The following is a 57,671-nucleotide window of genomic DNA, read 5'->3' as shown; positions in this document are numbered from 1 at the left end:
AAAACATCGATGTCCCCCTGCGCCATCGAAGTATAGGTGACCGGAACGCTCAGCACCTTGGTGTCGGTGTCGTATCCCAGCGCCTCAAGAACCACGGTCGTCGCGGCAGTGGTCGCGGTGATGTCGGTCCAGCCCACATCGGCAAATCTGACAGTGTCGCAGTCGGCCAGCGCCGTACCGGCGGTGGCGGCCAATGCAAGGGCGGAAATGGCGGATCTGAGAAGCATGAGGATCTCCCGTTTATAATTGATTGACGCGTCAGTCAAAAACCAACTAGCCTTTGTAGCATTCGAATGGAGCCCCGATGCCGAAGCTTGGAATGGAGCCTATCAGGCGCGACGCGCTGGTTAAAGCGACGATCTCAGAGATCGGGCGCACCGGTTCGCTGGGCGTGACGGTGGCGCAGATCGCACGCCGCGCGGGCATGTCCACGGCATTGGCGCATCACTATTTCGGCGGTAAGGACAGGATATTTCTGGCGGCGATGCGCCATATCCTGACGCTATACAGTGCCTCGGTGCGTGGTGCGCTTGTCGGATCTGTCGACCCGCGCGAACGGTTGGAACGGATTGTGCGCGCCAGTTTCGAGCCCGGTAATTTCCGGGCCGAGGTGATCGGCGCATGGCTGACTTTCTATGTCCAGGCTCAGACGGTGCCCGATGCCGAACGCCTGTTGCATGTGTATCAGCGGCGGTTGCGCTCGAACCTGATGCACGAGTTGCGCGCGCTGACCGATGATCCGGCTCCGCTGGCCGATCTGATCGGCGCGTTGATCGACGGGCTGTATATCCGCGCGGCACTGGGGCAGGGGGCCACGGGAAAAGACGCCGCGGATACCGTTCTGGATGTTCTAGATCGTATGTTGGGTCCGAAATGACCCCGGGTGCAGATGTCCTTGCCAAAGAAACGCCGCCCAACATCCTGATCTTCATGGTCGATCAGCTGACCGGCACATTGTTCGAGGATGGCCCGGCAGACTGGTTGCATGCGCCGAACCTGAAACGGCTGGCGGCGCGATCAGTTCGATTCTCCAACGCCTATTGCGCCTCACCCCTGTGCGGGCCGTCACGTGCATCCTTCATGACGGGGCTGCTGCCTTCGGCCACGGGGGGTTATGACAACGCGGCGGCCTTTCCCAGCGACATGCCGACTTTCGCCCATCATCTGCGAGGTGCAGGGTATCAGACCTGTCTGGCGGGCAAGATGCACTTTGTTGGTCCCGATCAGTTGCACGGTTACGAAGAGCGTCTAACGACCGACATCTATCCCGCCGATTTCGGATGGACGCCCGATTATTGCAAACCCGGTGAACGGATCGACTGGTGGTATCACAACATGGCCTCGGTCACCGGCGCGGGGGTGGCCGAAATCACCAACCAGTTGGAATACGACGACGAGGTGGCCCATCACGCCACGCAAAAGATCCACGACCTCGGTCGCGCCAAAGACCCGCGCCCATGGAGCCTGACGGTCAGTTTCACCCATCCGCACGATCCCTATGTGGCGCGGCAGAAATACTGGGACCTGTACGAGGATTGCGAACACCTTCTGCCCCGGGTGCCTGCGTTGGACTATTCTGACCATGACCCCCATTCAAAGCGGATCCTCGACGCCAACGACTGGCATAAATACGACATTTCAGAGGATGACATCAGACGGTCACGCCGCGCCTATTTCGCGAATCTCTCCTATCTCGACGACAAGGTCGGGCAGGTGCTGGCGGCGCTTGAAGGCACCGGGCAAGACGCCGCGATCCTGTTCGTGGCGGATCACGGCGATATGCTGGGCGAGCGCGGTTTGTGGTTCAAGATGACGTTTCGCGAAGGATCGGCCCGGGTGCCGCTGATGATCGCCGCACCGGGATTGGCCCCCGCGCGGATCGACACGCCAGTCTCACTGCTCGATATCTGTCCGACGCTCTGCGACCTCGCGCAAATCGATCTGGCGGGGGTGACCCCATGGACTGAAGGTCAGTCGTTGCTGCCGCTGGCCCGGGGTGTGGCGCGCACCGAACCCGTCGCGATGGAATATGCCGCTGAAGGTTCACATTCGCCGCTGGTTGCCCTGCGCGACGGGCGATGGAAATACATCAAATGCACCATCGATCCGGAACAACTGTTCGATCTCGAAACCGACCCGGACGAATTGACCAACCTGGCGGACAACCCGACCCATGCTGCAACGCTTGAGCGATTTCGCCGCATGGCCGCCACCCGCTGGGATCTTGAGCGTTTCGACGCCGCGGTCCGTGCCAGCCAGACCCGCCGCCGGTTGGTTTACGAGGCGCTGCGCCAAGGCACCTATACCGCCTGGGACCATCAGCCTGTTCAGACCGCCGCGAACCGATACATGCGCAACCACATGGACCTGAATACGGTTGAGAGCACCGCAAGGGTGCCGAAAATCGACCGACCCCCGGTTTCTCCTTGAAGAAAATACTCAAAAAATGACACCATCAGCCCAGCCCGCCGCAAGCCATTTTATCGATGGCGCCCCCGCCGAAGATACCTGTGGCGCTCAGATCGATTGCATTTATCCGGCAACTGGCGAAAAAATTGCCAGTGTTCATGCTGCAACACCTGCCATTATCGAACAAGCGCTGGCTGCTGCCGTCCGGGCCGGGGCTGATTGGGCGGCAATGACCGGCACCGAACGTGGCCGCATCCTGCGCCGGGCTGCTGATCTGATGCGTGCGCGAAATCACGATCTTTCGGTTCTGGAAACGCTGGATACGGGCAAGCCCTATTCCGAAACTTCGGTCGCTGATGCCACTTCGGCGGCGGATGCTCTGGAATATTTTGGCGGGCTGGCCGGTTCACTGACTGGCGAACATATCCAGCTGGGTCAGGATTGGGTCTATACAAGGCGCGAACCGCTGGGGGTCTGCGTTGGGATCGGGGCGTGGAACTATCCGACCCAGATCGCCTGCTGGAAGGCGGCACCGGCGCTGGCCTGCGGCAATACGATGGTGTTCAAACCCTCCGAGACGACACCGCTTGGCGCGCTGAAGGTGGCCGAAATCCTGACCGAGGCGGGTGCGCCCCCCGGGGTGTTCAACGTGGTGCAGGGGCGCGGCGATGTCGGGGCCGCGCTGGTTGGTGATCCGCGGGTCGCCAAAGTGTCGCTGACCGGATCGGTGGCAACCGGGCGGCGGGTGGCATCATTGGCCGCCGAAGGGATGAAGCACGTCACGCTGGAGCTTGGCGGCAAGTCGCCGTTGCTGGTCTTTGACGATGCCGATCTTGAAGACGCGGTGTCGGGCGCGATCCTTGGGAACTTCTATTCCTCAGGGCAGGTCTGTTCCAACGGCGCGCGGGTGTTTGTGCAATCGGGAATCCGCGCGGCGTTTCTTGACCGGCTGGCCGAGCGGTTGAAAGGCGTGGTCATGGGGGATCCGCTGGACCCTTCTGTGAACTTTGGTCCGATGGTCAGCGAACGGCAGATGGAGATCGTTCTGGGCTTTATCGCTCAGGGCAAGACCGAGGGCGCGCGGCTGATCGCCGGTGGTGGGCGCGCGGATCGGCCGGGGTATTTCGTGCAACCCACGGTGTTTGCTGGCGTGACCGACGAGATGACCATCGCACGCGAAGAGATTTTTGGGCCGGTCCTGTCGGTGCTGGAATTCGCCACCGAAGCCGAGGCGGTGCGCCGCGCCAATGCCACGCCCTATGGGTTGGCCGCCGGAGTATTCACCCGCGATCTGACCCGGGCGCACCGGGTGGCGGCAGCGTTTCAGGCGGGGACGTGCTATATCAATACCTATAACCTGGCCCCGGTCGAGGCGCCGTTCGGAGGAACGAAACTGTCGGGGGTGGGGCGCGAGAATTCAAAAGCGGCGATCGACCACTATTCACAACTGAAATCCGTCTATGTCGCCATGGGCCGGGTCGAGGCACCGTTTTGACTGAGCGTCCGGCCGACGCTCCTTGGTCCCTTGCGGGCCCGCTTCGCGAAGAGGGACGTCAGGACCGATGAGCGTTCCGATGGGCACCCTGCGCTCAGACACGATGCGGGCCGATTATGTCATTATAGGTGCCGGCAGCGCCGGATGTGCCATCGCATACCGGTTGGCCGAGGCTGGCAAATCCGTCATAGTTATCGAACATGGCGGCAGCGATGCGGGGCCGTTCATCCAGATGCCCGGTGCTCTGTCCTTTCCCATGAACATGCCGCGTTATGACTGGGGCTTTCGCTCTGAACCAGAACTACATTTGAACAATCGTCGCATCGCGACCCCGCGTGGCAAGGTGATCGGCGGTTCCAGCAGTATCAACGGCATGGTTTACGTGCGCGGCCATGCCCGTGATTTCGACACCTGGGCCGATATGGGCGCGACGGGCTGGAGCTTTGCCGATGTCCTGCCCTATTTCAAACGGATGGAGACGTGGCACGATGGTGGCCATGGCGGCGATCCGGCATGGCGCGGCTCGGACGGTCCGCTGCATGTGTCGCGGGGCGCGCGCGACAATCTTCTGACCCGGGCCTTTGTCGAGGCCGGACATCAGGCCGGTTACCCGGTGACCGGTGATTATAATGGTCCGCAACAAGAGGGCTTTGGCCCGATGGAAGCGACGATCTGGCGTGGGCGGCGCTGGTCGGCGGCCAATGCCTATCTGAGACCCGCCCTGAAACGCCGCAACTGCACCATGATCCATGGTTTCGCCCGCCGCATCGTGATCGAGAACAACCGCGCCACGGGGGTCGAAATTGCCCGGCGCGGGCGGCTAAAGACCATCTCTGCAACGGCCGAGGTGATCGTCGCGGCATCATCCATCAATTCGCCAAAGCTCTTGATGCTGTCGGGCATCGGCCCGGCCACCCATCTGGAGAACCACGGAATCGATGTGATTGCGGACCGTTCGGGCGTTGGTCAGAACCTTCAGGATCATCTGGAGATCTATGTTCAGATGTCCGCGATCCAGCCGGTTTCGCTGTTTCGCTATTGGAACCTGCCGGGAAAAGCCTATGTCGGCGCGCGCTGGTTGTTCAACGGCACCGGACCGGGGGCCAGCAATCAGTTTGAAAGCGCAGGGTTCATCCGCTCGGCTGCGGGTATCGAGTATCCGGACATACAGTATCATTTCCTGCCGCTCGCCGTCCGGTATGACGGTCAGGTGGCGGCGGGGGGGCACGGATTTCAGGCGCATGTTGGGCCGATGCGGTCACGCGCCCGCGGGGCGGTGACCCTGAACAGTGCCGATCCGATGGTGCCCCCCGCGATCCGCTTCAACTATATGTCGCATCCCGAAGATTGGGCCGAGTTCCGAACCTGCATTCGGCTGACCCGTGAGATCTTTGCCCAGCCGGCCTTTGCCCCCTTTGCGGGTCACGAAATCCAACCGGGCGCGCAGGTCGAAACCGACGAGGAACTGAACGCTGCGATCCGCGATCATGTGGAAAGCGCCTTTCACCCCTGCGGCACCTGCCGGATGGGAAGAGCGGACGATCCGGGCGCGGTGGTCGATCCGCAGTGCCGGGTGATCGGCGTTGACAACCTGCGTCTTGCCGACAGTTCGGTGTTCCCCCAGATAACCAACGGGAACCTGAATGCGCCGTCGATCATGGTGGGCGAAAAGGCGGCGGATCACATTCTTGGCCGCACGCCACTGTCGCCTGAAATCACCGAACCCTGGATCAACCCCGCTTGGCGCACTGCGCAGCGATAAGGATGGCGCGCTCTCAAACGCATGCAGTCCTGTCTGATCTCGATCATCCTGACATCGGTTAATCGGTTGATAACGGTGGCCTCGCGTCCCTTGTGGGGCGGGGTCAACCCGTTGTTCACGGCTCACGTCAAGAGATCACCAGATTGCGACCACACGATTCTGTGAACAAAACAAAAAGGAACGAAGCGACCGGCAGCGCATTGTTAATCCAACGGCGCAATGACGCGCCACCTGAACGATCGAGGAGTTTATTTATGAAACGCATCGCAATCACCGCCGCCGCCACCGCGCTTTCCGCCACTGCTCTTTTCGCCGCAACCGACATTGGGATGCTTGACACGGACGGAGACAATTTTGTTTCCAAGACCGAATTGATGACAGCATTCCCCGAGTTCGACGCGTCGTTCTTCGACGAGATTGACGCAAACCGCGACAACCGTCTCAGTGCCGCCGAGCTGGAAACCGCCGGAGCCCAGACAATTCTGTCGCGTTATGGCGCAGAGGCTCAGTCGAACATGCCCGCCGAGGCAGGTGCAAGCGGCTTTGAAAGCTATGCCGAAATGGCCGCAATGTATCCGGCCATGACGCAGATCGATTTTGATGAGATCGACGAGAACAACGATGGCCGGCTCAGCGCCGCCGAGTTGCAGACGCCCATGGGCAACGAGATTATCGCGCGGATCGATGTGACAACCACGGTTCCGGGTGTCGGGTCCATGGACACAGATGGGGACAACTTCGTGAGCTTCGAAGAGCTGCAAGTTGTCTATCCAAAGGTGCCGCAGCTTGAGTTCGACAGTGTCGATGCCAACACTGACGGTCGTCTCGACTCCGAAGAGCTTTCCGGTGCCGATGCACAGGCAATGCTGAACAGATACTGATCCTACGGGACTGGTTCAAAGGCCGTCGGCATTTTGCCGGCGGCCTTTCTTGTTTCAGCGGTCCGGTCAGACCACGCCGCCGCGCCCCAATGCCGCTACGCCGGTCCGCGCCACTTCGAGAAGCCCGAGGGGGCGCATCAGTTCGGCGAAAGCATCGACTTTTTCGGGCGTGCCAGTGACCTCGAACACAAAACTTTCCAGCGTCGAGTCGACGACATTGGCGCGAAAAATGTCGGCCAGCCGCAGCGCCTCGACCCGCTGATCGCCTTTACCGCCGACCTTGAACAGCGCCAGCTCCCGCTCGACGGTGGGGCCTTCCACCGTCAGGTCGTGAACCTCGTGAACCGGGATGATACGACCCAGCTGCGCCTTGATTTGCTCGATCACCGACGGAGTGCCCGAGGTAACGATGGTGATCCGCGAGCGATGACCGAGATGATCGAATTCGGCCACTGTCAGGCTATCGATATTGTATCCGCGCCCGGAAAACAGCCCGATCACCCGCGCCAGAACACCGGCTTCGTTGTCGACGACCACGGCCAGAGTGTGGCTTTCGATGACGGTCGAATTCGGATCGCGCAGGTCATAGGCAGAATGGCGCGACGTGCCTTTTTTGATTTTTAGGGCCGACATGAGTTGTCCGTTTCTTGATCAGAAGAGGTGGGCAGCGATTATCCAGATTTCCGGTCGAAGGTATTGCAGCCGAAAACGAGGGACCAGCAAGCCGCCCAGTTCAGGAATGTCAGAGCGAAAGCCGGTTCGATAGAGAGTCTCTTCTGTCCCATATGAACGCTATGAATGGGGAAAGAAGATAGCTCGTGATGCGGGTCCAGCCTTTGTTTATATTCCACAACAGAACGAATTTTCCATCCTTCACACCATCACGGCACCCTTGGTCCCGATTGCGTCCTTGGTCGAAGCCGCGCCCAGCAGCATCTTGTTGTGCGCCTCGCCCGATGGGATCATCGGAAAGCAGTTTTCGTGCTTTTCCACCAGACAGTCGAAAATCACCGGTCCGGGATATTCGAGCATCTCGATGATCGCATCATCCAGCGATGCCGGATCCGAGCATCGAATACCCTTGGCGCCAAACGCTTCCGCCAGCTTGACGAAATCGGGCAGGGATTCGGACCAGGAGTGTGAATACCGCTCGCCATGGAGCAATTCCTGCCACTGGCGCACCATGCCCAGACGTTCGTTGTTCATGATGAACTGTTTCACAGGCAGCCGAAATTGCATCGCGGTGCCCATTTCCTGCATGTTCATCAGCCACGACGCCTCGCCCGCGACATTGATGACCAGAGCGTCGGGGTGGGCCATCTGCACACCAATCGACGCCGGAAAACCGTATCCCATGGTGCCAAGCCCGCCGGATGTCATCCAGCGGTTCGGGTCATTGAAGTTCAGGTATTGCGCCGCCCACATCTGATGCTGGCCGACCTCGGTGGTGATATAGCGGTCGTGATCCTTGGTCAGTTCCTCAAGCCTGCTCAGCGCATATTGCGGTTTGATCACCGCGCCCTTTTGGGTGAACTTCAGGCAATCAATCGCCCGCCAGTCGTCAATCTTTTTCCACCACTTCGCCAGACCTTCGTGCTGCAGCTTCGCACCCTTGGCTTTCCACGCGGCAATCAGCGCTTCAAGTACATGGGCGACATCCCCGATGATCGGCATGTCGACGCGGATCACCTTGTTGATCGAACTTGGGTCGATATCGATATGTGCTTTTTTCGAGCCCGGGCTGAAATCTTGCACACGCCCGGTGATCCGGTCATCGAACCGCGCACCGATGTTGATCATCAGGTCGCAGCCGTGCATCGCCAGATTCGCCTCATACCGCCCGTGCATCCCCAACATGCCCAGCCACTGTTTGCCCGAGGCGGGATAGGCGCCCAGACCCATCAGGGTGCTGGTCACCGGAAAGCCGGTCAGTTCGGCAAGTTCGCGCAGCAGTTCAGTGGCCCGGTCGCCCGAGTTGATGACGCCGCCGCCGGTGTACAGGATCGGGCGCTCGGCCCGCCCGATCGCATCGGCCAGTTCAGCAATGATCTCGGCGTCGCCGTGCATGCGCGGCTGATAGTGGCGCATATTCACCTTGTCCTTGGTGGTATAAGTGCCGTTGGCGAACTGCACGTCCTTGGGAATATCGACCAGAACGGGGCCGGGGCGGCCGGATTTGGCGACATGGAACGCCTCGTGAATCACGCCCGACAGCAGATCGGTTTCCTTGACCAGCCAGTTGTGTTTCGTGCAGGGGCGGGTGATGCCGACGGTATCGGCCTCTTGAAAGGCGTCGTTGCCGATCATGAAGGTCGGCACCTGACCGGTCAGCACGACAATCGGAATTGAATCCATCAACGCGTCGGTCAGGCCGGTCACCGCATTTGTCGCTCCGGGGCCGGATGTGACAAGGCAAACGCCGGGTTTACCCGTCGACCGTGCATAGCCCTCGGCGGCATGGACGGCGGCCTGCTCATGGCGCACCAGAACATGGCGGATCTGATTCTGCTGGAAAATTTCATCATAAATCGGCAGAACCGCGCCGCCCGGATATCCGAACACGACATCGACACCCTGATCGATCAGCGCCTGAACCACCATCCGCGCACCGGTCATCGACTTCTTCATCGTCTTTCTCCGTCTGTTGCGCCGGGGCGAAGCCATTGGCGCATAAAAAAACCCCCGAGAGTGCTCTGGGGGCGCGTGGGTTACCCCGAGGGTGTCCGTTACCGGCCCATGCACCAATTTTTCGCGTATACAAGATAGTCGCGCATGCAACCGGCCCCTGTCCAAGTGGAGCGACACTACGGCTGGTATTTAGGGGCGTCAACCGCGAATGGCATGAAAATATGTCGCAGGACTGCTGAATCTTGTATTTTTATTGCTGAGTTTCGGGATTGGTGGCAACTTTAGAGACGTTCTGCATCGGTTTAAGGCCATTGGCCGTCTGGGCAGGACATTGCCGCGATTTTGATCGAAGCGGGGCGTCGAAATCGAACGCCAAATCCCGGCCACCGGGCGATTTTGGGCCCATATCAAGCCTGATGTCGGCAATGTCTGGTCAAGACACCGGATCAACCGGTCGGACAACTGTCGGGCAAGTGGATTTGCGCCACCTGTTCGGCGATTGGATCCGTAGAAAGCGGGTGTAGTTCGCTTGAGTATCCATCGGGATCGCCAATCGGCTGCCACGCCCCGCCGACATAAACCTCGACCCCGGTAAACTTGGCCTTGTACCCCATCTTGGGGCTGCCGGGCACCCAATACCCAAGATAGACATAGGGCAGACCGGCGTCTTGCGCGATCTTGATATGGTCGAGGATGACATGGGTTCCCAGACTTTCGGACGGCATGTCCGGGTCGTAAAACGAATAAACCATCGACAGCCCGTCGGCCAGAACATCGGTCAGGCAGACCGCCGCAAGCTCGGTTGGTCGCCCGTCGGCTCTGGTGCGGGAATATTCGACCACGCGGCTGCGAATCGGAGTTTCCTCGATCATCGCGGCAAACTCAAAGATATCCATGTCGGCCATACCGCCGGTCGCATGACGGCTGTCAAGATAACGGCGGAACAGTTCGAATTGATCTTCGGTGGCCCAGGCCGAATTGGCCGAGCGTTTCAGATTCGCATTGCGTTTGAGAAGCCTTTTTTGCGTCCGCCCGGGCCGGAATGCGGCAACGTTCACCCGGGCCGACATACAGGCCGAACACTCGGCGCAGGAGGGGCGGTACAGCACGTTCTGCGACCGGCGGAATCCCTGTTGCGACAGGGAGTCGTTGAGCTTTTCCGCATGTTCGCCCTGAAGGGCAGTGAACAGCTTACGTTCCATCCTCCCGTCCAGATATGGGCAGGGTTGTGGTGCCGTCACATAGAATTGCGGCGCGATGGGCAGTGTGTGGCGCATGATATCTGGCAGAATGATCGAATGCTTCGGTTGGATACAGCCTAGCAACCCATCACTGCGTCGCCAAGCCCTTTGGTGAAAACCCGTTAGCTGGCGCGGTTGATCGCCGCGCTGCCCATCACATGGTCGCTCAGACCCTGTTTGCGACCCGTGGTCAGCATCAGCACGATCGAAATGATCTGCAACGGAAACATCGCCATCGACACGGCAAATCCCAAGGTGTGCAAGAACGCGGCGGGCAGATCGAACAGAGTGCCGCGCGCCGTGCGGAATTCGATGTTCATCAGGCGCATTCCGGGCGTTGCCGACCAGTTGGCGATCGTCACCACGCGGTAACAAAAGCTGATCACCATGAACAGCGGCGGCAGGAAAAACAAACCGACGAACAGCGTGAATGGCAAGGTCAGCAGCGTCAGCAGGCCAACCAGCAGGATATCGACAAGCCATGCCAGAAACCGCTTGGTCGGCACATCGTCAAAGAATGCGGCGTCGGTGTCCGGATCGGGCAGGCCCCAGTCTCCGGTGCGGGCGGGATCGGTAAAGCTCATCTTGATATCCTCTCGCGAATGGAAAGCCGCCCCCAGGGTGCGGGGGCGGGCAGATCGTGCCGGCGATCAGGTTTCGATCGGCGCGGTGTCATGGGGCTCGGTCCGCTTGGCGCGGTCGTCCATGAACTGGTCGAATTCGGACTTGTCCTTGGATTCACGCAGACGCTGAAGAAAGTCCTGAAACGCCTGTTGTTCGTCTTCGAGCCGGCGCAGGGTCTCGGCCTTATAGGCGTCGAATGCAGTGTTGCCGGACGTGTTGAAGTTCATGCCACGCGCGCGGTTGCGCACTTTGGAACAGGATTTGTTGAACATGCGCTTACTCCAGATCATATAGGCCAGAAGGGCAAGGCCGACAGGCCAGAAAAAGATGAACCCGATAACCATCACGGCGATCCAGGCACCCTTGCCGCGGTCATCCAACCAGGCTTCGGTGCGCGCCAGCCATGACGGGCGGGTGACGGTGTTATAGGCAAAAGTGCTCATTGGGTCTCCGTCCTCTTGTTGGTTCAATGTGAATGTCGTTCACATTACCAAAATTGGCGTTGCCGGCCCGACTTTCAAGGGCCTATGTGAAGTCGATTTACATTATTTGCTTCAGGCCGTGAAATCAGCCACTTGCGCGCCTGTAATCCGCAAAAGATCGGCGGGGGCGATGGGAAATATGTGTCGTGGAGTGCCGGCAGCGGCCCAGATTTCCGGAAAATCCGTCAGGCGCGGATCGAAAAAAGCCCGGATTGGCGACAGATGGCCCAGAGGTGAAACGCCACCGATGGCAAAACCGGTTTGCGTGCGGATCAGACCTGCATCCGCCTTGCCAAGCGGCGCGTCCGCCAGGTTGGCCGCCTTGTCCGGAGCCACCTGATTGCCGCCAGCGGTTACAAACAACACAGCCCGGTCGCAGGATTCATCGCGGAAAATGATCGATTTGGCGATCTGGTCGATGTCGCAACCCGCCGCAGCCGCCGCTTGCGCCGCAGTGCGGGTGTCGGCGGCCATCTCCTGTATCCGGATATCAAGCCCGGCGGCCTGCAGTGCAGCCTTGACCCGATTGACGCTTTTGCTCATCTCGCCCCCTCCTGTTCGCGGGCAGGGTGATCCAGCCTTGTGATGTTCGCAAGCCCGCCCTTGGCCTTCGCGCACTCTTGACCTTGACCCGCCCATGGCAGACCGTTGGGCAATGACATTCGCCGCACGCCTGACCCGCAGTCCCCGCCCATTCGAGCCCGAGCGTGCGGCTGAAGGTGTCGCGCCCTTCGCCGACCTTGCGCCCGAGCTTCGCACATTGCTGACCGGCGCGGCCGGATGCAGCCCGTTCCTGAAATCGCTGATGGAGCGTGAGGCCGATTGGCTGCACGACGTCCTGACCGGTGATCCAGAGGCGAGTTTCGACGGCGTGATGGCCGACGTTGTCGCGCTGGAGGATACGGCGCTCGCGCCCGGTCTGCGCCTTGCCAAGGGGCGGGTGGCCTTGCTCAGCGGGTTGGCCGATCTTGGCGGGGTCTGGACGTTGGAACAGGTCACCGGCGCGCTGACCCGGTTTGCCGATCTGGCGGTCGATCGCGCGATGAAGGCCAGCGTTAGGGCGCAGTGGGCACGGGGCAGGCTGCCCGGTGTGGACGAGGCCGATCTGGCCGATGCGGGCGGGTTGTTTGCGCTGGCCATGGGCAAGATGGGCGCGTTCGAGCTGAATTATTCGTCCGACATTGATCTGATCTGCCTGATCGACGAATCGCGATTTGATCCCGAAGATTTTCCCATGGTGCGCCCGGGTTTCGTGCGCGCGACCAAGGCGATGGCGGGACTGCTGTCGAACAACACCGCCGATGGTTATGTCTTTCGCACCGATCTGCGCCTGCGCCCCGATCCCGCGGTGACGCCTGTCGCGCTGAGCATGGAGGCGGCAGAACGTTATTATGAAAGTCTGGGCCGCACATGGGAACGGGCGGCCCATGTCAAGGCGCGCCCCTGTGCCGGAGATATCGCGGCGGGCGACAAGTATCTGGGCCACCTGCGCCCCTTTGTCTGGCGTCGCCATCTGGATTTCGCGGCGATTCAGGATGCCCACGACATGCGCCTGCGAATCCGCGAACATCGGGGCCTGCATGGGCCTGTGGTGCTGGAGGGGCATGACCTGAAACTGGGGCGCGGCGGCATCCGCGAGATCGAATTCTTCACCCAGACCCGGCAGATCATTGCCGGTGGCCGTGATCCTTCCCTCAGGGTGCGCGGTACGGTCGAAGGTCTTGAGAAACTTGTGGCGGCGGGCTGGGTCGAATCCGATGTCGCGGGTCAGTTGACGGTGGATTACCGCGCCCACCGCGAGGTCGAGCACCGGATACAGATGGTCGCCGATGCGCAGACCCACGATCTACCGCAGACCGATCGGGGCTTTGCGCGACTGGCCGCGATGATGGACCGCGACGTCGCTGATCTGCGGGCCGGGTTGTCGGGGCGGCTGATCCGGGTGGCGCGCCTGACCGAGGATTTCTTCGCCCCCGCGAACCCGGCAATTCCGGCACCCGATCTGACCCCGGAACAGGAAGACGTGGTGCGCGGCTGGCGGGGGTATCCGGCGCTTCGCTCGGCCCGGGCGCAGGAAATTTTCAGCCGCATCTGCCCGGCCCTTTTATCACGTCTTGCCGAAAGCCGCGCCCCCGACCGCGCGCTGACCCATCTTGACGGATTCCTGCGGGGTCTGCCCGCCGGAGTACAGGTGTTTTCGCTGTTCGAGGCGAATCCGCAACTGATCGATCTCGTGATCGATATTGTCGATACGGCGCCGGAACTGGCCGCCTATCTGGCGCGCAATGCAGGGGTGTTCGACGCGGTCATTGCCGGCAGCTTTTTCTCCGATTGGCCCGGACCAGAGTGGCTTGAGACTGATCTGACCCAACGACTGGAAGACGGCGATGATTACGAGGCGCGACTGGACCTTTTGCGCGCATGGGCGAAGGAATGGAAATTCCGGATCGGCGTGCATCATCTGCGCGGATTGATCGACGGGGCGGAGTCCGGTGCGCAATACGCCGATGTGGCCGAGGCGGTTCTGACCGCGGTCTGGCCCTTGGTTGTTGACGAATTCGCGCGCAAGCACGGCCCGCCACCGGGGCGCGGGGCAATGGTGATGGGCATGGGGTCGCTCGGTGCGCGGCGGCTGAATGCGGCGTCCGATCTGGACCTGATCGTGATTTATGATCCGGGCGAAGACGAAACCTCGAACGGGCCGCGCCCCTTGGCGGCGCGGCCTTATTTCGCGCGGCTGACGCAGGCGCTGGTCACCGCCCTTTCGGTGCCCATGGCGGAAGGTCAGCTTTATGAGGTCGACATGCGGTTGCGGCCATCCGGGCGGCAGGGTCCGGTGGCGACGTCGCTGGCCTCGTATCGCAACTATCAGCAGACCGAGGCGTGGACCTGGGAACATCTGGCGCTGACCCGCTCGCGTCCGATGGTCGGTGCGCCCGACCTGTGTGCCGAGGTTGAAGCTTTCCGCCGTTCGGTTTTGGCCGGGCCGCGCGATGCTGCGGCGGTTCGCAAAGACACCGCCACAATGCGCGCGCGACTGGCGGCGGCGAAATCATCGGGCGGGCCGCTGGATCTGCGGCGTGGCGCGGGATATTTGCAGGATATCGAACTGGCGGTGTCGGCGCTGGCGCTGTTGTCAGGCACCGATGTGCAGGCGATCGGCGCGCAACTGGACGCGGCGGTAAAGGCGGGGAAGATCGAGGCGGCGGCGGCGGATGTCCTGCGCGGTGCCGATACTCTGATGTGGTCGTTGCATTCCGCCTGTCGCCTGCTCAGTCCCGGACCGCTGGACCCGAATGATCTGGGCGCGGGCGGGGTTCAGTTGCTGTTGCGGGTCTCGGGGGCGGGCGATCTGGAAGAAATGCAGCGGATACTGGCGAAAAACGCCGAACATGCGGCCCAATGTGTCGCAGACGTGCTTGGCAAGGGTGAGCCGGAGGATTAACCCGGACCAAACAGTCGGAGCACGCCATGGACAATGCCACGACCGACCCAAAAGGTCTGATCCGCGAAAGTTACCGGATCGAAGGGATAACCCCCGAGGAATGCCGTTCGGTGTTTCTTGACTGGGCCTTGTCGCTCCCCGAAGACTGGACAGCGGCGCGGGCGATACCTGCATTGCTCGCGCTCTATGAACAGACAAACCCCGGGCATCCGATGAATACGGTTCTGCGCGCGGGTCTGGCCGATCTGCCGGTGCCGAAACGGCGCGGCGGCCGGGCCGGAAAGTTCGGCGACGCCTGAGACTGTGCGCCAGCCAAACCGCGCCTTCAGGGTTGCGACGTCCTGAGTCCGGACGTCGCAATCAGGGCTGATTAGTTCAGCCGGTCAGGCCAGCAGCTTCGCGGGCCAGAGTTTCGATCCCCTGCCAATCGCCAGCGGCGACCATGTTTGCAGGGGCGACCCAGCTGCCGCCGACGCACAGCGTGTTGGACAGGGCAAGATAGTCGCGCGCGTTCTTCAGGCTGACACCGCCTGTGGGGCAGAACTTCACCTGCGGAATCGGTGCTCCGATGGCCTTGAGAGCGGGGACGCCGCCATTCGCTTCGGCCGGAAAGAACTTTTGTGTGGTATAGCCGCGCTCCAGCAGCGCCATCGCCTCGGACGCTGTGGCGGCCCCGGGCAGCAGCGGCAGGCCCGCCTCTTCGCAGGCATCCATCAGCCGGGCCGTTGCGCCGGGCGAAACTCCGAACTTGGCGCCGGCATCGACGGCGGCCTGAACATCGGCGGGGGTGAGCAGGGTGCCTGCGCCGACAATGCCGCCCTGTACCTTCGCCATCTCACGGATCGCGTCCAGCGCGGCCGGGGTGCGCAATGTCACTTCAAGCGCGGGCAAACCGCCACGTACCAGTGCGGCTGCAAGTTCTTGCGCCGTTGCAGCATCGTCGATCACCAGCACCGGAATAACGGGGGCCAGACGGCAGATTTCGGCAGCTTTGGCCGAGGCGGCTTCGGGGGTCATGGGCATGGTCCTGTTTGTTCGACACCGGGATACCCCAAGTGGCCGCGCCCTGTCCACAACGGCAAGGGCAGAGATGGGAGTGTGATTGTCATATGGGGCTTTGAATCGTCATTCGATTGATGTAAGTCGTCGGGCAGGGTCGATCTGCCAAGGCGGTGCAGGGGGCGTTTCCGGTGCCTTGGCAGACGACAGGCGCGGTCAGACGACCACGCCGGCCCCGTCGCTGGCCAGACCGACGTTCTGGCGGAACACCTCGAACAGCTCGCGTCCGATGCCGTGGCTGTTGCCACTCAGATCCACCATAATCGCTTCGCGGCTGTCCAGATCGACATTCAGCACATCCAGCGTGCCGCTGGTGGCATCGACCCGCACCACATCGCCTTCGCGCAACCGTGCCAGCGGGCCGCCCATCGCCGCCTCGGGCGAAACATGGATCGCCGATGGCACCTTGCCTGATGCGCCGGACATGCGCCCGTCAGTGACAAGCGCAACCTTCAGCCCCCGGTCTTGCAACACCGCCAGCGTGGGCGTCAGGGAATGGAGTTCCGGCATTCCATTGGCACGTGGCCCCTGAAACCGCACGACGATCACGGTGTCAGTGGTAAATTCGCCGTTTTTGAAAGCCGTCTTGACGTCGTTCTGGTCGTGGAAGATCCGGCAGGGCGCCTCGATCACATGGCGTTCGGCGGCGACAGCCGACACTTTCATCACGCCACGCCCCAGATTGCCCTGAAGATCCTGCAAACCGCCATGTTTCTGGAACGGGTCGGACACCGGGCGCAGAATCCTGTCGTTCAGGCTGTCCTTCGGGCCGTCGCGATACTGGAACGCGCCGTCACTCAGCGATGGTTCGCGCGCGTAATGGTCCAGACCCTCACCCGCCACTGTTTTGACATCCGGATGCAACAGTCCCGCGTCAATCAGTTGCCCGATCATATAGCCAAGCCCCCCCGCCGCATGGAAATGGTTCACATCGGCCAACCCATTGGGATAGACCTTGGCCAGCAGCGGCACCGCCTGAGACAGTTCGGCAAAATCCGACAGGTCAAGCAGGATACCGGCAGCACGCGCCATGGCGGGCAGGTGGATGATCAGGTTGGTCGATCCGCCCGTCGCCATCAGCCCGACCATGCCGTTGACGAAAGCCTTTTCGTCCAGAATGTCACAGACCGGGGTGTAATTGTTGCCCAGTGCGGTGATCGCGGCGGCGCGGCGCACCGCCTCGTCGGTCAGGGCATCGCGCAGGGGCGTGCCGGGGTTGACGAAAGACGCGCCGGGCAGGTGCAGGCCCATGAACTCCATCAGCATCTGGTTGCTGTTCGCGGTGCCGTAAAAGGTGCAGGTGCCCGGCCCGTGATAGCTGGCCATTTCGGCCGCCATCAGCGCGTCGCGCCCGACTTCGCCGGTGGCAAACTGCTGCCGCACCTTGGCCTTTTCATCATTCGGCAGTCCGCTGGTCATCGGTCCGGCGGGCACGAATATGCCGGGGATAAACCCGAAGGTTGCGGCACCGATCACCAGTCCCGGCACGATCTTGTCACAGACGCCCAGATACAGGGCCGCGTCAAACGTGTTGTGCGACAGGGACACACCAGCGGCCAGCGCGATCACGTCGCGGCTGAACAGCGACAACTCCATGCCGGGCTGGCCTTGGGTGACGCCGTCGCACATGGCTGGCACACCGCCGGCCACCTGTGCCGTGGCGCCAACGGTGCGCGCGGCGGCGCGAATCCGGTCGGGGAAAGTCTCATAGGGCTGATGCGCCGAAAGCATGTCGTTATAGGCCGTGACGATTCCGATGTTGGGTGCCCGTGCTGCTGCCAGCGCGTCCTTGTCATTTTCCATCGCGGCATAGGCATGGGCCTGATTGCCACAGGTCAGATGGGCGCGGCGGGGCCCGTCTTCGGCAGCGCGACACATCCGGTCGAGATAGATTTCGCGGCTGGCGCTGCTGCGTTCCACGATCCGGTCGGTCACGCGGGTGATGGTGGGATCAATCGTCATGGCGCTGCTGCTCCTTTCGGGGGTTCTGTCCGGGGTCTGGCAGTGCGCACCCGGTTGAATCGACCCCTGTGTAGCATTTCAGTTTAGCGCTAACAACAGCGGTGATGCGGGGCGGACAGGCGGGGAGGCGCCGATCAGCATGCGTCGGCTGCATGGCGGAGTTGCAGCACTGTCGGTGGTGGCCGCCCGGTCCGAGGCATAGGTACCCCTCGCAGAACAAAATCACCCTTGAGGACTGAGTAAATGACCGCCTATAAAATCACCCCGTACGACGCCATTGACGTGCAGGACATCGAACGCCGCGCCCGCCTGATGCGCGCCGAGGCCACCCGCGACGGCGTCCGTGCGCTGCGCGTCTGGATCGCCGCCCGGTTTGCCGCGCTTACGCCACGTCGCACCGTCCACGGCGCCTGAGCGACGCCTCTTCCGGCGGACCGGCAAAGCAGTTAGAGGGGGGGGATGGATCAGACACCCCCCCCCCACGACTCCGCCCCGGTTCGTCCGGTTGTTCGCCTGCGTCCGAAATCCGATGCCCGCGCCATACGTCGCGGCGCGCCATGGGTTTTCGACAACGAGCTGGTCATTGACCGGCGCACAGGCAATCTGCCGCCCGGCACCATCGCGACCCTTGAGGATGCAGAGCGCACCCCCCTTGGCACTGTCGCGGTAAACCCCCTGTCAAAGATCGTTTGCCGCATGCTGGACCGTGATCCGGATGCCGTGATCGATTCCGCGTGGCTGACTGCCCGTCTGGAACAGGCGCTGAGCCACCGCGCCCGACTGTATCCCGAACCCTTCTATCGCCTGATTCACGCCGAGGCCGACGGCCTGCCTGGCGTGGTGATCGACCGTTTCGGCGATGTGGCCGTAATTCAACCAAATGCCGCCTGGGCGGATGTGATGCTTGAACCGCTGGTCGACGCCCTGATTCGGGTGACGGGTGTGACCACTGTGGTCAAGAACGCCACCGGACGCGCGCGCACGCTTGAAGGACTGGACGAAGAAACCTGCCTGCTGCGCGGCACTGTCGACGGTCCGGTTCCGGTGGTGATGAACGGCGCGACCTATATGGCCGATGTGCTGGGCGGACAGAAAACCGGGTTGTTCCTCGATCAGCGTCCGAATCACACTTTCGTCGCTGCGCTGTCGAAAGACGCGCGGATGCTGGACATGTTCAGTCACGTTGGCGGCTTTGCCCTTGCGGCGCTGGCCGGGGGGGGCGCGGCGCATGTGCTGGCCGTCGACGGTTCGGCCCCGGCTCTGGAGCTGGCAACGGCTGGCGCCGTAGCCAGCGGAGTTGCCGACCGGTTTGAAACCCGGCGCGGCGATGCCTTTGACGTTCTGGCCGCACTGGCCGAAGAGGGTGCGCGTTTCGACGTGGTCGTCTGTGACCCGCCTGCCTTTGCACCAAACAAACCGGCACTTGAGGCCGGTTTGCGCGCCTATGAACGGATCGCGCGGCTGGGTGCGGTTCTGGTCGAGCCGGGCGGATATCTGGTGCTCTGTTCCTGTTCACACGCCGTCGATCTGTCGCGGTTTCGCGGTTCCTGTCTTTCGGGCATCGGACGGGCAGGGCGCCGGGCGCAGTTGATCCACACCGGATTTGCCGGGGCCGATCACCCGCAACTGCCGCAACTGGCCGAAAGCGGCTACCTCAAGGTGTTGGTGTTCCGGCTGGTGGCGTGAAGGTCACACTGGACGCCTGCGTCCTGTATCCCACGGTCCTGCGCGAGGTTCTTTTGGGCTGTGCACAACAGGGGCTGTTCAGGCCCCTGTGGTCGCCCCGGATCCTCGAAGAATGGGCCCGGGCGACGATCAAGCTGGGCCCGGGGGCGGAAACTGTGGCGCGGGGCGAAATCGCCGTGCTGACCGCCCGCTGGCCCGAGGCATCGGTATTGCCCCGCGACGGCGATCTGCGGCGATTGCACCTGCCCGACAAGGACGATGTGCATGTTCTGGCCAGCGCGATTGCCGGGTCGGCAGATGCCATCGTGACCTTCAACGCCCGAGATTTTCCGCGCCACCTGCTGGCCGACGAAGGTCTGTTGCGGATTGATCCTGACCGGTTCTTGCTGGATCTGTTCACGGCTGCCCCCGATCTGGTGCGCAGCGCCACCGGCGCAGTGCACGAAAAGGCAGAGCGTCTGGCGGGCGAAACGTTTGATCTGCGCGCCCTGTTGAAACGCGCAACACTGCCGCGTCTGGGAAAGGCATTGACCGCCTGATTGCGGCACGACCGGTTATCTGAGATTTTTACGGCGGTGAAAGCCATCCGTCGGCAATGTCCGGGCAGGTGCAAGAAACGCCTGCCCAGAACCGCACCCAGCCGCGTGATCCGTTCCGGTCCGATCGGCCTATTGCGGCATCCATTGGCCAAAAGCGGTGACGCCCTCATTCACCTTGTTGAAATCCACCGGACGCCCGCCGCAGGTGCCGTGCAGGAACTGTTCGATGTCGAAGGCACCGGCCGACAATGCCTCGGGCGTGCCGGTAAAGCCGTGGCTGTGCGACAGCCAGCAGAACCCCGCCAACCCTTCGCCGATCAGCGTGAAACAGGTTTCGCCCGAGCCATAGACCCCCACGGGATAGGAAACACCGGCGGCGTCGAACGTGCGGTTCACCTCTTCGAAATAGCCAAGGACGTCATCGGTGTGGAAAATCGCGCCATTGCCGACGAAATCGCCATCGACGCCGAAATAGATCGCGCCATTGTCCGGCTGGCCGAATTGCGCGGCCAGCTTCAATGCCTCGCGCGCATCGGCCGGGCCGCGGTTTTTCCAGTCGACGAATGTTTCGGCCAGGTTGTTGTTGTGCTGGAACACCACCACCAGTGACATGCCATAGGATGCGATCAGCGGCAGTTCTTCGGCCCGCAAACGCTTGCCGGTGATCGTCTCATCCTCATAGTCAAAGTAGCGCCCGATGGTGGTCACCCCGATTTCGCGCATCTTGTCGAGAAATTCCGGCGTCACGATCTGCGATGTATCGACCATGTCGACCCCACTGGCCGCGCGGCAGAAATCATCGGATTTCTGCGCCGCCGAATGGGCAGGCATCGCGGCGGAGATCACACACAAGGCAAGGAGTGGCGCGCGCATCGGAACCTCGATTGGTGGATTTCGGGCGGATTGCGGATCGTTCAGACCCATGATGCAACGTCGCGTGTCAACGGCCAACCCCCCGATTGTATCGCAGCGGGGTTGACCGGACGGTGTGTTCTCCGTGTTATGGGGCAACGGATCACGCGGGAGGGCGGGTTTCATGGGACGGATGGCTTTGATGACGGTGGCGGCGGCTCTGGCGCTGGGCGCCGGGCCCGGATGGGCGCAGGACGGGCGACTGACGGTTGAGTTGAACAAGGTCGAACCGGGCGACACCGGCGGGTGCCGGGCGTTCTTTTTGTTCCGCAACCGCACGGCGCAAACTCTGGACGGGTTCGAGATGAGCCTGGCAATCCTGAATGCATCGGGGGTGATCGATCAGTTGCTGACCATCGACGCGGCGCCATTGCCCGCCGGGCGCACGACGCTGAAACTGTTCGAGATTCCGGGCGCGAGCTGCGATGGTATTTCCGAGATCCTGCTGCACGACATTGCCACCTGTCAGGCGGGCGGGGAGGACGCGGATTGCTTTGCCATGGTCGATCTGGTCAGCCGCGCCGATATCGGTCTGACGAAGTGACCCGATGAGCGGCGCGGGCGACATTCTGTCTGACGGCGGGCCGATCATCTGGATCCTGATTGTGCTGTCGCTTCTGTCACTTGCGCTGATCGCTGTGCGGATCATGGCCCTGGCGCGGGTTCTGTCGGGCCGGGCGCGGCGCGATGCGGCGCTGGACAAATGGGCCGGACGTGACCGGAAAGCGGCGCGCGCGGCATTGTCGGCTCCGGTGACGCCCGCCGACCGGTTGCTGGCGCAGGCGATGGCGGGGCTGGACAGCGGCCGCCCGCGCCGGTTGCTGGACGAGGATCTGGAGTGGCGCGGCAATGCCGAACTTGCCGAGATGTCGACCGGGCTGCGCCTGCTTGAACTGATCGCCATGGTCAGCCCGCTTTTGGGACTTCTCGGCACCGTTCTGGGGATGATCGAGGCGTTCCGCGAGTTGTCGATGGCCGAGGGTTCGGCCAATGCGGCTTTGTTGGCGGCAGGCATCTGGCAGGCGCTTCTGACCACGGCGGCAGGGCTGATCGTCGCAATTCCCGCAGCGCTGGCCGCCGGTCTGTTGGGCGCGCGGGTGGAACGTGCCGCACAGATGGCCGAGGCGGCGGTGGGCCGGCTCTATGCCATCGAAGACGGGCTGGAGTGACGCGGAGGGCGCGATGCAGCTGAACCGCAGACAGGGGCAGGGGGCGCGGATATCGCTGGTGGCGATGATCGATGTGCTGATGATCTTGCTGGTGTTCTTCATGGTCACTTCGACCTATCTCGATCTCGATATGGTGCCACTGGCCGGACAGGATGATGTCACCGGTGCCGCACCGCCCGGCGACACCACACGGCTCTTGGTGCTTTTAGACAGCAGCGGCACGATCAAGGTGCAGGGCGCAGCGCTGAGCCCTGCAGATCTGTCGGCGCTGGTGGCCGCGCGGCTTGGCGAACGCCCCGGGCTCGAGGTCGTGGTGTTGCCATCGGGGCAGGCGGATGTGCAGGCGCTGGCGCGGCTGATGGATGCTGCCGTTCAGGGCGGCGCGGGGCGGTTGCGGATCGTGCGGCTGGAGGGTGCGCCATGAGCCGGTCGCACCCTTGGCTGCGCCATGCTGCTGTCGCATCCGGGAGGTGCGTTATGAACTTGTCGCATCCCGGAGGTGCGTCATGAGCCTTCGATTTCCACAATGCACGATGAGCAAGTTGCATGCCGCAGGTGACCCATGAAGCTGTCGCGTCCGATCCGCCGCACGCCGCCCGAAACCATCGTCGCGCTGATCGACGTGGTATTCTTTTTGCTGGTGTTTTTCATGCTGGTTGGTCGGATGGATGCCACCGCACCCTTTGATGTATTGCCGCCGATCGCGGTCAGCGGCGCCGACATGCCCGGTGGCGGGATCACTCTGTCGGTGTCGGCCACGGGTGATCTGGCGCTGGACGGGGTTGTTCTGCCGCTGGATCGCGCGTTCGAGGAACTGGCGGCACGGCTGGACGGGGCGCCGGAAACGCTGGTGCGGATCAATGCTGACCGGGCTGCGCGGCTGCGCGATGTGTTGCCTTTGTCGGCCCGGGCCGAGTCGCTGGGCGCGCGCCGGGTCGTGTTGGTGCTGACCCCGGGGGATGGGTGATGCGTGGCGCTCTTTGGGTTGCGGGCGGTGTCGTGTCGCTGCTCGCGCACACCGGGCTGGCTGTGCTGGTGATGGCAGCGGTGCGCCCCGGCCCGCCACCTGCTCCGACGCTGTCCGAGCCGGAGTTTGATATTGCCGCCTATCCCGTGCCCCAGAACCGTGCCGACGAACAGACGGCTGATGCCGATGCCGCGTCCGAGTCGCAACCCGTGGGCGCAAGGGCAGGGGGTGCGGCAATTCCGGTGCGCCGTGCTGCGCCGGCAGAGGCGGGGGGGCGGGCGGTGGCCGCACTTGCGGCTGAGGGAACGCGCGCCGCGCCGGTGGATAATCCGGCTGTGCCGCTCGTTGCCACGCAAGAGGCGGATCGGCTGCCGACGGAACCTCCCGACGCGATGGTGATGGCACCGATCGAACCCGTTGCGCGCGCCGGTGTGGCTGCGCCGTTGGAGGGCGCGCGGGTGAATACAGCCGCCGGGGCAGGTGCGCCGCTGTCCCCGCTTGCACCCGAAGCGGGGATTGCCACCGCCGAAATCTCACCCCCTGCGATGGCGATGGCACCGGTCGATCCCGGGACACAGCCGATGCCGACAGCCCCCTTGGCGGCGGCGCGGTTGGACGAAACCGTCCGCACCGACGTTGCTGTGGTTTCGAATCTGCCCGATGCCGGGGTTGCCACGGCTGAATCTGCGCCTGCTACCGTCGCGGTGACCATGCCACCCGATTCCAACGCCGTGACTGCGCGCGAATCTGCGCCGGATCTTGTGGCGGCGGTTGCGCTGTCTGCTTCGCCCGAAGCCGTTTCTGTCGTGACCCCGATGGCGACACCGGCCCGTATTGCCACCGTCGCTTTGCCCTCTGTGGCTTCTGTCACGCCTGAGGCAGAGCCAGCCCGCGTTGCGGCTCCGGTGCAGGTCGGAGTTGCCGTATCGTCCGCCGATGCGGTGACCTCTGCGTTGGCCGGGACTGCCCTGTCGGCCCGGCAGACTGCACGCATCGTCCCGGCGGCTGTCCGGGCCGATGGGATTGCCCCCGCGTCCGCTCCTTCGCCGGTTTTGCCGCCGCAAGGCGTGCCTGTATTGCCGGGGTCCGCGCCCGCCGCCCCGCTGGATGCTGTGGCCGGGACAGCGGCAGCCGTCGCCCCGACACCAGCCGGAGGGGGCGAACCGCTGCCGATCCCGCTGGATGCGGCATCCGTGGCCAGCGTTGCCCCCAGCGCCGCCGCCGCACCTCCCTTGACCCCCGACAGCAGCAGGCAGACCGCCGCATTGGCCTGGAGCGGTGATGCGCCGGTGCTTGACCCCGTGTCGCTGGCCGCGATTCAGGCGTTCAGCCGGGCGGGCGATCCTGTCGCCGATGGTCCGCAGGTCCGCGACCGGATCGGCGCGCTGCTGGCGGAGGTGCCCTGTGCGCGGCTGCAAACCGTGTTCGATCCCGAAACCGGGCACCTGCGAGTGCGGGGTCATCTGCCCGAGGACGGGCTGCGCGGGCCGGTGATGCAGGCGCTGAGGGTCGAAGTCGGGCAGGCGATTCCGGTGCTGGACGAGGTGATGATCCTGCCGCGGCCACAATGCGGGATTCTTTCGGCGATTGATGCGGTCGGGCTCCCGCAGTCTGACGATCAGGAGGGCGATCCGCGGGTGGTGGGCGATGTGCCCTTTGCCGCCGTCAGTGAGTTCAGCGAAGGTGAACTGCTGGAGTTCGAGGTGCGCGGCCCGGATTACCCGGCCTATTTCTATGTGGATTTCTTCGATGCCGAGGGTCAGGTGCTGCACCTGCAACCCAACGAACTTGTGCCCCTGCGCGCCATAGACACGCGCGAATTGCAGCGCGTGGGCTTTGGTCCGGATGGCAAGCGGGCAATCACGATCACCGTTTCACCCCCTTTCGGGCAAGAGATCATGGTGGCCTTCGCCAGTTCGGTGCCGCTGTACGACGGCATCCGCCCGCTGGTAGAACCTGCCGGACCCTATCTTGAATTTCTGCGCGACCGCATAGCGGTGGCAAAGGCGGGCGATCAGCCGGATTTTCGCGGCGAATGGTTCTATTTCTTCGTCACCACCCGGGCTGCACCCTGATCACCTATTTGCAATCGTTCTCTGCCCAGCGTCTGAGGTTTGCCTTGAACCCGCCGCCGTATGGATGTTGTTTTGACAGCGCGCGTTCGGCATTCGCGCTGAGATAGGTCTGCGCCTGAATGCACAGATTTTCGCGCTGCCAAGTGTGGCATCCGGAGCAGTTCTGATTTTTCCAGTATTCTTCGGGCAGCCCCTCGATCGGGGGAAACAATGGCGATCCGGTGATCAGCTGTTCCAGAGTCCGGCCGACCACGCCGTCGCCGCCAACCGCAAGGGGTGCATCAAAGGTGACCGCCTCGCCGTTGTTGGGGGCAGGCTGGGCTACGGGTTCCGCTGCAGGTTCGGGGGCAGCTCCGGGGGCAGGTTCGACCGGCAGGGCGGCAGAATTTGCGGGCTTCGTGTCAAGGATCGTGATTTCAAAGGCGGCCAGTTCGGCATAGGTGCCCTCGGGCCAGACATCGAGATAGGCCTGATAATCCGCCTTCTGTCCCGACGTGCGGGCGCGTTCGATCATCTCCCGTTCACTTTCGCCGGGCAGATCCGCAGTGGGATCAGACTCCGGGCCCGTATCGGGATCGATCGCGGGCGCGGCGCGCGAGGGCTCGTTGGGTGTGACGGCGGCCAGCCTGTCGGTCCCGGTCGGGGATGCCTCGGCTGCAATCAGACGGCTGAGCAGGGCCGTCGCCTCGGCACTGTGGCGGCTGGCGGGGTTGGCGCGCAGAAACAGCAGGATCTGAACCGGATCGCTGGTGCCTTTGATCGAGGCCCACAGCGCATCATCGGCAGCCTTTTCACGGTCGATTTCGGGCGCTTCGACAAAGCTGAAATTGCGGGTCAGCGACGAGGTATCCCAAGGCACCTGAGTTCCGTTGGTCGCACGCAAAACGTCGATGCGGACACTTTTGAACATCTGTTCGATCGGCACCCCCGGTTCGGTCAGATGGGCGGCCAGCGCGGCGGTGAACGGGCTGTTGATACTCTCTCCGTCCAGCGCCACCGCGCCGGGGGCCGTGGCATAGGACAAAAATGTGCCGGTGGGTGCCTTCATCTCGGCCAAACCGTTGTCGTCCATGTCGGCAATGTCGATGAAGGGATTGTTGCGGCAGGCGTCAAGGATCACGATATTCGTGCGGTTCTTGGCAGAGGCCATTTGCCGCAGAACCGCCTGCGCCTCGACCCCGACCAGCGCCAGATCGGCGGCGTCGGTCAGCGCGACATCACTGGGCAAAAGATAGTTGTTGCCAAACGACTGCACCCCATGACCCGCGTAATAAAACAGGCCGGTTGCCTCGCTTCCGGCGGTGCGCAGATCGCGCCCGAACCTGCCGATGGCGCGGATCAGATCGGTCTGTCGCACGTCGTTCAGCAGCGTCACGGTAAACCCCGCCTGTTCAAGCGTTCGGGCGATCAGCCGTGAATCCGATACCGGATTATCAAGGCTCGGCACCGCGTCGTATTTACCGTTTCCCACCACCAGCGCCAGACGCTCCTGCGCGGCTGCGACTGTGCTTGCCAGACAAAGCAAAGCGAGCGCGGCAAATGTCACCAATACGCGGGAGGCGGGCAGGGTCATCGTATCATCCGTTCAGGACCGCGAATTCGATGCGGCGGTTGCGGCGGCGGTTGTCGGGGCTGTCGTTGGAAAAGGCGGGGCGTGCTTCGCCATATCCGGTCGGGGTGATCTGCGCCGGATCGGCGCCCTTGGTTGTCAGGTACTCCGAAACCGAGGCTGCGCGCCGTTGCGACAGCCGCAGATTGGTGGCGTCGCTGCCCAGGTCATCGGTATGGCCGCCCACCTCGACCCGCAGGCCGGGGCAACGGCGCACGATGTCCACGATCGAGTCGAGCAGGAAGAAGCTGTCGGGGTCCAACGTGGCACTGCCCGAGGTGAAATTGATGTTGTCGGTGCGCGACAGGATTTCGAACCGCCCGACGCAGGCCGCAAGATCGAAATTACCCGCTGTTTCCACCGCCGCAGCGGGTGCTGTATCGGCCGGGGTAGGGGCAGGGGCGGCAGGGACGGCGGCGGCGGTGACTGCCGCCCCCGAGGTGTTGCGCGCAAAGGTGAAATCGAAACTCACCGTGGCGGAGGGCACGATCTTGACGTTCGCCGCCTCTTCCAGTTTGCGGATGCCATTTTCCAGCCCATAGTCCGCCACAGCAACCGATATCGGCGCGCCCGAGGCGACGGCCACCAGATCATCGCTGATCAGGGTCACCGCGACTTCTGCCTCGCCCTGCTTTTCAACCCCATGCAGACTCAGCGCATAGGGAATCGTGATCCGCTTGCGCCGCACCTGAGGCAGATCAGCCAGCAGCGCGGGGTCGATGGTGGCCGTCAGAACCGCCTCGGGGAACTGGAAGGTTTCGAAAAACAGGAACCGCATGCGTACATTGCGCAGATCAACCTTGGTATCGACCGAATCCAGCTTGATGCGGATCGTGGTTGTTCCATCCTCGGCTATTGTGCCCTCATAGGCGGCAAAACTTGACGATTCGACCTTTGTTTCGTTCTTGACCGATTGAAAGCGCAGGGCGGAACCGTCCGCATTCAGCGTCCATCCACCGGAAAAAGGGTTGTCCTGTGCAGCCGCAGAGAGCGCGGGGAGGGTCGCCGACAACGCCAGAACGGCGGCCCACACGCCCTGTTTCATAAAGCCAGTCCGTGCCATTCGTCCGCTCCCCAATCCCATCCATCAATGTGTCAGCCTAGCAAATTCGCCAGTCCGAGGATACGGGGGGTTTCCTGACCCGGCCTGCCAGAGGCGCTTTTTTCAGCGGCGGTTCAGCTTGCGCGCAACAGGACCTTCGTCGATCCCACGGCCAGCGCGATCTGCTGATAGGCGACCTTGCGGCGCTCTGATGTTTGCGACGCGCGCAACAGCAGGGTCTCGGCCTCTTCGACGATGGCCACCGCTTCGGCCGTTGCCTGCGCCAACCGTTCAGGACGGATGGGCACGATCGGCCGGGTGCTGCGCTGGGGTGCCACGCCGGGCGCACGCAGGTTGGCGGGGCGTTTGCTGGGCGATGCATTGCGCCGGGCCGTGGCGTTCAACTTGCGCGCTGCCTGTTGGACGATCTGTTTCGCCTCGGTATATTCGCCGGTGTCGGGGATGGCTTCGGCCACCTGCTCCAACTGGTTCGACAGGCAATCAATCCGGTACGCCAGATCAGGCAGACGGGCACAGAAGGTCTGCGCGCTGTTGATGCCCCGGATCAGATTGGTGGTTGCGGTCGGCGAAATCTCGGTGCCGATTCCCGTGCCGATGCCTGTCGTATTGATGATCCGGCGCCGCTCCGATGGTTTCGTCAGGTCCTGCGGCACGAAGACCGGGCTGGTGAACGGCGGTACGAAAGGTGGCACGAATGTCGGACCCGTGGGGTTTTCCGAACCTTCGCCGCCAAGGGCAGGCAGCGTCAGGGCCAGAACGACCGCGGCACCACCGAGAATTTTGAATTTTGTCATCATGTCAGAACAGATCCTGCAGGAAATAGTTCACGGCAACGGTCAGCCGACGGTTGTCTTTCTGGTCGAATACATCGTGCACAGTGGCGCTGATACCCAGATTGTCGACCCCGTCAAAGCGGAACGACGCGCCGATGTCCGCATACTCCCCGCTCCAGGCTGCGCTGACGCCGAGGTTCTCATTCAGCCCGATCCCGGCGCCGAAAAAGATCCCCGGGTCGGTATCGTTGTTGCGCACTCCGGTGCCCGCGCCAAGGGTAAACATAACCGGCAGCGAGGTGGTTTCCGAAAATTGCAGACGTGTGAATTTGGTCAAAGACAATGCCGCCTCGGGGTCGCGGCCATCCACATCTCCCCATGGAGTAAGATAGTCGAGCGACAGGCCCAGATAGACCGGATTGTCGCTTGCCACGACCCGGCGCGAGAATTTCAGGGCAAGATATCCCGAGTCGCCAAAGTCGTCAGTCAGCGAAGTGATCTGCGTGGTGAATTGCACGCCGATTCCGTCTTCCGCGCTGCCAAAGCCCAGCCCGAAGGCCAGCGATCCGTCTTGCGTGTCGGGCGCATCGACGCGGTTGGTGGTGCCCGCAAGACTGACAAAGGCCAACCCGCCGGGTGCGACGGTTCCCGACGGGATGCCCAGCAAAGTCACATGTTCACCCCGTGGTGCGGGATCGTCCTGCGCCCATCCCGGCACGGCGGCCAGAACGGTCATGGTCAGGGCAGTGGCGCAAGTGCGGGATGCATGTTTGATCATCTGGAAATTCTCCCAACTTTCACAATTGGTGCCCGGTCGGACGGTTTTCGGTCAATGGTGAATATCAGTTTCCGGTCGATTTCCCGCGATAGTGACGAATGCGAGACGTTTTCGGAGTCGGATCTTGCGACACCACCTCTCGATCCGTTGCCGCACAGAGGCGTGCGACCCCGGACCAATTTTATTGCTTTACCAATCTTTGTGACCTAACGTCACCTTAAGGATCGTCAGAACCCGTCAGAGGTTCGCGCAGCCGGGAAAGACATTTTTGATTGAAGACCGGCAAAGTTCTGCCGGCGTCGATATATTTTGACAGTCATCCGTCTGTCGGGTGTTTCCTTGCGGCATTTTTTTGACGGTCAACATATTTTAGACCTTGCGGAGAGTGCTGCGTGTCAATTTTTGCCCAGATCCATGGCGAAGACGCCCCCAGTGGCGAAAACCTTGAATATGAAAAACTGTTCACCGACCTTTTGCTTGCGGCCCGCCCCGAGGAAGAGCGACAGGCGGGAAGCGAGATCATCGCCGCGCAGGAACCCGACGCGAAGCTGATCGTCGAACGGGCAGTTGCGGTGCTGTCGCAATCCAACGATCTGCGGGCCGCGATCCTCTATGGCTATGCGGCGACACGGCTGCACGGCTTTGCCGGACTGGCCGAGGCAACGGGGTATCTCCGCAGCTGCCTTGAGGACTACTGGGACAGTTGCCATCCACAGCTCGACGCCGAAGATGACGACGACCCAACCATGCGGGTCAACGCGGTGCTGGGGCTGAGCGATGCTTCGACATTGCTGGCGGCCGTGCGCAGCGCGCCTCTGACCCTCAGCCCGAATTTTGGCCGCCTGTCCCTGCGCGATATGGCCATCGCCGAGGGTGAGTCCGCGCCGCCCGCCGGCATGGACAATCCGCCGACGGCGCAGACCGTTTCGGCCGCCTTTCAGGACACGCCCGCCGAAACCCTGCAAGAGATTTTCGCGGCAATCGATGCCGCCCTTGCCGATGTCGTCGCGATCAACGGGGTGTTTGATGAACGTTTGCCGGGGCAGGGACCAAATCTGGATGCACTGCAATCCTTGCTGAAAAAGGCCCGTGTTGCACTGGCACCGCTTGTTGACGTGGCCGAGCCTGAACCGGTGCAGGGCGATGCCAGCGCCGGTGCTGTTCCGGCTTCGGAAAATGCGCCGTCCACTGCTCGGGCGGCGGTTCCGGGGGCCATCGAGTCGCCCGCCGATGTGGAAAAGGCTTTGGACCGGATCATCAAATATTATGCTGATCATGAACCGTCCAGCCCGCTGCCAATCCTTTTGCACCGTGCGCGCCGCCTGATCGGTGCGGACTTCATGACCATTGTCCGCGATCTGGCGCCCGCCGGCGTCGACAACCTGAATCTGATCGGAGGTATGGAAAACCCGGAGTGACAGGCCGTGGCCCGCGCCACTAAACATGAAACCAACGCGAAAACGCTCAGACCGACAGGGAGACAGCGATGTCCAGTTCGCAGAAATTCATTGCCCGCAACCGCGCGCCCCGCGTGCAGATCGAATACGACGTAGAGCTTTATGGCGCCGAAAAGAAAGTGCAGTTGCCTTTCGTCATGGGCGTAATGGCCGATCTGGCCGGTAAATCCGAAGTGGCCCAGCCGGGCATCGCCGACCGCAAGTTTCTGGAAATAGATGTCGATAATTTCGACAGCCGGATGAAGGCGATGAAGCCGCGCGCGGCATTTTCGGTGCCCAACACCCTGACCGGCGAGGGCAATATGTCGGTCGATATGACCTTTGAAAGCATGGAGGACTTTTCGCCGGGGGCCATCGCCGCAAGGGTAGGGCCGCTGAAGAAGCTGCTGGATGCCCGCAACGAATTGTCAAACCTGATGAGCTATATGGACGGCAAGCCGGGTGCCGAAGAACTGATCGCCGAGACGATGAACAACCCAGAGCTGCTCAAGACGCTGGCCGCCGCGCCCGCGCCCGCAGACGACAAAGAATAGGGAGGCGCGACAATGGCCGAAGAAGCAACCCAGTCTGCCGCCGCCGAAGGCGCGACAGAAACCGCAGACAGCGACTTTTCCACCCTGCTGCAAAAGAACTTTAAACCGCGCACAGACACGGCCAAGGCCGCTGTCGAAAATGCGGTGAAAACACTCGCGGCGCAGGCGCTTGAAAACACCTCGCTGATCTCGAACGACGTGCTGCATTCGTTGCAGTCAATGATCGCCGAGATCGACCGCAAGCTGACCCAGCAGGTGAATGAAATCATTCACAACGCCGAATTTCAGCAGTTGGAATCGGCGTGGCGCGGGCTCCACCATCTGGTGAACAACACCGAGACGGACGAACAGCTGAAAATCCGCGTGATGGCGATTTCGAAAAAGGATCTGCACAAGACCCTGCGCAAGTTCAAAGGTGCAGCTTGGGACCAGTCACCGATCTTCAAGAAACTGTACGAAGAAGAATTCGGACAGTTCGGCGGTGAGCCCTATGGCTGTCTTGTGGGCGATTACCACTTTGACCACTCGGCACCCGATGTCGAACTTCTGGGCGAGATGGCCAAGGTCGCTGCGGCCTGCCATGCGCCGTTCATCACCGGCGCCGATCCGTCGCTGATGAATTTCGAATCCTGGCAGGAACTGGCCAACCCCCGTGACCTTGCCAAGGTCATGAGCACACCGGAATATGCCGGCTGGAAATCCCTGCGCGACAGCGAGGATTCAAAATATCTGGGCCTGACCATGCCACGGTTCCTTGGTCGTCAGCCCTATGGTGCGAAACAGAATCCGATCGAAGAATTCGCCTTCGAAGAGGATGTCGGACAGGCCGAAAGCGACAAATTCGCCTGGGTCAACGCCGCCTATGGCATGGCCACCAACATCAACCGCAGCTTCAAGGAATATGGCTGGTGTTCGCGCATCCGCGGGGTTGAATCCGGTGGTACGGTCGAAAACCTGCCAACCCACACCTTTCCGACCGATGACGGCGGTGTGGATATGAAATGTCCGACCGAAATCGGCATTTCCGACCGGCGCGAGGCAGAATTGGCCAAACTTGGGATGATGCCGCTGATCCACCGCAAGAACACCGACATGGCGGCGTTTATCGGCGCGCAGTCGTTGCACAAACCTGCAGAATACGACGATCCGGACGCGACTTCGAACGCCAATCTGGCGGCGCGTCTGCCCTATCTTTTCGCCACCTGCCGGTTTGCCCACTACCTAAAATGCATGGTTCGCGACAAGATCGGCTCTTTCAAAAGCCGGGACGACATGGAGTTGTGGCTGCAAAACTGGATCAACCAGTATGTCGATGCCTCTCCGGCGCATTCCTCGGAAACCGCAAAGGCAAGCAAGCCGCTGGCCGCCGCCGAGGTCGTGATCGAAGAGGTCGAGGGGAATCCCGGCTATTACTCCTCCAAGTTCTTTCTGCGCCCGCATTACCAGCTTGAGGGGCTGTCTGTGTCCCTGCGGCTGGTGTCGAAGGTGCCGTCGGAAAAGACGGCATGACGATTTTGAAACCGTGCGAATTTCGCGCGGAACCATTTCAAACCCAGGTGGCCACGGTCGCCGCAATGACGAAGGAGCATTACCATGGCTGTTGACCAGTTTTTCAAGATTGGCGACATCAAAGGCGAGTCTCAGGATGACAAACACAAGGATGAGATTGACGTTCTCGCCTGGTCCTGGGGCGTCAGCAACAGCGGCTCGACCCACATGGGCGGCGGGTCGGGGGCTGGCAAGGCCAATTTTCAGGACATTTCATTCACCAAATATATCGACAAGTCGTCGCCGATCCTGTTGCAGCACTGCGCAACCGGTAAACATATCGGCGAGGCAAAGTTGGTGGTGCGCAAAGCCGGCGGCACGCAGATGGAATATATCCTGTTGCACATCAAGGATCTGATCGTGTCCTCGATCAGCAACGGCGGATCGGGCGGCGAAGACCGGCTGACCGAAAACATCACGCTGAATTTCGGCAGCTTCCACATGAAGTACACCGAACAGCTGAAAACCGGCGGCGCGGGTGCGCTTCCCGAATTCAAGTACGACATCGCGGCCAACAAGGCCGACTCGTTCTGATGAACCCCGCCCGTTCCCGCGTTCTGCGGTGACGGGCCCTTTTTTTTACTGACGGGAGATTGCGCATGACTGCCGATGCCGCCGAACTTGTCCGTCAAGGCGATCTGAACGGCGCGCTTGACGCGTTGCAGGCGCAGGTACGTGCGAAACCCGCCGATGCAAAGCTGCGCATTTTTCTGTTTCAACTGCTCTGTGTTCGGGGCGACTGGAAACGTGCGATCACGCAGCTGAAACTCTGTGCCGAGCTTGACCCGACGGCGCTGCCCATGGCCCAGACATACCGCGAGGCGATCATCTGTGAGGTGTTCCGCGAAAAGGTGTTCACCGGCGAAAAGGATCCGCTGGTTTTTGGTGAACCTGCCGAATGGATTGCGCTGCTGGGGCAGGCGGTCAAGGCGCTGGCCGGTGGACAGCCACAGCAAGCGGCCGATCTGCGGGCGCGCGCCTTTGACCTGGCACCATCTTGTGGCGGTACGCTGAACGATACGCGGTTTGAATGGATCGCCGATGCCGACATGCGGCTTGGTCCGGTTCTGGAAATCGTCGTCAACGGGCGCTATTTCTGGATGCCGTTCACTGCCATCGCGAAACTGGTGGTCGAAGAACCCGGCGATCTGCGCGATTGCGTCTGGAGTGCCGCACATCTGACCCTGCACAACGGCGGCGACACTGTGGCGCTGATCCCCACCCGCTATGCCGGGACGGCCGAGCGGGGCGACGATGCCGCGCGGCTGTCGCGGCGGACCGATTGGCTGGATGCGGGCGGCGATACCTTTGTCGGCCTTGGCCAGCGGTTGCTGACGACCGAAACCGGCGATACCGGGCTGATGGATCTGCGGACACTGATCATGGATGCCCCCGAAGCGGATGCTCCCGGTGGTTGAGCGCACGATCAGCGAACACCTTCAGCCCTCGTTGCTGGACCGGCTGACCGACGACGAACCGGAGAAATCCGGCGAGGCGCCGGACCGGCGGGTCATCGACATCAACCGTCTGCGCGATATCGTTCGCCGCGATCTGTCTTGGCTGCTGAATGCCACCAGCCTCGGGTCGGCATTGGACAGCGAGCGATATCCCCATGTTGCCAATTCCGTGCTGAACTATGGCGTTCCCGATCCGTCGGGCGGTTTCTCGACCGAAGAACGCGCCCATGGAATCCGCAGGATGATGCAGGCCGCGATCCGCCGGTTCGAGCCACGGATCAACGAAGGCACTCTGGATATCCAGTTGCGGCAGGAAACCGATGGCCGCCAGTGTGTCGTCGCCTTCGACATCGTCGCCGACATGTGGGCCGAGCCGATCCCGCTGTCGTTGTACCTGCGCAGCGAGATCGACATCACCACCGGAGAAGTCACCCTAGAGGAACAGCGATAACCAAGATGGATACCCGCCTGCTGCGCCATTACGAAAGTGAACTGAGCTTTCTTCGCGAGATGGGCGGAGAATTTGCCCAGTCCTATCCCAAGGTCGCCGCGCGTCTGGGGATGGACGCCTCCGAGGTGCTGGACCCCTATGTCGAACGTCTGCTTGAGGGGGTCGCGTTCCTGACCGCGCGGGTGCAACTTGAGCTTGAGCTGCAATATCCGGCCTTTACCAATCACTTGCTCGATATCGTCTATCCACATCTGATGGCGCCGACGCCGTCGATGATGATCGCCGAACTTGTGCCCGATATTGCTGGCGGCAGTCTTGAGGACGGCGCGCTGTTGGCGCGGGGCACGCAGCTGCGCTCGGTTCCGGCGCTGGGCACTCAGACGGCCTGTGTGTTTACCACCGCCCATGACGTGACCCTGTGGCCGATCGAAATCGCCGAGGCCGAATATATCGACGGGCGCGGCGAACTGGTGGCGGCTGGTGTTGCCGCCAACGGAACTGCGGGTGCGGCGCGGGCGGCGATCCGGCTGCGGCTGCGCCGTCCGGGCGGGGCACCGCTGGGCGATCTGCCGCTGGACCGGCTGACCCTGTATCTGGGCGAAGGGGCCAGTGACGGCTGGAAATTGCATGAACTGCTCTGTGCCGATTGCGAAGGCGTCGTGGCCCGCTCGACCGACCGGCGCGCCGACTGGGTGTTGCCGCTTGAGGGCGGGATCGAACAGCGCGGCATGTCCCGCGCCGACGCGCTGTTGCCGGTGCCGCGCCGGTCGCTGGACGGATACCGGCTGTTGCAGGAGTATTTCGCACTGCCCGAGCGGTTTCATTTCGTCGATATTTGCGGGCTGAACCGGGCGATGGCGCGCAGCGAGGGTGACGCGGTCGATCTGTATATTCTGCTGCGCAATGGCCGCGACGATGTCGCCACTGCCGTCACCCCTGCGGCGTTCCGGCTGAACTGTGTGCCCGCGATCAACCTGTTCGAGAAACGCTGTGACCGGGTGTTGGTCACCACTGCCGATGTCGAGCAGCATGTCGTCGCCGACCGTACCGCGCCGCTGGAATATGAGGTGTTCAGTCTGCTGGACGTTTCCGGGATCAGTGGCGGTGGCGAAGATGACATTCCGTTTCGCCCGTTTTATTCGTCCGACGAATTCACCGCCGCCAGCGGCACCGGCAACGCCTATTACAGCCAATCGCGCAAGATGCGCCAACGGACCGAGCGTGAGCGGCTCAAGGGCGCGCGCACCAATTACCTCGGGTCGGAAATGTACCTGTCGCTGGTCGACCGGACGCAGGCACCTTACGGCGCCGGGCTGACGCAACTGGCGGTGCGTGCCATGGTCACCAATCGCGATCTGCCAATGCTGTTGCCCACGGGCGGGTCCGGGGTGTTTCATCTGTCAGCCGGGGGGCCGGTGCTGTCGATCCGCACGCCGGTGTCGCCCACCCGCCCGCGCCCGACGCTGGCGCAGGGGGAAAGTGCCTGGCGGTTGATTTCCAATCTGTCGTTGAACTATCTGTCTCTGGTCGACACCGAACACGGCACCGGCGCCGAGGGCCTGCGCGAGCTGATCGGGCTTTACGCACCAAGCGGCGACCGCACGTTGCAACGGCGGCTTGAGGGGATCCAGCGGGTTGAAACCCGCCCCATCGTGCGCCGGATGGCCGACGACACACTGTCCACCGCCGTGCGTGGTCTGGAAATTGCGATCCACTGTGACGAAGACCATTTTGAAGGCGCCGGCCCCTATCTGCTGGTGTCGGTTCTGGCGCGGTTCATGGCCAATTACGTTACGCTCAATTCATTCACCGAAACCGTTCTGAAAACCCCCCAACGCGGAGAGATCGCAAGATGGCAACCCGAGAAAGGTCTGGGTCGGATGATCTGAGCCATCTCGAAAGACTGGCCCGCGATCCATCTGCCCACCACATATTTCTGGCCCTGCGGATGATCGAGGCGGCGCGCCCCGACGCCCCGCGTCTTGGGCAATCCAGCCGCCCGCGTCAGGATTCCGTACGTCTGGGGCAGGAACCGTCAATGGCATTCGCCCGCAGCACGCTGACCGCATTCACACCGCCCTGTGGCAAGACCCCCGGGCGGTTGGGCAATCTTGCCTTTGGTCTGTTCGGAGCGCACGGCCCGATGCCCGCCCATCTGACCGAATATGTCCGCGAGCGGAAACACAGCTTTCGCGACCCGACGCTGGCCGCCTTTGCCGACATGCTGACCCATCGGCTGTTGTCGCTGTTCTATCGTGCTTGGACGACCGGCCAGCCTGCACCGGGGCTTGATCGTGATGCGGGCGACGGGATGGATGCGCGGGTTGCAGCGCTCTCGGGCCATGCCGGTGGCGCGTTACAGGGCCGCGACGCCATGCCCGACATGGCAAGGCGGTACTTTACCGGCCACCTTGCCCGTGGACCGAAAAACGCGGCGGGACTGGAATCCATGCTTGCCGCGTTCTTTCGCGCGCCGGTGCGGGTGCAACAGTTTGTCGGCAGTTGGTTACCGCTGGAGCCCGATGACCGCTGGCAGCTTGGTGCCCGTGTCGGGCTTGGGCAGGGCACCGGGATCGGTGACCGGGTCTGGTCACGCAGCGCCAAGTTTCGCCTGCATATCGGCCCGCTGACTGTCGATGAATATCGCACGCTTCTGCCCGGCGGCGCGGCACTGGCACGTCTCACGGCGATTGTGCGCAGCTTTGCGGGCGACGCCTTGGACTGGGACGTCAATCTGGTGCTGCGCGCCGCCGAAGTGCCCCGTGCCAGTCTGGGCGGCGACACGCGGCTGGGGCAGACCGGCTGGATCGGAACACGGCCGGAGGCACGGGATGCGGACGATCTGTATCTTGTGCCGCCGATCAATGACAACAGGGCCGAAGGCCCATATGGGGGGACCGTCAGATGACAGAGATCAGCAGGGTTGCGCTGTTCGGCAAGCTGAACAAGGTCGGATATCAGGCGGTCGAGGGCGCCACGGTGTTCTGCAAAATGCGCGGAAATCCCTATGTGGAAATCGTGCACTGGCTGGCGCAGATCCTTCAGGGGCAGGACAACGATATCCTGCGGATCATCAAGCATTACGATCTGGACCCGGCCCGCATCGCCGCCGACATGCAAAAGGCGCTGGATGCCCTGCCGCGCGGCGCCACCAGCATTTCCGACCTGTCGTCCCATCTTGAAGAAGCGATGGAGCGCGCATGGGTCTATGGCTCGCTGATGTATTCGTCCAATCAGGTGCGCACCGGGCATCTGATACTGGGGCTGCTGAAAACCCCGGGCCTGCGCGGTGGGCTGCTGAATATCTCGGGCGAATTCGGCAAGGTCAAATCTGACGACCTGTCGGAGAATTTCGAACGGATTGTCGACGGATCCCCCGAGGATCGCCTGTCGCCGCAAGACGGCAGCCGCACCGGCGGCGGTGTCGAGCCGGGCGAGGCATCGGGCGCGCGCTCTCCTGCTGCCATGGGCAAGGAAGAGGCATTGCAGCAATTCTGCACCGACCTCACGCAACAGGCCCGCGACGGCAAGATCGACCCGATTGTCGGCCGCGACGAGGAAATCCGCCAGATCGTTGATGTTCTGATGCGCCGACGCCAGAACAACCCGATCCTGACCGGCGAGGCAGGGGTGGGCAAGACGGCAGTGGTCGAGGGTTTCGCGCTGCGCATCGCCCGGGGTGACGTGCCCCCGGCGTTGAAGGATGCGCGGCTTCTGGCGCTGGATGTGGGGCTGTTGCAGGCCGGAGCGTCAATGAAGGGTGAGTTCGAGAACCGCCTGCGCAGCGTGATCGACGAGGTTCAGGCCTCGACGACGCCGATCATCATGTTCATCGATGAGACGCACACTCTGGTCGGGGCCGGCGGGGCCGCGGGGACGGGCGACGCGGCGAACCTTTTGAAACCGGCGCTGGCGCGCGGCACCCTGCGCACCATCGGCGCGACCACATGGGCGGAATACAAGAAACACATCGAGAAAGACCCCGCCCTGACCCGGCGTTTTCAGGTCGTCGCGGTCGAAGAACCCAGCGTCGAGAAAGCCACGTTGATGATGCGCGGCATCGCCTCGATGCTTGAGGCGCACCACAAGGTTCAGGTGCTGGACGAGGGGATCGAAGCCGCGGTTGCCCTCTCGGCCCGTTATATCCCCGCCCGGCAGTTGCCGGACAAATCGGTTTCGGTGCTCGACACCGCCTGCGCCCGGGTTGCCGTGTCGCAGCATGCAGTGCCGGCCATGGTGGACGATGCCCGCCGGCGGATTGAATCGCTGGAGACCGAGCTTGAGATCATCGGGCGGGACGAAACCGCTGGCTATGATGCAACCGACCGCAAGATGGTGATCGGTGAAATGAAGGCCAGCGAAGTGGCGCGGCTTGAAGAGCTTACCGCCAAATGGGACGCGGAAAAGGCCATCGTCGTGGATATACTCGACCTGCGCGCCAAGCTGCGCGAGGGGGGCACCCCGGTCGAGGCCGCACCGGGCTCCGAAGCCGCAGCACCCAGCCCGCTGGACGATACCACCCGGGCCGATCTTTTGACGCAACTCAAAAAACGCAATGGCGATCTGACAGCCTTGCAGGGTGAAAATCCGCTGATCCTGCCCATCGTTGATGCTCAGGCGGTGGCAAGTGTGGTGGGTGATTGGACCGGTATCCCGGTGGGCCGCATGGTGCGCGATGAGATCGAAACCGTGCTGCATCTCGACACCCATCTGGCCAAGCGTGTCATCGGTCAGGACCACGCGATGCAGATGATCGCCAAACGCATCCAGACCTCACGCGCCGGACTCGACAACCCGAACAAGCCGATTGGCGTATTCCTGCTGGCCGGAACCTCGGGCGTCGGCAAGACCGAAACCGCGCTGGCGCTGGCCGAGGTGATGTATGGCGGCGAACAGAACGTCATCACAATCAACATGTCCGAGTATCAGGAGGCGCATACGGTCAGCAGCCTGAAAGGCGCGCCACCGGGCTATGTGGGGTATGGCGAGGGCGGTGTTCTGACCGAAGCGGTGCGGCGCAAGCCGTATTCGGTTGTCCTGCTGGACGAGGTCGAAAAGGCCCACCCCGACGTGCACGAAGTGTTCTTTCAGGTGTTCGACAAGGGCGTGATGGAAGATGGTGAAGGCCGGGTGATCGATTTCAAGAACACGCTGATCCTGCTGACCTCGAACGCGGGCAGCGACATGATCATGGACATGTGTTCCGACCCCGATCTGATGCCCGAGCCCGAAGGGATCGCCAAGGCGCTGCGCGAACCATTGCTCAAGATCTTCCCGGCAGCGTTGCTGGGGCGGCTGGTGACGATCCCCTATTATCCGCTGACCCCCGACATGATCGGCAAGATCACGCGCCTGCAACTGAACCGGATCAAGAAACGGGTCGAGGCGGCGCATGGGGTGCCGTTCTCTTATACCGACGATGTGGTCGAGTTGATTACCGAACGCTGTCAGGAGCTGGAATCCGGCGGTCGGATGATCGACGCCATCGTCACCAACACCATGCTGCCCGACATCTCGGCCGAATTCTTGAATCGGATGATGGAGGGCAAAGCGGTGGAAAAGGTTGAAATCGTTGTGAACGAGGGCGAGTTCGCCTATCGTTTTGACTAGGCGGATCCGACCCCGGGCCACGCCCCGGGGCCGGGCCCACCCCGAAATCGACGCCGCGCGCGTCAGGAGCACGCCATGCCCGGACCGGTGAATCCAGAAACCCACGGCCTTCGCATAGAGGGCGACTTTGGCGATGCCCTGTTCATTCTGGGCGCGCGGGTCGAGGAAGGCATCAACCTGCTGACCGAAACCGTGATCGAATTCGTCTGTACCGACCGCGAGATTGATCTGGAACCGCTGCTGGGCAGTGCCCTGCGCGTGGCGATCAAGACCGGCGATGGCGGCGAAAGGGTATTTCCGGGGATCTGTGTCTCGATCGAGTTTCTGGGCATCTTCACCGGCCCCGCCCATTACCGTGCCGTGCTGCGTCCGCGAATGTGGTTTCTGACCCGCAGCCGCAACAACCGTATTTTCCAGAACATGAAGGTGGTGGATATCATCCAGAAAGTGCTGGGCGATTATGGTCTGTCCAGCGATCTGAAAAACCGGTTGAACGGCACATATGAGCCGCGAGAATACACCGTTCAGTATGACGAGACTGATCTGGACTTCCTGTTCCGGCTTGGCGAACAGGAAGGGATCTATTTCCATTTTCCGGTGGTGGACGGGCGCGAGATGGTCGTGCTGGCCGATGGCGTCGGATCGCACACGCCGGTTCCGGGCAAGGCGGTTCTGCCGTTTGTGCCACTACACGAGTCCGGGCACCGGATGGGCGCTCATGTGTTCGACTGGCGCAAGGGGCTGGCGGCGACCAGCGGCAAGATGATGCTGTCGGATTTTGATTTCGAAACACCGGCAGCGCCGTTGAAGGCCACCAGTTCCATCCCGAAAGGGATCCACAAGGGCAATGACCACGAGCTTTATGACACGCCGGGGCGTTTCCGCAAACCGGACCTGGGCAGCCAGCGGGCCCGCATCGGCATGGAGGCCGTGGCCGCCAAACACCACACGGTTCGCGGCGCTGCCAATGTGATGAACCTTGAGGTGGGCGGGACGTTCAAGCTGGACGGTCACGCCCGGGCCGAAGAAAATGCCGATTGGATGGTAATCCGCGCCACCCATCTGATGCGCGCCCGTCCCAGCGACATCGCGCCGCTGGGTGTTTCCGCCCCCATCAGCGAGGATCTGTCCGTCTGGCAGGGCGGCGGGCTTGGCGGCGGCGAAGCGGCGGAAAGATCGGGTGACGATCCCTATCGGATCCTGTTTTCGGCGGTTCCCAAAACGCTGCAGTACCGCACGCCGCTGGTCACCCCATGGCCACGGGTGGTCGGGGTGCACACCGCCTTTGTCACCGGCAAGGCGGGCGAAGAGATCCACACCGACAAATACGGGCGTATCAAGATCCAGTTCCACTGGGACCGGGACGGTAAAAAGGATGAAAACACCACCTGCTGGGTTCGCTGCATGACCCCCTGGAGCGGCAAGCAATGGGGTGCCATCGCCATTCCGCGCATGGGACAAGAGGTTGTCGTACAGTTCGAGGATGGCGACCCCGACCGCCCGCTGGTGATCGGGATGCTGTACAACGCCGACAACATGCCGCCGTGGGACATGCCGGCCAACAAGACGCAAAGCGGGGTCAAGACCGACTCCTCCAAGGGCGGCGGCGGGTTCAACGAGTTGATGTTCGAAGACAAGAAGGGCGCCGAACTGGTGCGTTTTCAGGCCGAACGGGACTTCCGCCAGATCGTCAAGAACGACGCCGAAATCACCGTCGGGCTGGAGCATAAAAACAAGGGCGACATGAAGCTGACGGTGCACCGGCACCTGAGCGAGACGGTCAAGACCGGTGACCACGATTTCACCGTTGCCGCCGGCAATCAGACGATCAAGGTGAAAAAGGATCTGAATGAAACGGTCGAGGGCAAGGAGACCCAGACCGTCACCCTGGATGCGAACCGCACGGTGAAACAGGGAAATGTCAGCGACACGATCAAAATGGGCAACTACACCCAGACGCTGGACATGGGCAATCATGCGACCAAGGTGAAGCTGGGGAATGTGTCCGTGAATGCCGATCTGGGCAAGATCACCATGGAGGCGATGCAATCGATCGAGCTTAAGGTCGGCGGCAGCTCGATCAAGATCGATCAGATGGGCGTGACGATCAAAGGTGCGATGATGGCGTCGATGGACGGCACGTTGAAGACCGATATCAAGGGGACGATGGTCAATGTTCAGGGTCAGGCGATGCTGGTTCTGAAGGGCGGCATCACGATGATCAACTAGGAGGCGGCGAGTGGGCGAACGATTTGCCAATCTGCGAAAGATACCAAAGGAACCGGCGCGCCGGTTTCTGGCGCTGAGCAATGCCCGGCTGTCGGTGAAGCTGACATCACCTGCGGCGGCCCCGGTCGAAACCGTGCTGGCAGAGCTTGACGGCGTGTCGGCGCGGTCGGACATGATCCGCCTGCTTGCGGCGGCACTTCCTGCGCGTGAATGTATCTGGTGGGGGTGCCTTGCGGCGGGCGATCTGGTGTCTGAAGACGCGCCCTTGCCGCCACCCTTGGCCGCCGCCCGCGCCTGGGTGTTCAAGCCGACGGATGAAACCCGCGAGGCCGCGCGCCTTGCAGCAGAAACCGCCGACCCTGACGATGAAACCACGCTGTGCGGCAATGCCGTGGCAATGCACGACGGCAGGCTTGGCACCGGAGAGATGGCTGCGCACCGGGCACCGGCGGGTGCTGTCGGCACCTTTGTCTTTGCGCTGAACGTCATGTCCCTGTCCCGTGCGACGCCCGACACTCTGGCCGAACGGTACGATATGCTGATCGACCGGGCGCTGGACATTGCCCGGGGTGGCAACGGACGGCCCGGGGCGGGTGCGGCACAGGGAATCGCGCCATGAAACCCTGCGCGCGCCTGACTGATATACACGTCTGCCCGATGATCACACCCGGGGTGCCGCCGATCCCCCATGTGGGCGGGCCGATCACGGGGCCGGGGGCGCCGACGGTGCTGGTCGGCGGTATGCCTTCGGCGCGGATCGGTGACATGGCGGTTTGTGTTGGCCCACCGGATGCGATCGCTCTGGGATCATTCACGGTGATCACCCTTGGCATGCCGCAGGCGCGAATGGGGGACAGCACGGTGCATGGTGGTGTCATCGTGATGGGTATGCCGACTGTGCTGGTGGGCGGTTGAGGGGCGGCATGGGGATCACGTTGCATTTCCAATCAACCGGAACGGTGCCGGGATCGGGTGCGCCGGTCACCATGGTCGGCCCGTCGCTGACCGTCGGGCGCGGTGCCGAGAATGACCTGTGCCTGCCCGACCCCGGCAAGGTGATTTCCAAGAACCACTGCGCGATCGAGGATCGGGACGGCAATGTCGTGGTGATTGATCTGTCGACCAACGGCACCTTCCTGAACTACGGCAAGACGCCGCTGGGTCCGGTTCCCGTGCCGCTGAACGATGGCGATATCCTGACGCTTGGGTCTTACGAGCTGATGGTTGAGATTCGCCAGACCCGCCGGGCCGCCCCGATGGAGCCGCGCGGCGAAGATGCGCCGCCGCCGTCGCGATTGGGTGCCGACAGTGGGCTTGGCGATCTGCTGGGCGATGATCCGGTGGGCGCTGATGATTTTCTCGACGATCTGCTGGGCGATGGCGCGCCCTTGCGCGGTCATGCCGCCGTCAGCCGTCCTGACCTCGGCGAAGACGGGTTGCTGCCACCGCTGGGCGAGGATGACACCGCGCCGCTTGATCCGGACTTTGCAGAGGATCACCGTCAGGGGGCGAGCGAATCCACCCATTCAAACGCCGCCAGCGATGCGTTTCGTCCGGCCCGCGCGATCATCCCCGATGACTTTGATGATGACCTGATGTTGTCCGGCGCCCCGGTTGCGGACGAGGGACCGCAAGGAACCGAGGACGCGCCCTTTGCCGAGCCAGAGCCTGATTTCGGCTCTGCGCCCGCCTTCATCCCCGAAGACGCCGAATTTATCGACGACACGGCGCGGACGGATCCGGTTTCGCAACGCGATCGCCCGATAAGTCCTCCGCGATCCGCTGAAACCCAAACGGCCCCTGATTCAGGATCCGGACACGCAAACACCCCTGTCCCGCCCGCTGGCGATCAATCCGCCGCCCGCGCTTTTCTTGCGGCGCTGGGCGCTGCCGATCTGGAAATTTCCGACGCCGATCTGCCCGAGAGCATGGAACAGTTGGGCGGGGTCATGCGCGTGATGATTGAGGGGCTGCGCGACATCCTGATGACCCGCGCCAGTCTGAAATCCGAATTCCGAATTCAGCAAACCGTAATCCGGCAGGGCGGCAACAACCCTTTGAAATTCTCGATCAGCCCGGATCAGGCGGTCGAAGCGATGGTCAAGCCGCGCACCACCGGCTATCTTGAAGCAGGTGCTGCAACGCGCGAGGCGCTGGGCGACATCAAGGCCCATGAGATCGCGGTGATGACGGCGATGGAGGCGGCGCTGAAAGGCATCCTGCAACAGCTTTCACCCGAAACCCTGGAAGGTCAGATCACCGGCAGCGGCGGGCTGTCGGGCCTGCTGCAAGGAAAGAAGGCGCGCTATTGGGACGTTTACGAACAGATGTATGCAAAGATCTCGGATCAGGCGGAAAGCGATTTCCACGATGTCTTCGGGCGCGAATTCGCCCGGGCCTATCAGGCGCAACTGGAGCGGCTGAAATGATCCGCCGCTGTTCGATACGGGGGGCCATCTGATGTCTTGGGATGCAAAGGTTCTGTGGAACGAAGGGTTGTTTCTGCAACCGCACCACTTTCAACAGTCCGATCGTTACGCCGAGGCGCTGATTGGCGGATTGGCGCGGCGTATCTCGCCCTATGCCTGGGGTGTCTCGACGCTGGAGATCGACCGCGAGGTGTTGAAGGTCGGTCAGTTCGCGCTGAAATCGGCCAGCGGTCTGACCCAGGACGGCACGGTGTTCCGTATCCCCGAATCCGAAGATCACCCACCCGCGCTGGATGTGCCGACCGACACGAAGGACTGTGTCGTTTATCTGTCGGTGCCCCAGCGCCGTCAGGGTGCGCCCGAGGTTGACATGACCGGCAGCGAGCTGTCGGCGGCCCGCCTGCGCCCGGCGGAAATCGAGGTGACGGACGCAACCCAGCGCGGCGGCAAGGCGGTGCGTATTGCAGTGGGCAAGTTGCGGCTGCAATTCGCGCTGGACGTCGATGATCTGGCGGATCGTCTGGTGATTCCGATCGCCCGCATCATCGAGGTGCGCGCCGATCAGGAGGTGATCCTTGACGACGGCTTTGTGCCATCCTGTCTTGATCTGCGGGCGGCCAAACCGCTGGCTGGATTCCTCAGCGAACTTGAAGGCCTGCTGAACCACCGGATTACCGCGCTGGCCGGGCGGCTGACCGCGGGGGCAGGGGCCAAGGGCGCGGCCGAGGTACAGGATTTCATGTTGCTGGCCGCGATCAACCGCGCCTTGCCGGGGTTTCGCCATTTCACGACCTGCGACACCCTGCATCCGATCACATTCTATCGTGACTGTATCGCGCTGGCTGGCGAGTTGTCGGCCTTCATGGCACCCGAAAAGAAACCGACTGCCTTTCCGCCCTATCAGCACCACGACCTGACGGCGACGTTTCAGCCGGTGATCCGCGATCTGCGCCGCTTCCTGTCGGCGGTTCTGGAACAAAGCGCAGTGTCCATCGCCATCGAACCGCGCAAATACGGCATCTCGGTCGGGGTGATCGCGGATCGCAAACTGATCGGCAACGCCGAATTCGTTCTGGCAGTGAATGCCGACATTCCCGCCGAAAAGCTGCGCCGCCACTTTGCCGGACAGGCCAAGATCGGCCCGGTCGAAGAAATTCGCCAGCTGGTCAATTCGGCCTTGCCGGGGATTGGGCTGCGTCCGCTGCCCGTGGCGCCGCGCCAGATCCCATATCACGCAGGGGTGGTCTATTTCGAGGTTGATCCGTCCAGCGCGTATTGGGGCAAGATGACCACATCGGGCGGCATCGCGATTCACGTCTCGGGCGATTACCCGGGGCTTAGAATGGAGCTTTGGGCGATCCGTCAGGGGTGATCCGAAGAAGGGAGTGACATGGCCGAAGAAGATCCGTTCGCCGAGCCCGAGGACACCGATCGCACGGTGATCCGGCCCAATCCGGGCGGGCGGCGCGGCGTTGCGGCCCCCGGTCCGACGGCAACAGCCCCGGCCGCCGATCAGGCCCCGAACCCGGCCACTCCGCCCTCTGGCGCATCCGGCCCTGACGCCGTGGCGGGCGCGATGACCGGCATGAACCCGCTGAACGCCGCCGCCGCCACCCTGTTTTCACTGGTCAGCCGAATTCGCAATCGCGCCCAGCATCCCGATCCGGACGCTCTGCGCCGCTCGGTGGTGGCCGAGGTGCGCGCGTTTGAATCCCGCGCCCTGTTGGCGCAGGTCGATCCGCAAAAGCTCAAGGTGGCGCGCTATGCGATCTGCGCCACGCTGGACGATGTGGTGTTGAACACGCCTTGGGGCGGGTCGAGCATCTGGGCGCAGCAAAGCATGGTCGGCACCTTTCACCGCGAAACCGTGGGCGGTGACCGGTTCTATGACCTGCTGACCCGGCTGGAACAGGATCCGGCGACGAACATCGACCTGCTTGAATTCCTCTATGTCTGTCTGTCGCTGGGCTTTGAGGGGCGGTTGCGCGTCGAACAGGGCGGGACCGAACGGCACATGACGATCCGCGCCGGACTGGCCCGGATCATCCGCGCCCAGCGCGGCGAGGTGGAGCATGATCTGTCGCCCCACTGGCCGGGACTGGACAAGCCGCACAAGCGGTTGACGGCGTGGAAACCGGTGTGGATTGCTGTGGCGGTGACGGCAGCGCTTTTGGGGGGCGGGTTCATCGGCCTGTCGCACGCGCTGTCGCGCGACACCGAACGGGTGATCGGGCAGTTGTCGGTGCTGTTGCCCACCGGGGTCGCCACGCTGGAGCGTACCGCGCCGCCTGTGCCGGTCGTCATCGACGACGAGGAAGAGTTGAAGCGCGTTGCAGGTTTCCTGACCGCCGAGATCGAAGAAGGGTTGGTCAAGTTGTTTCAGGATATCAACACGATCACAGTCCGGATGGCCGGGGCAGGGATGTTCGCCAGCGGCTCGCCCAAGGTCAAGGCGGATTTCGATGTCGCTCTGGGCCGGGTGGCGGACGCGTTGAACGCCACACGCGGGCCGGTGATCGTTGCCGGACACGCCGACAACATCGCCCCGAGTGCGGGATCGCGGTTTCCCACCAATATGGCGTTGTCGCTGGCCCGCGCTGAATCCGTGTCCGAAACGATTGCTGCAAAGCTGGACGATGCATCGCGTCTGAAACCCGAAGGCCGGTCTGACAAGGAGCCCATCGCGTCGAACAAAACCCCCGAGGGGCGGGCCGAAAACCGGCGGATTGAGATCGTCCTCGTGCGCACCGGGGTCGAACAATGAGGGTCTTGCGCGCCATCTTTTCCAGCATCGGCATCACGCTGATCGTGACCGCTGTTCTGTCGCTCTGCCTGTGGTTTCTGGGCGGCTACCTTGGATTTGGCGAAGCGCGACCGTTTGACGGGCCGGTGGGCCGTGTGGTGGGGATCGGCGTGCTGTGGATCGCCGCGCTGCTGGTGATCCTGCTGATGCTGCTGCGCCGCCAGAAGAAAGACCGCGCGCTGACCGAAGACATTGTGGCCAGCGTCGAACCCATTGCCAATGACGACGACTCTGAGGCGGTGCTGGCCGATATCGGTGAGATGCGCGAAAAGCTGAAGGCGGCGATGCTGAAGCTGCGCAAGTCGAAACTGGGCCGACGCAGCCTGTATGAACTGCCATGGTACATTCTGATCGGTCCGCCGGGGGCAGGTAAAACGACAGCCATCGTCAATTCTGGTCTGCAATTCCCGTTGGCCGATGAGACCGGCGCGGGGGCCATCGGCGGGGTTGGCGGCACGCGCAATTGCGACTGGTGGTTCACCGACAATGCCGTGCTGGTCGACACGGCCGGGCGGTACACCACACAGGAAAGCGATGCGGTTTCAGACAATGCCGCATGGCTCGGGTTTCTGGGGATCCTGAAACGCCACAGAAAGCGCCAGCCGATCAATGGGGCAATCGTGGCGATTTCGCTGTCCGACCTGTCGATGCAGGATGAGGTGACTCAGGCCGCCCATGCCGCCGCCATCCGTCGTCGCCTGCACGAGCTGCGTGAAAAGCTGGGCGTGCGGTTTCCGGTCTATGTGCTGTTCACCAAGGCCGATCTTCTGGCCGGATTTCAGCAGTTCTTTGACCCTTTGGGCAAAGAAGAGCGCGGGCAGGTTTGGGGCTTTACCCTGCCGCTGATCACCGGCAAGGGCGAGGCATCGCCGCTGGCCCGGTTCGACGACGAATATCGCCTGTTGGTCGAACGTCTGAACAGTCAGGCGCTCGAGCGAATGCAGTCGGAAACCGACCCCGCGCGCCGGTCCCTGATCGCCGGATTCCCGTCGCAGGTGGCATCGGTGAAACAGGTGGCGGCGGATTTTCTGGGTCAGTTGTTTCAGGACAACCGGTATGAATACCGCCATGTGCTGCGCGGCATCTATTTCACCTCGGGCACGCAAGAGGGCACGCCGATTGACCGGCTGATGCTGGGCATGGCGCGCACCTTTGGCATCGGGCGTCAGGCAATCGGCACCGGGCAGGGCACGGGGCGGTCATATTTCCTGACCCGGCTGTTCGATCAGGTGATCTTTCGCGAAAGCGGGCTGGTGTCGGCGGATGACCGGGTTGAACGGCGCTATCGCTGGACCAAACGGGCCGCAATCGCTGCAACGCTTTTGATTGCCATCGCCGCCGGGGCGCTCTGGACGCGCAGTTTCATCGGCAACCGCGCGCTGGCCGCCGAGATCGAGGTCCGGGTGCAGGAGTTTCAGAGCGTCGCGGCTCAAATTCCCGGCAGCCCGATTCAGGACTCCGACCTGCCGCTGGTCGTGCCCGCGCTGAACATCCTGCGCGATCTGCCGGTCAATCCGGTGCAGGGGCCGGTTGCCGTACCGTCGGATCTGGGCTGGGGGTTGTATCAGGGCCGGGTGATCGGCAACGAGGCCGCGCTGAGTTATCGCGCCGCCCTGAACCGGATGTTCCTGCCGCGGCTTTTGTTGCGTCTTGAGGAACAGATGCAGGGCAATATCAACAACGCCGAACTGCTGTATGAGGCGCTGAAAATTTATCTGATGCTCGGGCTGACCGGCCCGCTGAGCGTCGATCTGGTGGCCGAGTGGATGGAGGTGGATTGGTCCCTTGCCTATCCCGGTGCACCGCGTGCGGAACTGCGCGCCGATTTGGCCGGGCATCTGGACGCCATGCTGTCACAGCCAATGGACAAGATCGCCCTGAACAACGATCTGGTGGAACAGGTGCGCGGCATCCTGACCGCCATGCCGCAGGCCCAGAGGGTTTACAGCGGCATCGTCAAAAGCACCGCAGCCGCCGCATTGCCGCCGTTCCGGTTGACCGATGTTGGCGGGCCGAACCTGCAACGGGCGGTGGTGCGGTCATCGGGGGCGGGACTGTCCGACGGGATCGAGGGGATTTATACCTATCGTGGCTTTAACGAGGTGTTCCTGAACGAGGCGCTGGGCGTCGCCACAAGGATTCAGCGCGACGCCTGGGTGCTCGGCCCGCGCGGCGAGTCGGACAACCCCGAAACGGCGCTGATCGCACTCAGCCGCGATGTGCTTGATCTGTACTACAGCGATTTCGTGGCGCGTTACGACAAGCTACTGGGGGATATCGACATTATCCCGATGCAGTCGCTGTCTCACGCGGTCGAGGTCACCAACGTTCTGTCGGGGCCAACGTCGCCCATCGTCAACATCCTGAAGGCAGTGGCACAGGAAACCGATCTGTTGGCCCTTCCCGAAGAGGCCGCTTTGGCCGAAGGTGCAGGCGCAGGGGCGGGGGCCGTCGCCGGTATTCTGGTAAACCGCAAGCTGTCGCCATCGGGGCGATTGTTTCTTGAAACCATGGGGGCGGCAACTCCGGTGGGCGAGGCCCCGCCACCGCCACCCGGCGCCTATGTGACCGAACGGTTTGCATGGCTTCACGATCTGGTGCGCGGACAGGATGGCCAGCCCAGCCAGCTTGAAAATCTGATCACTACCCTGACCGAAGTGTACCAGGAGCTGAACAAGCTGAACATCGGTGGCGGAGTGGCGACGCCCACGGGGGATTCGACCGCGCTGGCCCGGTTTCAACAGGTTGCAAAAGGGCTGCCCGGCCCGATGGAGCGTTGGAGCACGCAGATTGCCGCCGGATCGTCGGGGATCGCGGCGGGCAACACCCGGTCGGGCATCGACGGGCTGTGGCAGGCCAATGTGATGCCGTTTTGTCAGCAGGCAACCGGCGACGCCTATCCGTTCAACCGGCGGGCGACCTCGGACATCGCGATGCAGGATTTCACCCGGTTGTTCGCGCCGGGCGGAATGATCGATGCGTTCTTCGCCGAGAACCTGTCGAAATTCGTCGATGTGCGCACCCGGCCCTGGACCTTTCGCAAGGTGAACGATGCCGATCTGGGGATTTCCAACGCCGTGCTTGAACAGTTCGAACATGCGGCTGCGATCCGTGATGCATTTTTCGCCGGTAATCCGGAGCCGAAAGTGCAGTTTCAGATCACCCCTGAGGCGTTGGACCCGAGCGCACAGGCGATTGTGCTCGAGATTGACGGGCAGCAGATCGGTTTTCAGCAGGGCACCGGCCAGCCGCGCCCGGTGGCGATCACCTGGCCCGGACCGGTCGGATCGGCGCGGATCAACTTCCTGCCCCCGGCATCAGGATCGGAAAGCGGCTTTACCCGGGAAGGGCCATGGGCGTGGTTCCGGATGCTCGACGCCGCCGAAATCCGCAAGACCAATGCATCGGATCGCAAGCGTGTGATCTTCAACGTTGGCGGGCGGATCGCGATTTTCCGGATGCAATCTGGCTCGGTGCTGAACCCTTTCGCACTCCCCGCGCTGGGGGCGTTCAAATGCCCCACGTCGTTTTGATCATGGGGTTCGGGGTCTTCGGCAAGTTCCCGGGTGCGGGTGACTTCGTGCGCTCGGGGCTGGCTCAAGGTTTTGTCGAACCGTGGGACGCATGGTTGCAGAGGGAATTGCCGGGGGCGCGTGCCGCGCTGGGATCGCGCTGGCAGGGGTGTTATCTTTCGGCGCCGATCTGGCGGTTTTCGCTGGCGCCGGGGGTGGCCGGACCAACGGCGATGCTGGGGGTTTTGATGCCTTCGGTTGACAGGGTCGGGCGGCAATTTCCGCTGACCCTCGCCGCGCCAGTGTCTTCGCCCGCCGCACCGCCAGATCATGTGGCGCTGCACCTTGCTGCCCATGTGATCTTTGCCGCACTTGAAGATGCCGCGCTCGCGATGCTGGATGACCGGCCCCTGATCGAATTGCAGGCGTCGCTGACTGCTATCGATCTGCCCGCCACACCGGTGCTTTCAGGCAACGGGGCGCTGCGGATCGATCATGCCGATGATCCTGCCCCGGCCCTGGCTGCGGCCCATCTTGGCCCCGGTCTGCCCGCGCTGTTCACCGCGCGACTCGACAGTGGATTTCGGCTGCTGCGTCCGGCCGGTCTGCCCCGCGCCGCTGTCTTTACTGCCCTGTTCGACACCGAGGCACCGGTCTGGAGCGCCGCCGCATGACACATCACATCCGCCATTCCGCCGTCACCCATGTCGGGCGGGTGCGGCAGGTCAACGAAGACAGCCTGCTGGCGCTGCCCGACCAAAAGATATTTCTGGTCGCCGATGGTATGGGGGGCCATGCAGCGGGGGATTTCGCCAGTCAGACCGTGGTTGAAACCGTTGCCGCCCTGCCGCCCGATCTGCCGCCAAACGAGCGTATGCAGGCCCTGCGTGGGGCGCTTGAGGCGGCGCATCAGGCGATCGTGGCGGAAAGCGCGCGGCGCGGCGGTGCAACGGTCGGCGCTGCGGTCGTGTCGTTGATATTGGCAAACGGCCATTTCGCCGCCTTCTGGGCGGGGGACTCGCGGTTGTACCGGTTGCGCGACCGGGCGATTGAATTGTTGACCTCGGATCACTCGATCGTTGCCGAATTCGTCAAGGCAGGAAAAATGACCTGGGACGAGGCCGAAAATCACCCCCAATCCAATGCCATCACCCGCGCGATCGGGGTCGGCGACGAACCGGGGCTGGAGAAGATCCGCGGCGAGGTGTTTCCCGGCGACCGTTTCCTGCTGTGTTCCGACGGGTTGAACAAATATGCCTCTTTCGAAATGCTGCGCCGCGCCATGCAGGGCGCGCCGATCGAAACGGTGGCGGACAAACTGCTACAACTTGCCCTGGACGGTGGCGGGCAGGATAATATTACAATCATCGTCGTCGATGTGATCTGACACTAGGTCGTGCGAAACTTGTGCCGTAGCCCCTTGCAAACCCTCCCCCGCCCGGGCTAAAGCCGGATGGCGGGTCGTTAGCTCAGTTGGTAGAGCGTTTCGTTTACACCGAAAATGTCGGCGGTTCGAGCCCGTCACGACCCACCAAAATCAATGACTTAGTGGACTTTTCCTCAGTGTGTTCCCAATCTGGGGCGAAGTGTTCCCAAAGTTGAACGTGGAATCGTGTTCCATCTAATGCGATCGACGCATAGAGGCTCCCATATTTGGTGTCTTTATCGCGTTCAGGCATCTCAGCACTTAGATCATAATTTGCGCCACCGTCTGAAAATGACTGGTCTTTTCACGGGATTCCTGTGAACAGATGTCTACACGCGCCAGGACCATTCAGTCCCCCAAGCCTCTAATGTTGCAGAATTCGAAACAAACGCCTCTGTAAGTTCAGATTGACGTCATATTGTTGCCCTTTTTGCAGGGCAACCACCACTCAAACTACAGTGGCGCCATATCAATTTACTACGTGTTTTCTGTCGTCTGCATAAGCCATACATTCAATAGGTGAGAGATGTCTTCAGATCACAGTGCGCGATGGTTCCAAGGGATCAGTTTGATTTTTTTTCTTGGTCTAACCTATTTCTCATTTTTACTAGTACACAAAATTGCAGAAAGTAGATCACAAGAAGCCTTTCAGGTTTTGGTCGATCAAAGCCTCATCTCCCTTGATCGACGTTTCGAAGACTACAGTCGGCTCCTTGATGGTCTTAATGGTCTAGTAGTAGTTTCTGACCAAGTAACCGCGTTAGAGATGTCAAACTATGCTAAAGCTCTGAACGTGAATGATAGTATGTTCATGCTTGATGCAATCGGTCTTGCCACGGCGGCCCCTGAAGAAAATGGCCTGCGAGGTAATTTGTTCGCGCTTACTGATAGCACTAGTCAGTTCAGAAGTTTGCCATCTACGCTTCAGGCCGATCGTTTTGTCGTGGAATATATTGAGCCACTCGCCAGCCACCAAATGTTTCTGGGACTGGATTTTGCAAGCAAGCCCGATCTTCTTGCTATCGCAAAAAAATCTCGTGATACGGGGCAAACTCTTATAGCGGGACACTTCTCAGATATCGTTCCTCAAATCGGCGAATCTCGGCCATTTATGCTTAAACCTATATACAAATCGTTGCAAAATACGTATCTTATGAAACCGCAGAAAGATGATTTTATTGGCTTTGCATTTGCGGTGTTAAATGTCGAGGATTTCTTCAAAGGCCTAACAACTGCGCAAGGCAGAATGATCGAAATACAGACCGAATTTAATGCAAACACGGCTATCGATAATATCAAAAATGTACCCGCGACGGCCATTGACGCACCAGATTATGGCCGTCGCCAGTCGATTGAGAAATTCGGGCAAACCTTCTCGATGTCGTTTGCAAGTACACCGCAGTTCGACTCTATCCAGCCGTTCCGAGCGAGGTGGGTCGTTCTGACATTAGGGCTTTTGATTACGGCATTGGTCAGTACAATATTGCGTGTGTTGATCAGGAAGAACCAGACAATCGCTGTCACCATAGCGCAAAAAACCCGAGACCTTGAAACGCAAGACAAAGAGAAGCGCTCCATTCTTGAGAATGCGATGCTTGCGATCCTGTCGGTAAATAAATCAGGCGAAATCCTCCATGCAAACGAGGCCGCACTGAAACTTCTGTTGCCGCTCACGAGCCAGATCTGTCTGAGTGAAAAAACCCTCAGTGAATTGCTGCCTGACATGGATCTGCAAGGTGTTGATGGATGGTCAAAACTACATGTGACTTCGGCGATCGAGGAAGCTGAGCCACTGATTATCGAAGTCGAAAAGAAGACGTGGTTCACTGCGGAAGGTGAAGAACGGACTACGTTGCTGATGCGCGATATCACCGTCACCGAACGGCATGCAAAGGAGATTGTCGAGGCTGAGCAACGGTGGAACCTCGCTCTGATGAGCGTTCAAATTGGCGTTTTTGATATTGATTTAGAGCGCGAAACCTCAATCGTCTCCGATACTTGGCTCGAGAACATGCAAACTGAAGCTCGTTCAGGCTGCAAAAATCCCTATCAAGAACAGATGGTTCGCATGCATTCGGATGACCTTGTCCTTTTCAAAGAAGCAGAAGCGGCCTGCATCGAAGGCCGCACAGACCGCGCTGAAGTTCGTTTTCGCGTAATTGTCGCCAATGATGAATGGCGCTGGATCAAGTCCGATGCCGTCGTGGTAGAGCGTGCCCCAGACGGGACCGCCCTCAGGATGCTCGGGATACAGATGGATGTGACAGAATCCTTCAAACTGGAGCGGATGAAACGTGATTTCGTCGCCACTGTCAGTCATGAACTTCGGACGCCTTTAACTTCAATCAAAGGCGCGCTCGGACTTTTGCAAGCTCAGTCGCAGGCTGAAAAACCCAAGGGTTCTGACCGATTAATCGAGATTGCTTTGTCAAACTCTGACCGCCTCGCCAGCCTTGTTGACGATATTCTGGACATGGAGAAAATGAATTCGGGCAATATGAACGTTGAAGTGAATTCGTTCAGTCTTAATGAGATTTTGAGTGATGCATCCCGACAGTTCGAAACTTATGCCTCGCAGTGGAACGTCGGAGTGGAAGTGCCGAAGCCTGAAGTTGAACAGATGATTTCAGCAGACAAGAAGCGTGTTATTCAGGTTTTGACAAACCTTCTGTCGAACGCATGTAAGTTTGCGCATTCCGAGACAATAGTGCGGCTTACTGCCGAAATTCTGCCAACCCATATGAAAATTTCAGTGAGCAATTTTGGGCCGGGTATACCCGAAGAGTTTCGTAGCACAATATTCCAACCCTTCTCACAGGCAGACAACTCCGACGCCCGTAAGCGAGGCGGCACCGGATTAGGGCTGAGCATCTCGCGAACCTTGATTGAATTGATGGGTGGCACGATCGGATTTGAGAGTGAGCCGGACCAAGAAACCGTTTTCTGGTTCACCTGCCCTTTGACTGACGCTTCAGAAGTTTTAGCTGTGGTGTAGTTCAACTTCGCGCGCCAATTCGATGAGCTCCCTTTGAGAGATGCCTGTGATGTCCAGCCGCAAGGAAAATTGGCGAAAGTATGCTATTCACTTTTTGTGCCTGAAGTTGGACCCGAAGGCAGCAATCGCACAACGCGCAGCTGTGGGCTGGTAGCGGGCCCAAGAAGCATCACGCGCGAATGGCAGCTAAGGGTCGTTCGAAATAGATGAGCAAGGAGGGCGGAATGCTGACCGCCGCTGCGCTGTTCATGAAGGTCTGCTCAGCGGGCTGGTTCTCGCTCTGGCTCTGCAGACCAAGCAATAGCCTGAGCGCTCCATTATAAGATTTGCACCACCTCGAATTTGATCGTAGCCTCGCCACAAAACGATAGGTAGATTCATTACGACGCAAATACACTTCCTTTTTTTCGCACGTCTAGGCGGATACATGTTCAATCCTTTTAAGCCCGAAGGGCTAAGTTTACAGACGCTCAAACAGGCTTGGAGGTTGAGATACGAGGGGAGGGAAGCCATGACGAGCCTTGGGAGGGATTTAAAGACTTAAAAGTTCGTGCCAAGGTTTCCTTTTGTGCAACGGAGGATAAAATTGGTTTTGTCGAAAAATTGATCAACGACTGCATCGTCATGCCCGATGAAGCACCCGTCTCACTTCCATAAATATTAAAACACCGAGGGGAAGTGGTCACGTCTGATGGAGAGACTGCAAAAGGTTACAGCCCCACGTCAGAATTTTTGCCAAAAGAGGTGCAGGAGATTTTGATTTCCACAGGCAACGAGCTCAGCGAACATCCTGACCGTTTTGTTAAATTGCTCCGATGGCTATCAAATGCCGACGGTCAAGCCGACGTTCGAGAGGAGAAGGACTCGAGGTTCGGACTTTATTGGAAAACTACACAAGAAGAGTATCATCATGTCCCAATGCCTAAGCAGGGACCTTTTGATCTAGAAATGCAGGCGGGCCTTCAATGGACGGACCAAACTAGGACACCAGCTCTTACGCGAGGCTACAGGCATTGTTGAGCACAATCCTCGAAGTGCGCTGCTCATATGCTATTCAGCGCTTGAGGTGGGGGCTAAGCAACACATCGGGGCTTGCGTTCCTGACGCACTTTGGCTTGCTGAGAATTCGCCTACTCCGCCATTATTAAAGATACTCAAAGACTATTTACCGAAAATTCATGATGGAAATGAAAGCTTTTACAATTGGAGTAGAATTAGACCTCTGTTAAATAAAACAATTACAAGTTTTACAGAAGACCGCAATCGACTTGCACATCGTGGTGAGAAAATAGCAGGAACGCTAGATGATTATCTGCGGTTAACAGAAAACCTTATGTATGCTTTTGATGTCTTTGAAGGGCATGATTGGGCAAAAGATCACGTCAGTAAGGAATTTGCTGACAAGCTAGGCTGGGAGCAGACAAGCGGCCACCGCCTTGGTTCCTTCACGTGGCTTCGTTGCACAAATCCCATGAAGGATTCATCTCGCGAAGCCAGCGTGGTAGCTGGGATGGATGAGCAGACCTTCGCCCCCGACCTACAAGACCAGAAACTGGCCGGCCTACAATGAAGCGCTCAAGCGCCGTGGCTCGCTAACGATCCACTGCCCGGCAGACGCTGCTTGTAGCGATGAGAGGGTGGTTTGACCCAGAGATGATCTGG

Annotated in this window: 49 protein-coding genes and 1 tRNA gene (1 of these 50 running past the window's edge); 36 read left to right on the top strand and 14 right to left on the bottom strand. The window is 61.5% G+C overall.

Annotation, left to right across the window (positions count from 1 at the left end):
• Window positions 1–227: the 5' end (the start) of a choline ABC transporter substrate-binding protein gene (choX, locus tag FQ320_RS22165; RefSeq protein ID WP_148475483.1), read on the bottom strand. The gene continues 700 nt to the left of window position 1, outside the view; the window shows 227 of its 927 coding nt (coding positions 1–227); its start codon is at window positions 225–227; its stop codon lies beyond the left edge, outside the window.
• Between the two features lie 77 nt (window positions 228–304).
• Between choX and betI the strand changes: the two genes are divergently transcribed.
• The 5 genes from betI (at window position 305) to FQ320_RS22140 (ending at window position 6,547) form a co-directional block, all read left to right on the top strand.
• Window positions 305–877 (top strand): transcriptional regulator BetI, encoded by a 573-nt coding sequence (gene betI, locus FQ320_RS22160; protein WP_148475482.1) that lies wholly within the window; start codon window positions 305–307, stop codon window positions 875–877.
• A complete protein-coding gene (gene betC / locus FQ320_RS22155; RefSeq protein WP_148475481.1) occupies window positions 874–2,430 on the top strand; it encodes a choline-sulfatase in 1,557 nt (518 codons plus the stop codon). The genes betI and betC overlap by 4 nt, the downstream gene beginning before the upstream one ends.
• Before the next feature lie 16 nt (window positions 2,431–2,446).
• The gene (gene betB, locus FQ320_RS22150; RefSeq protein WP_148475480.1) at window positions 2,447–3,904 is read left to right on the top strand and encodes a betaine-aldehyde dehydrogenase; all 1,458 of its coding nucleotides are present in this window, start codon (window positions 2,447–2,449) and stop codon (window positions 3,902–3,904) included.
• A gap of 103 nt (window positions 3,905–4,007) precedes the next feature.
• Window positions 4,008–5,666 (top strand): choline dehydrogenase, encoded by a 1,659-nt coding sequence (gene betA, locus FQ320_RS22145; protein WP_148475492.1) that lies wholly within the window; start codon window positions 4,008–4,010, stop codon window positions 5,664–5,666.
• Window positions 5,667–5,920: 254 nt separating this feature from the next.
• Window positions 5,921–6,547: a hypothetical protein gene (locus tag FQ320_RS22140; RefSeq protein WP_148475479.1), complete on the top strand. Its 627-nt coding sequence runs from the start codon at window positions 5,921–5,923 to the stop codon at window positions 6,545–6,547.
• 66 nt (window positions 6,548–6,613) lie between these two features.
• On the opposite strand, the gene ilvN is transcribed toward FQ320_RS22140, so the two are convergent.
• The 6 genes from ilvN to FQ320_RS22110 form a co-directional block, all read right to left on the bottom strand.
• Window positions 6,614–7,180 carry an acetolactate synthase small subunit gene (ilvN, locus tag FQ320_RS22135; protein WP_148475478.1) on the bottom strand — a complete coding sequence of 189 codons (567 nt, stop codon included), beginning with the start codon at window positions 7,178–7,180 and terminating at the stop codon, window positions 6,614–6,616.
• Between the two features lie 240 nt (window positions 7,181–7,420).
• Window positions 7,421–9,175 (bottom strand): acetolactate synthase 3 large subunit, encoded by a 1,755-nt coding sequence (locus FQ320_RS22130; protein WP_148475477.1) that lies wholly within the window; start codon window positions 9,173–9,175, stop codon window positions 7,421–7,423.
• A 446-nt stretch (window positions 9,176–9,621) separates the two neighbouring features.
• A complete protein-coding gene (locus tag FQ320_RS22125; RefSeq protein WP_148475476.1) occupies window positions 9,622–10,452 on the bottom strand; it encodes an arginyltransferase in 831 nt (276 codons plus the stop codon).
• A gap of 86 nt (window positions 10,453–10,538) precedes the next feature.
• Window positions 10,539–11,006 (bottom strand): RDD family protein, encoded by a 468-nt coding sequence (locus FQ320_RS22120; protein ID WP_370513095.1) that lies wholly within the window; start codon window positions 11,004–11,006, stop codon window positions 10,539–10,541.
• 60 nt (window positions 11,007–11,066) lie between these two features.
• On the bottom strand, window positions 11,067–11,483 hold the full coding sequence (locus FQ320_RS22115; RefSeq protein ID WP_148475474.1) for a DUF2852 domain-containing protein: 417 nt from the start codon (window positions 11,481–11,483) through the stop codon (window positions 11,067–11,069).
• Between the two features lie 111 nt (window positions 11,484–11,594).
• Window positions 11,595–12,065 (bottom strand): YbaK/EbsC family protein, encoded by a 471-nt coding sequence (locus tag FQ320_RS22110; RefSeq protein WP_148475473.1) that lies wholly within the window; start codon window positions 12,063–12,065, stop codon window positions 11,595–11,597.
• A gap of 94 nt (window positions 12,066–12,159) precedes the next feature.
• Here FQ320_RS22110 and FQ320_RS22105 point away from each other — a divergent pair, with 94 nt between their 5' ends.
• Window positions 12,160–14,967 carry a glutamine-synthetase adenylyltransferase gene (locus tag FQ320_RS22105; protein ID WP_255509667.1) on the top strand — a complete coding sequence of 936 codons (2,808 nt, stop codon included), beginning with the start codon at window positions 12,160–12,162 and terminating at the stop codon, window positions 14,965–14,967.
• A gap of 26 nt (window positions 14,968–14,993) precedes the next feature.
• A complete protein-coding gene (locus FQ320_RS22100; protein WP_148475472.1) occupies window positions 14,994–15,266 on the top strand; it encodes a hypothetical protein in 273 nt (90 codons plus the stop codon).
• Window positions 15,267–15,342: 76 nt separating this feature from the next.
• Here the strand turns inward: FQ320_RS22100 and eda are convergent, their stop codons facing one another.
• Window positions 15,343–15,984 (bottom strand): bifunctional 4-hydroxy-2-oxoglutarate aldolase/2-dehydro-3-deoxy-phosphogluconate aldolase, encoded by a 642-nt coding sequence (eda, locus tag FQ320_RS22095; protein WP_148475471.1) that lies wholly within the window; start codon window positions 15,982–15,984, stop codon window positions 15,343–15,345.
• A 198-nt stretch (window positions 15,985–16,182) separates the two neighbouring features.
• Complete coding sequence (gene edd, locus FQ320_RS22090) at window positions 16,183–17,988, bottom strand: phosphogluconate dehydratase (RefSeq protein WP_148475470.1); 1,806 nt, start codon at window positions 17,986–17,988, stop codon at window positions 16,183–16,185.
• Window positions 17,989–18,231: 243 nt separating this feature from the next.
• Between edd and FQ320_RS25850 the strand changes: the two genes are divergently transcribed.
• From FQ320_RS25850 to FQ320_RS22080, 3 genes are read left to right on the top strand one after another with little or no spacing between them, the layout of a single operon-like run.
• Window positions 18,232–18,402: an RSP_7527 family protein gene (locus tag FQ320_RS25850; RefSeq protein WP_187394033.1), complete on the top strand. Its 171-nt coding sequence runs from the start codon at window positions 18,232–18,234 to the stop codon at window positions 18,400–18,402.
• A 45-nt stretch (window positions 18,403–18,447) separates the two neighbouring features.
• The gene (locus FQ320_RS22085; protein WP_148475469.1) at window positions 18,448–19,674 is read left to right on the top strand and encodes an RSP_2647 family RNA methyltransferase; all 1,227 of its coding nucleotides are present in this window, start codon (window positions 18,448–18,450) and stop codon (window positions 19,672–19,674) included.
• Window positions 19,671–20,213 (top strand): RSP_2648 family PIN domain-containing protein, encoded by a 543-nt coding sequence (locus FQ320_RS22080; RefSeq protein ID WP_148475468.1) that lies wholly within the window; start codon window positions 19,671–19,673, stop codon window positions 20,211–20,213. Before FQ320_RS22085 ends, FQ320_RS22080 begins: the two co-directional genes overlap by 4 nt.
• 129 nt (window positions 20,214–20,342) lie before the next feature.
• On the opposite strand, the gene FQ320_RS22075 is transcribed toward FQ320_RS22080, so the two are convergent.
• A complete protein-coding gene (locus FQ320_RS22075; protein WP_187394032.1) occupies window positions 20,343–21,086 on the bottom strand; it encodes a glycoside hydrolase domain-containing protein in 744 nt (247 codons plus the stop codon).
• Between the two features lie 163 nt (window positions 21,087–21,249).
• Here FQ320_RS22075 and FQ320_RS22070 point away from each other — a divergent pair, with 163 nt between their 5' ends.
• The 5 genes from FQ320_RS22070 (at window position 21,250) to FQ320_RS22050 (ending at window position 25,336) form a co-directional block, all read left to right on the top strand.
• The gene (locus FQ320_RS22070; RefSeq protein ID WP_370513094.1) at window positions 21,250–21,669 is read left to right on the top strand and encodes a hypothetical protein; all 420 of its coding nucleotides are present in this window, start codon (window positions 21,250–21,252) and stop codon (window positions 21,667–21,669) included.
• Window positions 21,670–21,673: 4 nt separating this feature from the next.
• On the top strand, window positions 21,674–22,294 hold the full coding sequence (locus FQ320_RS22065) for a MotA/TolQ/ExbB proton channel family protein (protein ID WP_148475466.1): 621 nt from the start codon (window positions 21,674–21,676) through the stop codon (window positions 22,292–22,294).
• Between the two features lie 13 nt (window positions 22,295–22,307).
• A complete protein-coding gene (locus FQ320_RS22060) occupies window positions 22,308–22,718 on the top strand; it encodes a biopolymer transporter ExbD (RefSeq protein WP_187394031.1) in 411 nt (136 codons plus the stop codon).
• A gap of 138 nt (window positions 22,719–22,856) precedes the next feature.
• Window positions 22,857–23,261 carry a biopolymer transporter ExbD gene (locus tag FQ320_RS22055; protein WP_148475464.1) on the top strand — a complete coding sequence of 135 codons (405 nt, stop codon included), beginning with the start codon at window positions 22,857–22,859 and terminating at the stop codon, window positions 23,259–23,261.
• Window positions 23,261–25,336 (top strand): DUF4384 domain-containing protein, encoded by a 2,076-nt coding sequence (locus FQ320_RS22050; RefSeq protein WP_148475463.1) that lies wholly within the window; start codon window positions 23,261–23,263, stop codon window positions 25,334–25,336. Before FQ320_RS22055 ends, FQ320_RS22050 begins: the two co-directional genes overlap by 1 nt.
• A gap of 4 nt (window positions 25,337–25,340) precedes the next feature.
• On the opposite strand, the gene FQ320_RS22045 is transcribed toward FQ320_RS22050, so the two are convergent.
• The 4 genes from FQ320_RS22045 to FQ320_RS22030 form a co-directional block, all read right to left on the bottom strand.
• The gene (locus tag FQ320_RS22045) at window positions 25,341–26,909 is read right to left on the bottom strand and encodes a caspase family protein (RefSeq protein ID WP_148475462.1); all 1,569 of its coding nucleotides are present in this window, start codon (window positions 26,907–26,909) and stop codon (window positions 25,341–25,343) included.
• Between the two features lie 4 nt (window positions 26,910–26,913).
• Complete coding sequence (locus FQ320_RS22040; protein WP_255509666.1) at window positions 26,914–27,990, bottom strand: OmpA family protein; 1,077 nt, start codon at window positions 27,988–27,990, stop codon at window positions 26,914–26,916.
• A 131-nt stretch (window positions 27,991–28,121) separates the two neighbouring features.
• Window positions 28,122–28,805, bottom strand: a complete 684-nt coding sequence (locus FQ320_RS22035; protein ID WP_148475460.1) for a hypothetical protein — start codon at window positions 28,803–28,805, stop codon at window positions 28,122–28,124.
• Between the two features lies 1 nt (window position 28,806).
• Complete coding sequence (locus FQ320_RS22030) at window positions 28,807–29,559, bottom strand: hypothetical protein (RefSeq protein ID WP_148475459.1); 753 nt, start codon at window positions 29,557–29,559, stop codon at window positions 28,807–28,809.
• 392 nt (window positions 29,560–29,951) lie between these two features.
• Here FQ320_RS22030 and tssA point away from each other — a divergent pair, with 392 nt between their 5' ends.
• From tssA to FQ320_RS21925, 21 genes are all read left to right on the top strand, one after another.
• Complete coding sequence (tssA, locus tag FQ320_RS22025; protein ID WP_148475458.1) at window positions 29,952–30,977, top strand: type VI secretion system protein TssA; 1,026 nt, start codon at window positions 29,952–29,954, stop codon at window positions 30,975–30,977.
• A gap of 68 nt (window positions 30,978–31,045) precedes the next feature.
• Complete coding sequence (gene tssB / locus FQ320_RS22020) at window positions 31,046–31,549, top strand: type VI secretion system contractile sheath small subunit (RefSeq protein ID WP_148475457.1); 504 nt, start codon at window positions 31,046–31,048, stop codon at window positions 31,547–31,549.
• A gap of 12 nt (window positions 31,550–31,561) precedes the next feature.
• Window positions 31,562–33,058: a type VI secretion system contractile sheath large subunit gene (gene tssC, locus FQ320_RS22015; RefSeq protein ID WP_148475456.1), complete on the top strand. Its 1,497-nt coding sequence runs from the start codon at window positions 31,562–31,564 to the stop codon at window positions 33,056–33,058.
• An 84-nt stretch (window positions 33,059–33,142) separates the two neighbouring features.
• Window positions 33,143–33,631: a type VI secretion system tube protein Hcp gene (locus FQ320_RS22010; RefSeq protein ID WP_148475455.1), complete on the top strand. Its 489-nt coding sequence runs from the start codon at window positions 33,143–33,145 to the stop codon at window positions 33,629–33,631.
• A gap of 65 nt (window positions 33,632–33,696) precedes the next feature.
• Window positions 33,697–34,515 (top strand): type VI secretion system accessory protein TagJ, encoded by an 819-nt coding sequence (locus FQ320_RS22005; RefSeq protein ID WP_148475454.1) that lies wholly within the window; start codon window positions 33,697–33,699, stop codon window positions 34,513–34,515.
• Window positions 34,499–35,005, top strand: coding sequence for a type VI secretion system baseplate subunit TssE (gene tssE / locus FQ320_RS22000; protein ID WP_370513093.1), 507 nt, complete (start codon window positions 34,499–34,501; stop codon window positions 35,003–35,005). The genes FQ320_RS22005 and tssE overlap by 17 nt, the downstream gene beginning before the upstream one ends.
• 5 nt (window positions 35,006–35,010) lie before the next feature.
• On the top strand, window positions 35,011–36,894 hold the full coding sequence (tssF, locus tag FQ320_RS21995) for a type VI secretion system baseplate subunit TssF (protein ID WP_148475452.1): 1,884 nt from the start codon (window positions 35,011–35,013) through the stop codon (window positions 36,892–36,894).
• Window positions 36,858–37,913: a type VI secretion system baseplate subunit TssG gene (gene tssG, locus FQ320_RS21990; RefSeq protein ID WP_148475451.1), complete on the top strand. Its 1,056-nt coding sequence runs from the start codon at window positions 36,858–36,860 to the stop codon at window positions 37,911–37,913. Before tssF ends, tssG begins: the two co-directional genes overlap by 37 nt.
• Window positions 37,910–40,615 (top strand): type VI secretion system ATPase TssH, encoded by a 2,706-nt coding sequence (gene tssH, locus FQ320_RS21985; protein WP_148475450.1) that lies wholly within the window; start codon window positions 37,910–37,912, stop codon window positions 40,613–40,615. The genes tssG and tssH overlap by 4 nt, the downstream gene beginning before the upstream one ends.
• Before the next feature lie 75 nt (window positions 40,616–40,690).
• Window positions 40,691–42,844, top strand: a complete 2,154-nt coding sequence (locus FQ320_RS21980; protein ID WP_148475449.1) for a type VI secretion system Vgr family protein — start codon at window positions 40,691–40,693, stop codon at window positions 42,842–42,844.
• A gap of 10 nt (window positions 42,845–42,854) precedes the next feature.
• Window positions 42,855–43,463, top strand: coding sequence for a hypothetical protein (locus FQ320_RS21975; protein ID WP_148475448.1), 609 nt, complete (start codon window positions 42,855–42,857; stop codon window positions 43,461–43,463).
• Complete coding sequence (locus FQ320_RS21970) at window positions 43,460–43,759, top strand: PAAR domain-containing protein (RefSeq protein ID WP_148475447.1); 300 nt, start codon at window positions 43,460–43,462, stop codon at window positions 43,757–43,759. Before FQ320_RS21975 ends, FQ320_RS21970 begins: the two co-directional genes overlap by 4 nt.
• An 8-nt stretch (window positions 43,760–43,767) precedes the next feature.
• Window positions 43,768–45,273, top strand: coding sequence for a type VI secretion system-associated FHA domain protein TagH (tagH, locus tag FQ320_RS21965; RefSeq protein WP_148475446.1), 1,506 nt, complete (start codon window positions 43,768–43,770; stop codon window positions 45,271–45,273).
• Window positions 45,274–45,304: 31 nt separating this feature from the next.
• Window positions 45,305–46,645, top strand: coding sequence for a type VI secretion system baseplate subunit TssK (tssK, locus tag FQ320_RS21960; RefSeq protein WP_148475445.1), 1,341 nt, complete (start codon window positions 45,305–45,307; stop codon window positions 46,643–46,645).
• Between the two features lie 18 nt (window positions 46,646–46,663).
• Window positions 46,664–48,037, top strand: a complete 1,374-nt coding sequence (gene icmH, locus FQ320_RS21955; protein ID WP_148475444.1) for a type IVB secretion system protein IcmH/DotU — start codon at window positions 46,664–46,666, stop codon at window positions 48,035–48,037.
• A complete protein-coding gene (gene tssM / locus FQ320_RS21950; RefSeq protein ID WP_148475443.1) occupies window positions 48,034–51,609 on the top strand; it encodes a type VI secretion system membrane subunit TssM in 3,576 nt (1,191 codons plus the stop codon). The genes icmH and tssM overlap by 4 nt, the downstream gene beginning before the upstream one ends.
• Window positions 51,591–52,262, top strand: coding sequence for a type VI secretion system-associated protein TagF (gene tagF, locus FQ320_RS21945; protein ID WP_148475442.1), 672 nt, complete (start codon window positions 51,591–51,593; stop codon window positions 52,260–52,262). The genes tssM and tagF overlap by 19 nt, the downstream gene beginning before the upstream one ends.
• Window positions 52,259–52,975 carry a PP2C family serine/threonine-protein phosphatase gene (locus FQ320_RS21940; protein WP_148475441.1) on the top strand — a complete coding sequence of 239 codons (717 nt, stop codon included), beginning with the start codon at window positions 52,259–52,261 and terminating at the stop codon, window positions 52,973–52,975. Before tagF ends, FQ320_RS21940 begins: the two co-directional genes overlap by 4 nt.
• 71 nt (window positions 52,976–53,046) lie before the next feature.
• Window positions 53,047–53,122: transfer RNA gene (locus tag FQ320_RS21935), tRNA-Val, on the top strand.
• A 460-nt stretch (window positions 53,123–53,582) separates the two neighbouring features.
• Window positions 53,583–56,009, top strand: coding sequence for an ATP-binding protein (locus FQ320_RS21930; protein WP_187394030.1), 2,427 nt, complete (start codon window positions 53,583–53,585; stop codon window positions 56,007–56,009).
• Between the two features lie 1,066 nt (window positions 56,010–57,075).
• A complete protein-coding gene (locus FQ320_RS21925) occupies window positions 57,076–57,579 on the top strand; it encodes a hypothetical protein (protein WP_148475439.1) in 504 nt (167 codons plus the stop codon).
• The last annotated feature ends 92 nt before the right edge of the window (window positions 57,580–57,671 follow it).

Source organism: Oceaniovalibus sp. ACAM 378 (genome assembly GCF_008085915.1).
In the GTDB taxonomy this organism is placed as follows: domain Bacteria; phylum Pseudomonadota; class Alphaproteobacteria; order Rhodobacterales; family Rhodobacteraceae; genus Oceaniglobus.
This window is presented reverse-complemented; position numbering and strand designations above follow the sequence as displayed.

Bases quoted from the DNA above. Each gene is read 5' to 3' on its own strand.
- tssK (WP_148475445.1), top strand. From the start codon at position 45,305: ATGTCTTGGGATGCAAAGGTTCTGTGGAACGAAGGGTTGTTTCTGCAA.
- FQ320_RS22055 (WP_148475464.1), top strand. From the start codon at position 22,857: ATGAAGCTGTCGCGTCCGATCCGCCGCACGCCGCCCGAAACCATCGTC.
- FQ320_RS22045 (WP_148475462.1), bottom strand. From the start codon at position 26,909: ATGACCCTGCCCGCCTCCCGCGTATTGGTGACATTTGCCGCGCTCGCT.
- FQ320_RS22075 (WP_187394032.1), bottom strand. From the start codon at position 21,086: ATGCGCGCGCCACTCCTTGCCTTGTGTGTGATCTCCGCCGCGATGCCT.
- betB (WP_148475480.1), top strand. From the start codon at position 2,447: ATGACACCATCAGCCCAGCCCGCCGCAAGCCATTTTATCGATGGCGCC.
- icmH (WP_148475444.1), top strand. From the start codon at position 46,664: ATGGCCGAAGAAGATCCGTTCGCCGAGCCCGAGGACACCGATCGCACG.
- FQ320_RS21940 (WP_148475441.1), top strand. From the start codon at position 52,259: ATGACACATCACATCCGCCATTCCGCCGTCACCCATGTCGGGCGGGTG.
- eda (WP_148475471.1), bottom strand. From the start codon at position 15,984: ATGACCCCCGAAGCCGCCTCGGCCAAAGCTGCCGAAATCTGCCGTCTG.
- FQ320_RS22060 (WP_187394031.1), top strand. From the start codon at position 22,308: ATGCAGCTGAACCGCAGACAGGGGCAGGGGGCGCGGATATCGCTGGTG.
- tagF (WP_148475442.1), top strand. From the start codon at position 51,591: ATGCCCCACGTCGTTTTGATCATGGGGTTCGGGGTCTTCGGCAAGTTC.
- FQ320_RS21980 (WP_148475449.1), top strand. From the start codon at position 40,691: ATGCCCGGACCGGTGAATCCAGAAACCCACGGCCTTCGCATAGAGGGC.
- FQ320_RS22035 (WP_148475460.1), bottom strand. From the start codon at position 28,805: ATGATGACAAAATTCAAAATTCTCGGTGGTGCCGCGGTCGTTCTGGCC.
- FQ320_RS25850 (WP_187394033.1), top strand. From the start codon at position 18,232: ATGACCGCCTATAAAATCACCCCGTACGACGCCATTGACGTGCAGGAC.
- FQ320_RS22040 (WP_255509666.1), bottom strand. From the start codon at position 27,990: ATGAAACAGGGCGTGTGGGCCGCCGTTCTGGCGTTGTCGGCGACCCTC.
- tssG (WP_148475451.1), top strand. From the start codon at position 36,858: ATGGCAACCCGAGAAAGGTCTGGGTCGGATGATCTGAGCCATCTCGAA.
- tssC (WP_148475456.1), top strand. From the start codon at position 31,562: ATGGCCGAAGAAGCAACCCAGTCTGCCGCCGCCGAAGGCGCGACAGAA.
- FQ320_RS22065 (WP_148475466.1), top strand. From the start codon at position 21,674: ATGAGCGGCGCGGGCGACATTCTGTCTGACGGCGGGCCGATCATCTGG.
- FQ320_RS21970 (WP_148475447.1), top strand. From the start codon at position 43,460: ATGAAACCCTGCGCGCGCCTGACTGATATACACGTCTGCCCGATGATC.
- FQ320_RS22070 (WP_370513094.1), top strand. From the start codon at position 21,250: ATGGGACGGATGGCTTTGATGACGGTGGCGGCGGCTCTGGCGCTGGGC.
- tssE (WP_370513093.1), top strand. From the start codon at position 34,499: ATGCTCCCGGTGGTTGAGCGCACGATCAGCGAACACCTTCAGCCCTCG.
- ilvN (WP_148475478.1), bottom strand. From the start codon at position 7,180: ATGTCGGCCCTAAAAATCAAAAAAGGCACGTCGCGCCATTCTGCCTAT.
- FQ320_RS22010 (WP_148475455.1), top strand. From the start codon at position 33,143: ATGGCTGTTGACCAGTTTTTCAAGATTGGCGACATCAAAGGCGAGTCT.
- FQ320_RS22085 (WP_148475469.1), top strand. From the start codon at position 18,448: ATGGATCAGACACCCCCCCCCCACGACTCCGCCCCGGTTCGTCCGGTT.
- FQ320_RS22115 (WP_148475474.1), bottom strand. From the start codon at position 11,483: ATGAGCACTTTTGCCTATAACACCGTCACCCGCCCGTCATGGCTGGCG.
- tssB (WP_148475457.1), top strand. From the start codon at position 31,046: ATGTCCAGTTCGCAGAAATTCATTGCCCGCAACCGCGCGCCCCGCGTG.
- tssF (WP_148475452.1), top strand. From the start codon at position 35,011: ATGGATACCCGCCTGCTGCGCCATTACGAAAGTGAACTGAGCTTTCTT.
- betC (WP_148475481.1), top strand. From the start codon at position 874: ATGACCCCGGGTGCAGATGTCCTTGCCAAAGAAACGCCGCCCAACATC.
- betA (WP_148475492.1), top strand. From the start codon at position 4,008: ATGCGGGCCGATTATGTCATTATAGGTGCCGGCAGCGCCGGATGTGCC.
- FQ320_RS22105 (WP_255509667.1), top strand. From the start codon at position 12,160: ATGGCAGACCGTTGGGCAATGACATTCGCCGCACGCCTGACCCGCAGT.
- tssH (WP_148475450.1), top strand. From the start codon at position 37,910: ATGACAGAGATCAGCAGGGTTGCGCTGTTCGGCAAGCTGAACAAGGTC.
- FQ320_RS22030 (WP_148475459.1), bottom strand. From the start codon at position 29,559: ATGATCAAACATGCATCCCGCACTTGCGCCACTGCCCTGACCATGACC.
- FQ320_RS22140 (WP_148475479.1), top strand. From the start codon at position 5,921: ATGAAACGCATCGCAATCACCGCCGCCGCCACCGCGCTTTCCGCCACT.
- edd (WP_148475470.1), bottom strand. From the start codon at position 17,988: ATGACGATTGATCCCACCATCACCCGCGTGACCGACCGGATCGTGGAA.
- FQ320_RS22050 (WP_148475463.1), top strand. From the start codon at position 23,261: ATGCGTGGCGCTCTTTGGGTTGCGGGCGGTGTCGTGTCGCTGCTCGCG.
- FQ320_RS22130 (WP_148475477.1), bottom strand. From the start codon at position 9,175: ATGAAGAAGTCGATGACCGGTGCGCGGATGGTGGTTCAGGCGCTGATC.
- FQ320_RS22100 (WP_148475472.1), top strand. From the start codon at position 14,994: ATGGACAATGCCACGACCGACCCAAAAGGTCTGATCCGCGAAAGTTAC.
- FQ320_RS22125 (WP_148475476.1), bottom strand. From the start codon at position 10,452: ATGCGCCACACACTGCCCATCGCGCCGCAATTCTATGTGACGGCACCA.
- betI (WP_148475482.1), top strand. From the start codon at position 305: ATGCCGAAGCTTGGAATGGAGCCTATCAGGCGCGACGCGCTGGTTAAA.
- tssM (WP_148475443.1), top strand. From the start codon at position 48,034: ATGAGGGTCTTGCGCGCCATCTTTTCCAGCATCGGCATCACGCTGATC.
- FQ320_RS22005 (WP_148475454.1), top strand. From the start codon at position 33,697: ATGACTGCCGATGCCGCCGAACTTGTCCGTCAAGGCGATCTGAACGGC.
- FQ320_RS22110 (WP_148475473.1), bottom strand. From the start codon at position 12,065: ATGAGCAAAAGCGTCAATCGGGTCAAGGCTGCACTGCAGGCCGCCGGG.
- tagH (WP_148475446.1), top strand. From the start codon at position 43,768: ATGGGGATCACGTTGCATTTCCAATCAACCGGAACGGTGCCGGGATCG.